This is a genomic window from Paraburkholderia fungorum, assembly GCF_902833645.1.
Taxonomy (GTDB): Bacteria; Pseudomonadota; Gammaproteobacteria; order Burkholderiales; family Burkholderiaceae; genus Paraburkholderia; species Paraburkholderia fungorum.
Window position 1 is genome coordinate 1 of the sequence record NZ_CADFGE010000009.1, and the last position, 52384, is coordinate 52384.

General features: G+C 59.4%; 70 protein-coding genes (1 of these 70 cut by a window edge). 51 read left to right on the forward strand and 19 right to left on the reverse strand.

Translation table 11 applies throughout. From position 1 onward, the window contains the following. Window positions 1-541: 541 nt before the first annotated feature. From HWX91_RS24990 to HWX91_RS25000, 3 genes are all read right to left on the reverse strand, one after another. Window positions 542-1828, reverse strand: coding sequence for a site-specific integrase (locus tag HWX91_RS24990; protein ID WP_081833014.1), 1287 nt, complete (start codon window positions 1826-1828; stop codon window positions 542-544). Further along, window positions 1825-2139, reverse strand: a complete 315-nt coding sequence (locus tag HWX91_RS24995) for a helix-turn-helix domain-containing protein (RefSeq protein WP_244144138.1) — start codon at window positions 2137-2139, stop codon at window positions 1825-1827. The genes HWX91_RS24990 and HWX91_RS24995 overlap by 4 nt, the downstream gene beginning before the upstream one ends. A gap of 641 nt (window positions 2140-2780) precedes the next feature. Continuing rightward, window positions 2781-3449, reverse strand: a complete 669-nt coding sequence (locus HWX91_RS25000) for a hypothetical protein (protein WP_052660698.1) — start codon at window positions 3447-3449, stop codon at window positions 2781-2783. Window positions 3450-3702: 253 nt separating this feature from the next. Between HWX91_RS25000 and HWX91_RS25005 the strand changes: the two genes are divergently transcribed. Continuing rightward, a complete protein-coding gene (locus HWX91_RS25005) occupies window positions 3703-4155 on the forward strand; it encodes a lytic transglycosylase domain-containing protein (protein WP_244144148.1) in 453 nt (150 codons plus the stop codon). Between the two features lie 455 nt (window positions 4156-4610). On the opposite strand, the gene HWX91_RS25010 is transcribed toward HWX91_RS25005, so the two are convergent. The 7 genes from HWX91_RS25010 to HWX91_RS25040 form a co-directional block, all read right to left on the reverse strand. Then, on the reverse strand, window positions 4611-4997 hold the full coding sequence (locus tag HWX91_RS25010; protein WP_028195719.1) for a hypothetical protein: 387 nt from the start codon (window positions 4995-4997) through the stop codon (window positions 4611-4613). A 408-nt stretch (window positions 4998-5405) separates the two neighbouring features. Beyond that, window positions 5406-6050: a hypothetical protein gene (locus HWX91_RS25015; protein ID WP_127837841.1), complete on the reverse strand. Its 645-nt coding sequence runs from the start codon at window positions 6048-6050 to the stop codon at window positions 5406-5408. Window positions 6051-6168: 118 nt separating this feature from the next. After that, complete coding sequence (locus HWX91_RS25020; RefSeq protein ID WP_028195717.1) at window positions 6169-6735, reverse strand: FlhC family transcriptional regulator; 567 nt, start codon at window positions 6733-6735, stop codon at window positions 6169-6171. 30 nt (window positions 6736-6765) lie between these two features. Beyond that, the gene (locus HWX91_RS25025) at window positions 6766-7074 is read right to left on the reverse strand and encodes a hypothetical protein (RefSeq protein ID WP_028195716.1); all 309 of its coding nucleotides are present in this window, start codon (window positions 7072-7074) and stop codon (window positions 6766-6768) included. Between the two features lie 31 nt (window positions 7075-7105). Beyond that, window positions 7106-8146, reverse strand: coding sequence for a hypothetical protein (locus HWX91_RS25030; protein WP_028195715.1), 1041 nt, complete (start codon window positions 8144-8146; stop codon window positions 7106-7108). A gap of 617 nt (window positions 8147-8763) precedes the next feature. Continuing rightward, entirely contained in the window at window positions 8764-9324 is a 561-nt protein-coding gene (locus HWX91_RS25035; RefSeq protein WP_127837842.1) for a hypothetical protein, read from the reverse strand. Window positions 9325-9407: 83 nt separating this feature from the next. After that, window positions 9408-10193, reverse strand: a complete 786-nt coding sequence (locus tag HWX91_RS25040) for a hypothetical protein (RefSeq protein ID WP_028195713.1) — start codon at window positions 10191-10193, stop codon at window positions 9408-9410. 1785 nt (window positions 10194-11978) lie between these two features. Between HWX91_RS25040 and HWX91_RS25045 the strand changes: the two genes are divergently transcribed. The 9 genes from HWX91_RS25045 to HWX91_RS25085 all read left to right on the forward strand — a co-directional run bounded on the left by HWX91_RS25045 (window position 11979) and on the right by HWX91_RS25085 (window position 20386). Continuing rightward, window positions 11979-13151: a site-specific integrase gene (locus HWX91_RS25045; RefSeq protein WP_176035680.1), complete on the forward strand. Its 1173-nt coding sequence runs from the start codon at window positions 11979-11981 to the stop codon at window positions 13149-13151. Between the two features lie 281 nt (window positions 13152-13432). Continuing rightward, window positions 13433-13804, forward strand: a complete 372-nt coding sequence (locus HWX91_RS25050) for a hypothetical protein (protein WP_102857283.1) — start codon at window positions 13433-13435, stop codon at window positions 13802-13804. Window positions 13805-13861: 57 nt separating this feature from the next. Continuing rightward, on the forward strand, window positions 13862-15097 hold the full coding sequence (locus tag HWX91_RS25055) for a DUF1173 family protein (protein ID WP_028195711.1): 1236 nt from the start codon (window positions 13862-13864) through the stop codon (window positions 15095-15097). A gap of 104 nt (window positions 15098-15201) precedes the next feature. Further along, window positions 15202-15936, forward strand: a complete 735-nt coding sequence (locus HWX91_RS25060) for a hypothetical protein (protein ID WP_028195710.1) — start codon at window positions 15202-15204, stop codon at window positions 15934-15936. A 13-nt stretch (window positions 15937-15949) separates the two neighbouring features. Then, window positions 15950-16573 (forward strand): hypothetical protein, encoded by a 624-nt coding sequence (locus HWX91_RS25065; RefSeq protein ID WP_028195709.1) that lies wholly within the window; start codon window positions 15950-15952, stop codon window positions 16571-16573. 43 nt (window positions 16574-16616) lie between these two features. Then, the gene (locus HWX91_RS25070; protein ID WP_042274480.1) at window positions 16617-16862 is read left to right on the forward strand and encodes a hypothetical protein; all 246 of its coding nucleotides are present in this window, start codon (window positions 16617-16619) and stop codon (window positions 16860-16862) included. A gap of 185 nt (window positions 16863-17047) precedes the next feature. Continuing rightward, the gene (locus HWX91_RS25075; RefSeq protein ID WP_244144139.1) at window positions 17048-17614 is read left to right on the forward strand and encodes a hypothetical protein; all 567 of its coding nucleotides are present in this window, start codon (window positions 17048-17050) and stop codon (window positions 17612-17614) included. A gap of 329 nt (window positions 17615-17943) precedes the next feature. After that, entirely contained in the window at window positions 17944-18396 is a 453-nt protein-coding gene (locus HWX91_RS25080) for a hypothetical protein (protein WP_028195706.1), read from the forward strand. Between the two features lie 202 nt (window positions 18397-18598). Beyond that, window positions 18599-20386 (forward strand): DUF4942 domain-containing protein, encoded by a 1788-nt coding sequence (locus HWX91_RS25085; RefSeq protein WP_042274478.1) that lies wholly within the window; start codon window positions 18599-18601, stop codon window positions 20384-20386. Between the two features lie 398 nt (window positions 20387-20784). Here HWX91_RS25085 and HWX91_RS25090 read toward each other — a convergent pair whose 3' ends face one another. The 4 genes from HWX91_RS25090 to HWX91_RS25105 all read right to left on the reverse strand — a co-directional run bounded on the left by HWX91_RS25090 (window position 20785) and on the right by HWX91_RS25105 (window position 23520). Continuing rightward, window positions 20785-21252: a DUF1064 domain-containing protein gene (locus HWX91_RS25090; RefSeq protein WP_244144140.1), complete on the reverse strand. Its 468-nt coding sequence runs from the start codon at window positions 21250-21252 to the stop codon at window positions 20785-20787. 123 nt (window positions 21253-21375) lie between these two features. Continuing rightward, complete coding sequence (locus HWX91_RS25095) at window positions 21376-21780, reverse strand: hypothetical protein (RefSeq protein WP_127837843.1); 405 nt, start codon at window positions 21778-21780, stop codon at window positions 21376-21378. A gap of 94 nt (window positions 21781-21874) precedes the next feature. Beyond that, the gene (locus tag HWX91_RS25100; RefSeq protein ID WP_028195704.1) at window positions 21875-23182 is read right to left on the reverse strand and encodes a type II toxin-antitoxin system HipA family toxin; all 1308 of its coding nucleotides are present in this window, start codon (window positions 23180-23182) and stop codon (window positions 21875-21877) included. After that, window positions 23179-23520 carry a helix-turn-helix domain-containing protein gene (locus HWX91_RS25105; RefSeq protein WP_042274476.1) on the reverse strand — a complete coding sequence of 114 codons (342 nt, stop codon included), beginning with the start codon at window positions 23518-23520 and terminating at the stop codon, window positions 23179-23181. The genes HWX91_RS25100 and HWX91_RS25105 overlap by 4 nt, the downstream gene beginning before the upstream one ends. 386 nt (window positions 23521-23906) lie before the next feature. Here HWX91_RS25105 and HWX91_RS25110 point away from each other — a divergent pair, with 386 nt between their 5' ends. Continuing rightward, entirely contained in the window at window positions 23907-24404 is a 498-nt protein-coding gene (locus HWX91_RS25110; protein ID WP_028195703.1) for a hypothetical protein, read from the forward strand. A gap of 63 nt (window positions 24405-24467) precedes the next feature. Here the strand turns inward: HWX91_RS25110 and HWX91_RS25115 are convergent, their stop codons facing one another. From HWX91_RS25115 to HWX91_RS25125, 3 genes are all read right to left on the reverse strand, one after another. Beyond that, entirely contained in the window at window positions 24468-25055 is a 588-nt protein-coding gene (locus HWX91_RS25115) for an H-NS histone family protein (protein WP_028195702.1), read from the reverse strand. Between the two features lie 58 nt (window positions 25056-25113). After that, window positions 25114-25554, reverse strand: a complete 441-nt coding sequence (locus HWX91_RS25120) for a hypothetical protein (RefSeq protein ID WP_028195701.1) — start codon at window positions 25552-25554, stop codon at window positions 25114-25116. Window positions 25555-25673: 119 nt separating this feature from the next. After that, window positions 25674-25892 (reverse strand): hypothetical protein, encoded by a 219-nt coding sequence (locus HWX91_RS25125; protein ID WP_028195700.1) that lies wholly within the window; start codon window positions 25890-25892, stop codon window positions 25674-25676. 215 nt (window positions 25893-26107) lie between these two features. On the opposite strand from HWX91_RS25125, the gene HWX91_RS25130 reads away from it, so the two are divergent. From HWX91_RS25130 to HWX91_RS25185, 12 genes are all read left to right on the forward strand, one after another. Beyond that, the gene (locus tag HWX91_RS25130) at window positions 26108-26587 is read left to right on the forward strand and encodes a hypothetical protein (RefSeq protein WP_052660695.1); all 480 of its coding nucleotides are present in this window, start codon (window positions 26108-26110) and stop codon (window positions 26585-26587) included. Between the two features lie 65 nt (window positions 26588-26652). After that, on the forward strand, window positions 26653-26979 hold the full coding sequence (gene flhD, locus HWX91_RS25135; protein WP_028195699.1) for a flagellar transcriptional regulator FlhD: 327 nt from the start codon (window positions 26653-26655) through the stop codon (window positions 26977-26979). Further along, window positions 26976-27545: a flagellar transcriptional regulator FlhC gene (gene flhC / locus HWX91_RS25140; protein WP_102857284.1), complete on the forward strand. Its 570-nt coding sequence runs from the start codon at window positions 26976-26978 to the stop codon at window positions 27543-27545. Before flhD ends, flhC begins: the two co-directional genes overlap by 4 nt. A gap of 166 nt (window positions 27546-27711) precedes the next feature. Continuing rightward, window positions 27712-27981 carry a hypothetical protein gene (locus HWX91_RS25145; RefSeq protein ID WP_028195697.1) on the forward strand — a complete coding sequence of 90 codons (270 nt, stop codon included), beginning with the start codon at window positions 27712-27714 and terminating at the stop codon, window positions 27979-27981. 245 nt (window positions 27982-28226) lie between these two features. After that, window positions 28227-28877, forward strand: a complete 651-nt coding sequence (locus tag HWX91_RS25150) for a hypothetical protein (protein WP_028195696.1) — start codon at window positions 28227-28229, stop codon at window positions 28875-28877. A 671-nt stretch (window positions 28878-29548) separates the two neighbouring features. Next, window positions 29549-29707: a hypothetical protein gene (locus tag HWX91_RS25155; protein WP_156034518.1), complete on the forward strand. Its 159-nt coding sequence runs from the start codon at window positions 29549-29551 to the stop codon at window positions 29705-29707. A 404-nt stretch (window positions 29708-30111) separates the two neighbouring features. Next, entirely contained in the window at window positions 30112-30813 is a 702-nt protein-coding gene (locus tag HWX91_RS25160) for a hypothetical protein (protein WP_028195694.1), read from the forward strand. Window positions 30814-30832: 19 nt separating this feature from the next. After that, a complete protein-coding gene (locus HWX91_RS25165) occupies window positions 30833-31183 on the forward strand; it encodes a hypothetical protein (RefSeq protein WP_028195693.1) in 351 nt (116 codons plus the stop codon). A gap of 34 nt (window positions 31184-31217) precedes the next feature. After that, the gene (locus HWX91_RS25170; RefSeq protein ID WP_028195692.1) at window positions 31218-31589 is read left to right on the forward strand and encodes a hypothetical protein; all 372 of its coding nucleotides are present in this window, start codon (window positions 31218-31220) and stop codon (window positions 31587-31589) included. 43 nt (window positions 31590-31632) lie between these two features. Continuing rightward, window positions 31633-32004: a hypothetical protein gene (locus tag HWX91_RS25175; RefSeq protein ID WP_028195691.1), complete on the forward strand. Its 372-nt coding sequence runs from the start codon at window positions 31633-31635 to the stop codon at window positions 32002-32004. 33 nt (window positions 32005-32037) lie between these two features. Beyond that, entirely contained in the window at window positions 32038-32205 is a 168-nt protein-coding gene (locus HWX91_RS25180) for a hypothetical protein (RefSeq protein ID WP_156034517.1), read from the forward strand. Window positions 32206-32277: 72 nt separating this feature from the next. Beyond that, complete coding sequence (locus HWX91_RS25185) at window positions 32278-32538, forward strand: hypothetical protein (RefSeq protein ID WP_028195690.1); 261 nt, start codon at window positions 32278-32280, stop codon at window positions 32536-32538. 65 nt (window positions 32539-32603) lie between these two features. Here HWX91_RS25185 and HWX91_RS25190 read toward each other — a convergent pair whose 3' ends face one another. After that, window positions 32604-33098, reverse strand: coding sequence for a GNAT family N-acetyltransferase (locus tag HWX91_RS25190; protein ID WP_162181286.1), 495 nt, complete (start codon window positions 33096-33098; stop codon window positions 32604-32606). Window positions 33099-33348: 250 nt separating this feature from the next. On the opposite strand from HWX91_RS25190, the gene HWX91_RS25195 reads away from it, so the two are divergent. The 23 genes from HWX91_RS25195 (at window position 33349) to HWX91_RS25300 (ending at window position 45186) form a co-directional block, all read left to right on the forward strand. Next, the gene (locus HWX91_RS25195; protein WP_028195688.1) at window positions 33349-34545 is read left to right on the forward strand and encodes a hypothetical protein; all 1197 of its coding nucleotides are present in this window, start codon (window positions 33349-33351) and stop codon (window positions 34543-34545) included. Between the two features lie 135 nt (window positions 34546-34680). After that, on the forward strand, window positions 34681-35484 hold the full coding sequence (locus tag HWX91_RS25200) for a hypothetical protein (RefSeq protein ID WP_052660694.1): 804 nt from the start codon (window positions 34681-34683) through the stop codon (window positions 35482-35484). Window positions 35485-35593: 109 nt separating this feature from the next. Then, the gene (locus HWX91_RS25205; protein WP_244144141.1) at window positions 35594-36343 is read left to right on the forward strand and encodes a tyrosine-type recombinase/integrase; all 750 of its coding nucleotides are present in this window, start codon (window positions 35594-35596) and stop codon (window positions 36341-36343) included. Window positions 36344-36440: 97 nt separating this feature from the next. Continuing rightward, complete coding sequence (locus HWX91_RS25210; protein ID WP_028195686.1) at window positions 36441-36662, forward strand: hypothetical protein; 222 nt, start codon at window positions 36441-36443, stop codon at window positions 36660-36662. A 277-nt stretch (window positions 36663-36939) separates the two neighbouring features. Further along, window positions 36940-37122 (forward strand): hypothetical protein, encoded by a 183-nt coding sequence (locus HWX91_RS25215; protein ID WP_127837844.1) that lies wholly within the window; start codon window positions 36940-36942, stop codon window positions 37120-37122. Window positions 37123-37138: 16 nt separating this feature from the next. Further along, entirely contained in the window at window positions 37139-37300 is a 162-nt protein-coding gene (locus tag HWX91_RS25220) for a hypothetical protein (RefSeq protein ID WP_156034516.1), read from the forward strand. A 21-nt stretch (window positions 37301-37321) separates the two neighbouring features. Further along, complete coding sequence (locus HWX91_RS25225) at window positions 37322-37699, forward strand: hypothetical protein (protein ID WP_028195684.1); 378 nt, start codon at window positions 37322-37324, stop codon at window positions 37697-37699. 28 nt (window positions 37700-37727) lie between these two features. Further along, window positions 37728-38144 (forward strand): hypothetical protein, encoded by a 417-nt coding sequence (locus tag HWX91_RS25230; protein ID WP_127837845.1) that lies wholly within the window; start codon window positions 37728-37730, stop codon window positions 38142-38144. 226 nt (window positions 38145-38370) lie between these two features. Beyond that, a complete protein-coding gene (locus HWX91_RS25235; protein ID WP_127837846.1) occupies window positions 38371-38661 on the forward strand; it encodes a hypothetical protein in 291 nt (96 codons plus the stop codon). 54 nt (window positions 38662-38715) lie between these two features. Continuing rightward, the gene (locus HWX91_RS25240; RefSeq protein ID WP_028195680.1) at window positions 38716-38955 is read left to right on the forward strand and encodes a hypothetical protein; all 240 of its coding nucleotides are present in this window, start codon (window positions 38716-38718) and stop codon (window positions 38953-38955) included. Between the two features lie 18 nt (window positions 38956-38973). Further along, window positions 38974-39345, forward strand: a complete 372-nt coding sequence (locus HWX91_RS25245; RefSeq protein ID WP_028195679.1) for a hypothetical protein — start codon at window positions 38974-38976, stop codon at window positions 39343-39345. Window positions 39346-39386: 41 nt separating this feature from the next. Continuing rightward, the gene (locus tag HWX91_RS25250) at window positions 39387-39773 is read left to right on the forward strand and encodes a hypothetical protein (RefSeq protein WP_102857287.1); all 387 of its coding nucleotides are present in this window, start codon (window positions 39387-39389) and stop codon (window positions 39771-39773) included. A gap of 13 nt (window positions 39774-39786) precedes the next feature. Next, window positions 39787-40191 (forward strand): hypothetical protein, encoded by a 405-nt coding sequence (locus tag HWX91_RS25255; protein WP_028195677.1) that lies wholly within the window; start codon window positions 39787-39789, stop codon window positions 40189-40191. 38 nt (window positions 40192-40229) lie between these two features. Continuing rightward, window positions 40230-40601, forward strand: a complete 372-nt coding sequence (locus tag HWX91_RS25260; RefSeq protein WP_028195676.1) for a hypothetical protein — start codon at window positions 40230-40232, stop codon at window positions 40599-40601. A 32-nt stretch (window positions 40602-40633) separates the two neighbouring features. Beyond that, window positions 40634-40801, forward strand: coding sequence for a hypothetical protein (locus tag HWX91_RS25265; RefSeq protein WP_156034515.1), 168 nt, complete (start codon window positions 40634-40636; stop codon window positions 40799-40801). Window positions 40802-40812: 11 nt separating this feature from the next. Then, window positions 40813-40944 (forward strand): hypothetical protein, encoded by a 132-nt coding sequence (locus HWX91_RS41135; RefSeq protein ID WP_255246776.1) that lies wholly within the window; start codon window positions 40813-40815, stop codon window positions 40942-40944. A gap of 15 nt (window positions 40945-40959) precedes the next feature. Continuing rightward, window positions 40960-41445 carry a hypothetical protein gene (locus tag HWX91_RS25270; RefSeq protein WP_028195675.1) on the forward strand — a complete coding sequence of 162 codons (486 nt, stop codon included), beginning with the start codon at window positions 40960-40962 and terminating at the stop codon, window positions 41443-41445. Between the two features lie 49 nt (window positions 41446-41494). Continuing rightward, a complete protein-coding gene (locus HWX91_RS25275) occupies window positions 41495-41845 on the forward strand; it encodes a hypothetical protein (RefSeq protein WP_028195674.1) in 351 nt (116 codons plus the stop codon). Between the two features lie 291 nt (window positions 41846-42136). Then, window positions 42137-42334 carry a hypothetical protein gene (locus tag HWX91_RS25280; protein WP_028195672.1) on the forward strand — a complete coding sequence of 66 codons (198 nt, stop codon included), beginning with the start codon at window positions 42137-42139 and terminating at the stop codon, window positions 42332-42334. A gap of 755 nt (window positions 42335-43089) precedes the next feature. Further along, a complete protein-coding gene (locus tag HWX91_RS25285; protein ID WP_127837847.1) occupies window positions 43090-43419 on the forward strand; it encodes a hypothetical protein in 330 nt (109 codons plus the stop codon). Between the two features lie 15 nt (window positions 43420-43434). Beyond that, window positions 43435-43701 (forward strand): hypothetical protein, encoded by a 267-nt coding sequence (locus HWX91_RS25290; protein WP_028195670.1) that lies wholly within the window; start codon window positions 43435-43437, stop codon window positions 43699-43701. A gap of 51 nt (window positions 43702-43752) precedes the next feature. Beyond that, window positions 43753-43941 carry a hypothetical protein gene (locus HWX91_RS25295; RefSeq protein ID WP_028195669.1) on the forward strand — a complete coding sequence of 63 codons (189 nt, stop codon included), beginning with the start codon at window positions 43753-43755 and terminating at the stop codon, window positions 43939-43941. Window positions 43942-44223: 282 nt separating this feature from the next. Beyond that, window positions 44224-45186, forward strand: a complete 963-nt coding sequence (locus HWX91_RS25300) for a virulence RhuM family protein/type II toxin-antitoxin system death-on-curing family toxin (protein WP_028195668.1) — start codon at window positions 44224-44226, stop codon at window positions 45184-45186. A 618-nt stretch (window positions 45187-45804) separates the two neighbouring features. Here HWX91_RS25300 and HWX91_RS25305 read toward each other — a convergent pair. Then, window positions 45805-46875 carry a hypothetical protein gene (locus tag HWX91_RS25305; protein WP_028195666.1) on the reverse strand — a complete coding sequence of 357 codons (1071 nt, stop codon included), beginning with the start codon at window positions 46873-46875 and terminating at the stop codon, window positions 45805-45807. A 233-nt stretch (window positions 46876-47108) separates the two neighbouring features. Here HWX91_RS25305 and HWX91_RS25310 point away from each other — a divergent pair, with 233 nt between their 5' ends. The 5 genes from HWX91_RS25310 to HWX91_RS25330 form a co-directional block, all read left to right on the forward strand. Beyond that, window positions 47109-47516, forward strand: a complete 408-nt coding sequence (locus tag HWX91_RS25310; protein ID WP_174459536.1) for a DUF2384 domain-containing protein — start codon at window positions 47109-47111, stop codon at window positions 47514-47516. Then, window positions 47513-48025 carry an RES family NAD+ phosphorylase gene (locus HWX91_RS25315; RefSeq protein WP_028195664.1) on the forward strand — a complete coding sequence of 171 codons (513 nt, stop codon included), beginning with the start codon at window positions 47513-47515 and terminating at the stop codon, window positions 48023-48025. The genes HWX91_RS25310 and HWX91_RS25315 overlap by 4 nt, the downstream gene beginning before the upstream one ends. Before the next feature lie 137 nt (window positions 48026-48162). After that, a complete protein-coding gene (gene imuA, locus HWX91_RS25320; RefSeq protein ID WP_028195663.1) occupies window positions 48163-48885 on the forward strand; it encodes a translesion DNA synthesis-associated protein ImuA in 723 nt (240 codons plus the stop codon). Next, the gene (locus HWX91_RS25325) at window positions 48803-50281 is read left to right on the forward strand and encodes a Y-family DNA polymerase (protein ID WP_028195662.1); all 1479 of its coding nucleotides are present in this window, start codon (window positions 48803-48805) and stop codon (window positions 50279-50281) included. The genes imuA and HWX91_RS25325 overlap by 83 nt, the downstream gene beginning before the upstream one ends. 6 nt (window positions 50282-50287) lie before the next feature. Next, window positions 50288-52384, forward strand: the 5' portion of a protein-coding gene (locus HWX91_RS25330) for an error-prone DNA polymerase (RefSeq protein WP_028195661.1). 1047 nt of this gene lie beyond the right edge of the window; only the first 2097 of its 3144 coding nucleotides appear in the window; the start codon lies at window positions 50288-50290; its stop codon lies off the right edge, out of view.

Below are 52384 nucleotides of genomic sequence, written 5' to 3' on the forward strand. Positions count from 1 at the left end.
CGATGCCAGCCTCATGCGTGTTGTTGTACCAGCCGACCTGGATGTACGAGCTGAACCCACCGCTAGACCACACACCGGATTCGCAAGCCAACGTCCGCGTTGACCGGATGCGGTAGTTTGTCATTTTGGCCGGCGACCAACGCAGGAGCCTTAAATCAGGCGCGGCGGGTCGGTAGATACGTGAAGGAGCGAGCGCCTCCTTCAAGAAATCCTGGTGTTAAGAGTCGATGCTGCGCCTATCGCTCTTACATTTGACGAGGGCGTGGTGGTAAGCGAGCATTGTGAGACAACACAGGTAGCACGAGCACCGCGCAAGTTATGACATGCGGAGGCAAACTGTTAGTCACCGGTAATTCGTGATCATCGCCGGCACGTGCGTCAAGCGGTAACGCCGCGGATACGCGCCCAATGCGGAGCCGCAAGTTGTGAGAAGGTAACCGCTGCTACGATTCCGCGTCCTGACCACGCGCGCCGTCACCTTTACGCCGCTGCGGTTTGCTCGAATAGCGGTTGGGACGGTGCCCAAACTGCCGCACGAGCGCTATAGCGGGTCGATTAGAAGCACATGCGCGCTGTCGCCGTACTCTAGCGGGGGTGTCGGCAGTGGTGCCCTCTGCGAACTCTTGATGTGGTTGACGAGCTCGCGCAGCAAAATGTCACGCGCGCGTACGGTGATGTCTTCGATATTGTCGCCGCTGACTTGTATGTGAGGTAGATCTAGAAACTGGAGTGTGATACTGCCGTCGATCTCGCCGAGCGACGCCGGATAGGGAACGACCGTCTGCGTGATCACGCGCTTGCCCAAGTTTAGCTTCTTCTTTCCGTCAAGCTTTGGCACGAGCGTTTCCGCGCGAAGATGCGTGTAACGTTTGAGCATCTGTACTGACTTGTGCCCCGAGATCGTTGCAATCTCGAGGTAGTCGAGCGTGCCTAGTTCGAATAGTCGCGACACTGCCTCATGCCGCAGGTCGTGAAAGTGGAGATTCTCAATACAGAGCCGTTTGACGAGGACGCGCCAAGCGCTCTTTAGTCCGTCAGGCTTGTACTTGAATACCTTCCCTGAGGTTCCGATGCCGAGTCGAGTGAGCGCGCTTAGCGCACCCTGCGACAAGGGTACGTCGCGTTTCTCGCCGTTCTTGGTAATCGGCAAGTGTGCTATGCGTCGGCGGAGATCGATATTTTCCCACTCAAGACTGAGAATTTCTCCCTGGCGCATAGCAGTCTCGATCGCGAGACTGATAATCGAGTACATCTCCGGATTTTTGTGAGCGGCCGCGGCGCGGAGTAAACGGCGCTCCTCACCGAACGTGATACGCCGATCGCGGCCCGGTGGCAACTTAGGCTTGCGCACCTTCGAGACGGGATTGGAGGCGCAGGCGCCCCATTCGATTTGCGCGACATTGAAAAGATCGCTCAACATAGCAAGTTCGAGGCGGACTGTGTTCGGTGTGACGAGGCGCTTGGTATGTGGTGCGATTGTCGCGAGACGCATGTCGCGATAGGCAGCGATATCGACGGTAGTGACGCTGCTGATCTTCATTTTTCCGAGAAACGACCGCCAGATTGGACGTGTACGGTACGTTTCCTGTTTCGCTCCGCGCTTGTGGATCGACACACGCTCAACGTAAGCCTTCAGCGCCTGCTTGATGGTCGACTGCGGACTGACCTTTTCTAGTGCTGGCGTGAGTTCGACGGCATCGATGCCGGGGGCGTCAGCGGTATCGAGGGCCTGTCGAGGCGGCGTCACAGCGAGATCAATAAGCGCGGGTGGCCGCGAGCTTTCGGTCGTGTAGGTGGGCGTGGCTACGAGAGGAGTTCCGGGCTTCATCTAGATTGCTTCGAGTCGCTGCTGGCCGACAGCTCGGCTTCGATGGCTTGGGCCAATTCGGTCAACGACATGTCCAAACCTCGGCACAGGGCAAACAGAGTGTCGAGGGTTGGTGAGTTTTCACCCAACTCGAGCAAGGAGATGTAAGTCCGATCGAGACGCGCGTGAATGGCCAGGCCCTTCTGCGTGATGTGTCTAGCCTTACGTTGTTTGCGAAGGGCTTTGCCGAAGGCGCGTGTTTGGCTGCTCATTTGGACCGTAAATTTGTCGCCAGAATTTTCCTCCAACGGACAACTGGTAATTCCGAACAAATTCGGAATTCCATGGAGATGTCGAACAGAATCGGGATTCGATCCGAACACCCACGGCCTAATACGGTGTGCTTTGCATGCCCACGCCGCCTTTCGCAGCGATCGCGCGGTTCGAAATGACTTGTGGTGCGGGTGCGCGCGATTCCATCGCTTGGGTCAGCGTGCGATGTGAGCAACGGTCGCGCAGGGGTATAGGGCGCCCGACGCGTCCGGTGGTGGAGCGATAGTCGTTTGTTGGTTACCGTGGACTGTGGCGATACCCGAAAACGGGGCAACACACCGTGGATTGCCGAGGGCGATGCTTGTAGCCATCGCTCACGCGCTGGTCGATGGCGAATGGTCGGGTCGATGGTGGTCTACGCGGCGGTCCCGGCTAACGTCATGGGAAGCCGCTATTTGGCCTTGCGTTTCAGACAAACGACGGCGGTGCAACGTAGCCGTCCACGACTAGAGAAAAGCGGCAACTCGTTGAGTTCCCGGCTTCGGGGCTTTCATTCTGCCGCTTGAGAATATCTGCTACTGCCGTAAGAGCAGAGACGAATAGAAAAAGTAAAACCATAGCCGCTCTCAGATATCTGCAAAGCCCGAGAGGCTCCTGTGTCCTCCGGGCCTTGCTGTCCGACATGATGCGTGGGGCTTGATTAGAACCGGTACGTCAGCGACACCTTCACGATAGGATAGACAGGGAACTTGTTGGCCTTCGACTGGAGGTTCTGTTCCTCGGCCGCGACATTCTCGGCGCCGGCGGCATTAGCGATGTTGGCTGGAACGTCGAAGGAGACGCTCGGCTTGCCGATCGCGACGCCGGCGTCGAAGGCCATCGACAGGCCCTTCTTCGCGGTCGGGTTGTGGCCGAAACCGAAACCAACGTAGGGGCGGACGGTCGGGAACTTGATCCTCGCGTGGATCGTCTCGCCCCCACTTGCGACAGCGACTCCGTTGATAGTATAGGTGCCGTCCGAGCTGGTTGCGTCGCCGGCGAGTTGATCATCGCCGATGAGAAAACCGGCGGTGAGGCGGATCGGGAACGCATGGGGAGCGGGGAAGTAGTCACCGAGCAGTGCACCGTGGATAAGGCGAAGGTTCGCGTTGTAGTTGAGGTCCCCCGCGCTGAAATTGTGCGACAAGCCGAAACCGTTGACTTCGACTCGTGCACCGAAGTTCTGGCTGATGCCGTATCCGTAGCCCAAGCCGACGCCTTCGGTACCGACCGAGCCATACACTTCGTTGTGCGATTGAGCGTGCGCAGTCGAGGTGACGCCCGCGATCAGGATAGTGGTGAGAACTGTGAGGATCTTTTTCGTGGCCATAGTTTTCGCTGAGTTGTTGAGAGATCGCGTCCTTACGTGGACAAAACCAGTCTAAGTGGCGGGCTGACCGATGCAAATCAACGTCGGTAGCCTCCCCGGTGAGCCAGCCGGTAGGGTGTCACCTACTCAGTAATTTCAGCGAGCGATTGGCGGTCGTCGTCGCGGAATATTCGTGTTTTTGATGTCGCAGTAAGCCGCGAAAATCGGAGTCCTCTAAGTTCAATCCATTCGTACGCGGACAACGAACATGCGCATGCCTCCCTTGCTTCACTGGCTGTGTGTCTCGCTCTTGGTTCTTCTGCCGGGCGTAGCCTTCGCCGATTGCTTTGACGACGCGGCGAGTTTTCATCACGTCAATCCCCTAATCCTCAGGGCGATTGCGATTGTCGAAAGCGGCGGTCGTCCCGATGCGACGAATACAAACGGGAACGGTTCGGTCGACTACGGGATGATGCAGATCAATTCGATTCACCTTCCGGAACTGGCGCGTTACGGCATTGGGAAGTCAGACCTGTACAACGGTTGCAAGAGCGTCTACACGGGCGCGTGGATTCTCCGTCAGTCCATCGACAAATATGGAAACACATGGGCGGCAATCGGGAGCTACAATTCGGCCACGCCGTACTATCGCGACAAATACGCAGCAAAAGTGAAATCCGTCGTCAACTACCTTCTCACGCACGGCTATTCGGACGTGATGCAATAATGCGGCAGCGGGGGCGAGCGTCGCCTGAGATGAGTTGAACTGCGTTCGCGAGCGAGGGAGACGGATGGGCCTGGGTTGGCTGATCGTGTGACGGCCGCGGATTTGCGCTCGTTGCTGGAGGCGAACAAGAATGCGGTCCGAAGCTCATTGCCACGCTGGAATTGATCGCTGAATCGCGGGGAACGGTCCTTCAGGGGAATGTCGCCGCGCGGCAGGAAACTTCGTTGGCGTGCGGGAAAAGGCCTTCAGCGCCGCCTCTTGCACGTTCGAACAGGAAGCTGAGCGTAACTCCGCCCTGCGCGAAGGCTCTGCGGCGCCCTCTACCTCAGGCGTTCAAGCAAGTGCTGGAACGCGCTCGGGACGGCATCCGCGTGATGAAAAACGGAGTGGCCGTCCGGAGCGGGTTCGAAGTGTATCCCTTCGTTCGAGGTCGGAGCGATGGGTGATGAGAGCCCTTAGAACACTTGGTCAGCGTTCTCGCGCAACTTGCTCACGACGTACGGCACGCAGTCCCAGCACATTTTCAGGAACCACGCGACCGAGATAGTCGCGAGGACCTTCAGGGCCATACCGATGAGATCCGCGAAACTTGCGCACCCTGGCATCATCTCGATCAGAACATCTCGGCCAACGTTCGTTAGCCAGAGCGCGCCTGCATAGACGCCCATCGTCATCGCAACCAGCAGCACGAATGCCAACAAAACACCAGCGTTCGCAACGATGAGCTCAGCCTTCGAGCGCTCGCCGTCCGCCTGGAACGGTTGCCAAAGGTTGGCTTGGCGGGGCGTGTTGATAACTTCCTTGTAGGTCGGGTAGTCGTTGCGCTTCTCGTTCTTGCTCATAGCTCACTCCTTGAGTGGTGATTGATTCGCGGGTTCGTTGCTGATGTCCCGCGCACTTGAAAGAAGGATAGAGTCGTCGATGACGAACGCAAATCGATGAGGCGCACTGGGTGAAACTAGCCGCGCGACCGCCGCGAGGTGAGAATTCTTCGGAGGAGGCCGGGAGAAGATCGCCCCTGGCGTCGGCGATTGCCCAAATTCCTCTGCAGGACAAAGCCGACGCAAAAGAGTGCGACGACGTTCATCCAGGGACCTGCCGCAGAGACTTTGATGATCGTCCTGTCAAGGATCAGGACGATCAGCACCGCGGCTGTTGCGACGCCATCAAATCGCCATTTCCAATTCGGCGCTAACTGTGCGGCTTCCTTTCCGAGGTGAGCAGCTGCACGACGGACCGTGGCGTAGATCTTAGGGGCGGAGAGAGGATTCATTGTCCTGAGCCTGTTCGAATTTCGCACTGTCGCAGCTATCGGACAGGGCCGGATATCGTGAAGCGATGAGAGCGAGCTTGCGTCCCAGTAGCAGAGCGCGAGCGTCCCGGATGCCAGGCTGACCTTGAAACACATCCAGTCGACTGCTAGAGTCGGCCAGCATGCCGAGAAGGAGATGCACTGCGCGATGCCGGTCGCCAGGGTGATCGCCGTTAGGTGACGAGAGCCCCGTGGCCTGAACGGATTGCATGACGTCTTCGATGTTCTGCTCAGGGAGGACCAGTTCGAGGCTCGAGGCGAAGCGCAGGACCGATGCACGGCGATCTTGCTGGGAGCGGCGAGCGAGAGCGGATCGTTCGAGTGCGGTGCGTCGCGCTTCGGAGAATGCGACCATGCGTTCGACGTTGCGAACGCGACTGATTCGAAAGAGTTCGGCCGGTCGGCCGCCGCCGCCGCGCGTGGCGGGTCGACGTGCGTCTGGAACACCAAGGAAGCGAGTGACCATCTGGCGAGTCCAGCCACGGTCGCGCAACTGGTTGATGTCGAGGGCCGCTTCTGCAGACATGGTGTCTTCGGTTTGTAGTGGCGGCAGTCCTGCCGCCTGGTCCTGCGTCGTATGCAACGCGGTCTCCACGTGTGAGTGTCTTACGTGGATGGTAGCGTCCTTATCGGCAGTCGCGGCGCTAGAAGTCTGGCGCGAGAGCGCGATTTTTCGATTGATGTTTCAATGGCGATCAGCATTACGCTTTAGGTCCTCGGCGGCCCTTGGGCTTGTGGTCGGCGCAATGGTACTCGGTGTAGTGGCGGGGAATGATCAGCGGAAGCTTGCAGGTGGCGCAGTGATGCAACTTTATTTCTGCCGCCTCGTTACCGCGCTGGCTGATCGATTGTGCATCGGCAAAGGTGCGGATCAGCGTGTAGAGTCGCTGCGAGCTGATGACCGCCTTGTCTGCCCCACCGCACATTTCGTGATACCACGTTAAGGTGCGGGTGAAGGCAACGCGGGGAATGCTGTCGGGCATGATGCCCTGAAACGACTGGCCACGCAGTGACTTGCAAATGCGGTGATAGGCCAGCAAGACAAAGGCACCATGCATCTGGATGCGGTGCGTCTTCGTGAACCATTCCAGACTCGAAGGTAACTGCCCAGAGGTCGAGTTTCTACCAATCTCCTGGGAGTACATCTGGTCGATCTTCGGATCCGGAACTCGACTGATGCTCTTGACCACCGGCCGCCTGGTTCCGGAAAGGATGAGGGCGCGAGCGATGCGCTCGTTGAGAGTAGGTGCGCTTCCAGCGGTCAACATGTCATGCTCCTTAAGGGTAGGGCCTGGTGCTCAGAAGGTCGTCAGCAGGGTTGCGATCACCTGCTCGCGATCAAGTTCGAGTTTTCCGTCGGACATCTTCAACTCGAAACGGGCTTTCCAGAGCGGCAGGCCCTCGTTCGCGAGCCAGCGAATATCCGAATGGCTCAGCTTGCGAACGATCTGGAATTGCTCGTCGGAAAGGCCGAAGGTGAGAGCAGCAGCGGGGTCCGCATGATCCTTCAGGCTTCGATAGCACTCGAGGATCTTGATATTCGCTTCGGCCATGGCCATCTTGGCCAGCGGAGGAAGAAACAGATCGGGTCCGTTTGCTCGGCTCATTGTTTTCTCCGGGATCGGGGGGTAAAGGGGATTAGGCGAGTTCTTTCGCGGCCAGTGTGTCGGTCAGGGCGCGGAGCTGGTCGACCAGGCCGTCGATCTTCGTAGCGATTGTTGGGTTTGATCCGCGCATCTTGATGACCAGGGCCGAGGGGAATGCTGCGATCAGACCACCGACACCCTTTTCGAGGTCGTCGAGGGAGTTCGACGCATTACGCGCGTCCGCGATGATGCGGTCGATTTCCTGAAGTTCTTGCGTGAGGCGTGCATGCCGAGCGCTCACCTCAGCCAATTCGGTCCTGGCCTGCTCGAGACTTTCGACGCCTTTCGGCAGTACCTCGACAGGCTTGTCGACGTACTGAACGACCGTCTCCGCCTGGCGAAGACGGTCAAGTTCTTCCTGGGCTTCGCGGAGATCGTTGAGGATCGCGGTTCGGTCGGACTGAAGCTCCTTCGCAAGTTGTTCCTGAGCGCGAAGTTGGACGACGACGCTGTCGTGCTTGGCCGTAGCTTCTGCCCTACCGTTCTCGGCGTCCTTGGCGTGTGCTTGCGCTTCTGCAGCCGATGCCGATAATTCGACGACGCGCGCGTTTGCTTCTTCCAGATCGCCGCGCAGGTGCGCGGTCGCCTCATCGATCAGCTTTTTGACCTGGGCGGTCGTTAAAGGGCCTTTCTGCGCATGTTCGTCGATTGCCTCGACTACGCGGACGTCGGTTCCCTCGTCAAACAAATGGAAGGCGTCGAGGGGCAGGCGAGTAATGTGCATCGGGATATAACCGTCAGGATGCGTGAAATGCTTGCTGACGATCCGGCCAATGCCGCGGTAGGTGCGGAAAGTGCTGGGGGCTTTGCCCGTGACCTGGCAGAAATAGGCTTGTGCCTTGCCCGGTTCGCCGATGATCTCGATGAGACGGTAGGTGATCAGCGCGATCTGCACGGCCGTTTGCTGCAGGCTTGTGAAGTGCCCACGCAGGCTGACGGCGAGAGCGGTCAGCTCTTGCTGGGCCTCGTGAGAAAGACCGGGCGGCATGGTCGGAATCGGGTCAGCTGTCGGGATGGCTGCCAGGGCGGACATATTGGACTCCTATTTTGTGATCGGGCGTTTTACAGGCAGGTAGAACTGTCAGTGAAGGAACTTCTGGTCGACCATCTTGCCGATGATTCGGTAGCGGTGGAAAGCGGTCACGGGCTTCCTGACTACGGCGCAAAAGTACGTTTGCGCTCTTGCCTCTTCACCGATGATCACTGTCATGCGGCGCGCGATTGTTGCCACGGCCAACGGGGTTGCGCTCGACGTTAGGCTACGTTCGAGTAAAGCGAGCGCGAGTCTGCGCAGCTCGCGTCGGGCGCTACCGGACAGGCCGGCAGGCATAACAGGGAGTGGTGCTGCGGAAGTGCTAGGTGGCGCGCCCATCAGATGTCCTTTCTACAAATTGATGCAGCAATTTCTTTCGTCGATGTAGAGCAAATACGGCACCCCCAGCGGAAGTTTCACCCCCTATCTGAAAAAATTCTCGGGGTGCCTCACATTTGGTCAGAAGTACGAGCTTGGGCCACGCGGCTTCATTCATGTTGACGCGGCTGCACGGGAGTTTATGAGAGGGAGTGAATGGAAAATAGCCGCGCAAACAGATGTCTGCGCGGCTATCGGCGTCATGCTCTGACGGGCGCTGCGGATGGCGAGGGCGGCCTTCAGTGGCCGATTGGTATGTGAGAAATTTGTCCGATGAGGATCGCGATCGCGGCTAGACCGACGCAGACGCTAGCGAAAGCTACTGCAAGGTGATGCACGTCGCCGCCCAGGCGCAACAAGTGGATGTAGTAGTGGCGGGCTCGGCCAAAGAACCTATCCTTGAGCGTTCCTCCTGTCTTCAACGGAGGAAGGCTGGGTTTTCCGACGTTTGCGTCTCGAAGATTCCGAACAGCCGCGTGCACATTCTTTTCGATGCGGGCAGCAATGTCTCCGAAGCGCTTGGCCTCGGCATCAGAATGCGTGCCGAGCCGTGCCCAGATGTCTACGGCCAAAGCATCGGCAAGCTTCTTGTGAATCTCGGTTACATCGGCCGAATTGAGGACTGTTTGCACCCTATCCGGCATCGAGTCCGCCTGGTGCGCGAGGCACTCTAGCGCTTTAGCGATGGCGATCAGGGCGGCAACGGCCTCGAGGATTTGGTGATCCGCCGTGCGCCGCTGTTTATCCATTTCCTGGTAGCGGGCGTGATACGCGCGTAGTTCATCGACCGCCTCTCGCATGTCAGCGCGTAGGGCAGTGGCTTCCTCAGCCTGAAGGGCGTAAAGCGCTTCGACGGCGCCGCGCGGTCCCCCACGGAGCACGTTTATTTCTCCGCGTCGATGTGAACGGCCGGCAGGGCTTCCAGGTGAGCGGCAGGCAAACGGAGGGCGACGAACGCTGCATCCAGATCCAGCTTCGCGCTGGCCACGGCGCGCTGGATGCTGAGGCGGCGGATCAGGGTCAACGTTTCGGGACTGTTCGGAGCCTTGCGCAGGGCTTCATCGACCACTTTGCGGTAGTTGGTGGGGTCGCTTGATACCTCCTCGAAGGAGAGCCCTTCAGCCCGCAAGTCGGAGTGGATCGGGTTCTCGTAGATGACGAGATCGTCGTAGTAGGTGAGGCCCTTGGTCTCGGTGAGATACACGATGACGGCCTCGAACTGCTGATCGAGGTCGTCGCCCTGGTCGATGGTCGTGCGGTTGAACAAGATGCGCAGCTTTTCCGGTTGCAGACCGACCTTGCGGAGCGTCTCGATGGTTCCGAGGGTCTCTTCCTGAACTCGGCCGTCTGGCGTTGTCGGAACGATGACAATATCGAAGTCGTTGATGGCTCCGCGAACGCGGGCGAACTCTTTCATGATGTCGGCGTACTGCGAAGCGCCAACATCGACGATGAGGTCGCGGGGTTCGATGATGATGTCATCGATCAACTTTTTAAAATCGGGGGCGCGATAGCGAACGACGTCGATGCCATAACGGCCTGCATCTTGGTTCTGTTTTTCGACCGAGAACACCCGCGGCGAGTTGAGACGGGGATGCAGCAGGGACGCGACGGTAGTGCTCTTGCCGACCATACTGGTCGAATGAATGACGAGGATCTTCAATGGCATGGTTGCTCCTTTGGCTCGTGGTCGATTAGGTTTGAGATTGATTCTTGCGTTGTCTGTAAGCTGCTAGTTTTGCTTGATGCTCCGGGGACCCAAGCCGGTAGCGGGTCACAACATCTTCCGCGGACGACTCAGCCCGTGTCTGGATTCTGTCGCCATCAATCGGGCACCGTTCCGTGAATGCCTCGCCAGGAGTCGGTGCTTTCTCCACTGGCCCGACAGGGTGGAGCGAGTGTGGCGGTGCGACTCGCGCGGTTGGCAGTTGTGGCGAGGTGATGGCGGTCGTGGGGTTGGTTGACTGCGTGCGGGCAAGGCTTTTCAAGTGCTTTTGTACGCCACTTCGAGTCACCGTGAGGCCGTGCTCGAGATGGAGATACTCGGCTATTTCCTTGTAGCTCGCGCCCAGATCCTTGAGTTGCTGGATTTGGCTCGCGAGACCTGCAAGTTTTCCCTTGTTTCGCTCCTGTCGCTTTTTAGCCAAAAACTCGTGTAACGAGATCACGGTGTTATTTCTGTTTATGGGTAATTGGTGTTTAGAGAATTACATAGCCCGATACAGAAAATCTGAATGATTGCCGTGGAAAGAAGGCTTTCATTAAATCGACGGAGGGAAGAAAGACAACCAACGTCGACTATACGAGTAGTCACGTAGATCGAAGTGGAGAGAACTGTAGAGCAACGTAGATCCGATAGGGGAGGAACGTTGAGGTTTGCCTCGCGGAGGAAGAGCAACGTAGACCTTGATCGCATACCGCCGTTGAGCATCGTAGAGCAGCGACACGAAACGTAGAAAGGTGAGGAGATACGGGGAACGTTGTAAAGTGCTGCTTGGAGAGCGGAAGTGCGAACGGAATTAGGATGAGCATGCAACGCGACGCTGACGTGATCGTTCTGCACGGAGAGGAGAAATCTCGCTGAGGCCCTTGCAGCAAGGTTCTCGATGTGATTTACTTCGGCCATTGGGACTGTGGAGTCCCACTCGGTAGTTTCCTGCGCCGCGCTGGCGGCATGCGAATCCCTCGCCGGATTTGCTCTCCGAAGAGTCAGTTGGTAGCACTACCGCTGACCATTCTTTCAGGTGAATTCGTCGCACGACGACCACCGCGAAAAGCGAAGACGCGCGGAAGCGCGTTTTTTTTCACCCGGTTCAAATCGGACGACAATCGGACACAGAGGAAGGGCACAACCCTTACCCAGTGCGACATGGCGTCCGGTACCGGGGATCACAACGTACACAAACGGAAAGTCCGAAAGGTCGCACGACCTGCGGTAGAAGAGGCTTTTGCTGCTCGCTGAGTACGTCGGTGGGTGGGCTATCTGGTCGGGTCGCAAGACCGGCGGATAGAGGGCTCTGCCTGCATGCTGCAAGGCATGTGGGAGTTGAAAGACCGAGGCCAGTACCGGGCCTACATCGTCGCAAGGCGAACCGGTGCAGTATGGTCCCTGCTTGAAAGGCCAGTTCCATCCCGTAGGGGAGGGAGACCCGATTAGCGTGAGCGTCGGGGTGTCGCTGTGCGGTAAAAGTTGTAGTGGGAGCCGACGACATAAACGCACATTTTTACGAAGGGCTCGCTCATGCCCCTCAAACGCTACGGCAGATGTGGTACCCCGGCTAGAAAGGGCGCGCATTTCACAATGCGCAAGGCACGCGGCGAGGCGTGACCATTGTGTGATGTGCGACTTACGGAGGTTGGGATGAACGCACTCGTAGTGCAAGACACGCGGACGGCGCCGCCCGCAGGGCGAACGGACGCCCATAGGGGTTGGCGGAGGGAGCTACAGACCATCGTGGACCGGCATGCTGGCATCCGGGTGAACGGCAATGTGGCGTCGCACCGGACGCGCGAGTTGAGCGCGTCAGTGCTCTTCGCGGTATTCGGCACGCTGGCAGGACTCGGCTTCAAGCTCCAGAATCCCCGTAATCTCGGTGAACGCCACGTGGAGGCGCTCGTGCGCCACTGGCACTGGCAGGGCCGGGCAGTTGCGACGATGCAAAATGAACTCTCGGTACTGCGCAAATTCGCCATCTGGATCGGCAAGAAGGGGATGGTGCGCGCGCTTCAGGACTACCTCCCGGATGTGCCAAAGATCGACCTGCAGCGCAGGGCCGGGACCGTAGAGTCGAAGTCGTGGTCCCAGAACGGCATCAACATCGACGAGAAGATCGCTCAAGCGGACGCGCTCAATGAGCGTTTCGGCCTGATGCTTCGGCTCGCGGTCGCGTTCGGCCTGAGGCGCAAAGAAATTCTCATGCTGAAACCATGGAAATGCGACCATGGGGATTACCTTGCCGTCTACCCTAACGCGGGGCCGAAGGGCGGGCGGGCACGGAATCTGCCGCTCACGAACAGATATCAGCGCGAGGTGCTGGATTACGTAAAAGCGCGCATGCCGAAGGGCGATGCGATGGGCTGGAAGACGACGCGTCGCGGCAGGACTGCGACGCTTGCGTACAACCTCAAGGAATACGAGCGCCGTATGGAAGAAATCGGTATCACGAGGAACACAGCCGGGGTCACCGGCCACGGGTTGCGGGCGGAATTCTCGGAGAACGCTGCGATGACGAACCCGGAAAGGCCGTTCGTGCCGCCGACGCTGGGTGGGACCGCCGACCAGATGCCCGCCGAGGACCTGAATCAGGCGTTGAGCCAAGTCAGCGAAATGCTCGGCCATAGCCGCATGGGCGTCACAAGTTCGTACTACGGACACTTCGAGGGCTTTCGCCGCGCGCCCCGCAAGGTCAGTGACGAGCAACGCCAGGCGCGATCAGCGAAGTCGCGGCCGGTACCGCGTGGGGTCGGACCGGTTTCTCCTGCGGCTGGGCGTAAGGGATCTGCTCAAGAGAGGGCTGGTCGGCGGCGGACGGATGCGTTGCTCGACGTGCGGCAAATGGATCTGCCGCTTAAAGACAGCGTGGTGCTTTTCAAACCACGCGCCCCAGAATCAGGCAAGGATAGTTAAGGATGTGGGCCTTTGGTCTTAACAATGTCCGTTAAGACCAAGGCCCATGTATTTCTAGATAGTTTTGCATTTGTTAATATAGTCAGCCCCAGATGTAAGAACGAAATAGATTTAGTATAGTCTGGCTCCCGCAACGTGCAGTTGCTTATCAATTCCACCTCATTTATCCGACTATGCCCGTTCAAAGGCGAATCTATGCCGGTAAAGAAGTGCTTGTCTCCATGTCGCGAGACAGGCTTCTTGTCGCCCTGCGACTGGGCGACATCGCCAGGATCGTGGGCATGGAGGAAGGCACGGATCTGGATGCGCTCGTGCGCGCCGCCGGCATGCAGGATGAAGTGTGGCCGAGTCCGCTGTCGGAGGGCGTGGTCAACATGGTCAGCCTTGAGGGCGTTCGTGTGCTCATGAAGACGAAGGGTACGAACGACGCGCTGGGATTTTCTGCGTGGCTGGACGAAGAGTTTCCGGAGAACGCTGCGGTCAGCTCACTGAGCGAGGACGAACTGCTGCCGGAGAATTTGCACCGGGTTGGCGAAATACGCCAAGAAAACCCCGACATTCAGCCGAGTGAAATCGCGAGTCGTCTTAGCATCTCGGTAGACGATGCGCAGCGATACCTCACCTACCTCGAACTACTGCGCAAACTCAAATAGACCAACGCAGGTGTTCGCGAGCGCACCCTTCTTTGTGCGCTCGCTGTCGGGGGAAGGATGGAACACGTCGCGCACGATGAGCGCATTGATCTGGCTGGGCACACGCTGGTGCTCGAAGACATCCTTCACGAGCCGACGCGCTATCGCAAGTGGTTCGAGACGGCACGCGCCACGCACGGACATGCAAGATGCCTGTGCGTGCCAGGTGGTCGGCGACTGCAAATCCGGTTACGAGAAGGGCTCTACCATCTGGCTGTCTGGCCGGAGGACGCGCTCTCTCATCACGCGAAATGTACTTTTCGCTTGCGCGCGGAAGCAGAAAGCGGGCGTGCGGGGTACGCCAAGGGCGCGATCATCGAGAAACCGGACGGGTCTGTCGACATCAACGCCGATGTTCCGTTGAGAGTTCGCGTCGAAGCGCGGACCGGACCGCTCGAACGCAGCGAGGAACCGAAAAGCGGCGGCAAGGGGCGGGCGAAGGTTGGCCTACTCGGCATGCTGCATTCGCTTTGGGAACGCGCGGGCCTGAACGAGTGGCGTCCGGGATGGTCGCGTGACTGGTGGCGCTGTCGCCGCGAGCTCATCAACCTCGACGGCAAGGTGAACGGCGAGCCGGTCGAGAACGCGCTGTACTGTGTGCCCGCTTGGCGCGAAACCGATCGCGAGGGCATCGAGTTGGCGTGGGCGAAGTTCCGTTCGCGCCTCGATGCGCGTGGCGACTATCGGCTGCGTGGCATCGTCATCGGCGAACTGAAGTCGATGGATCTCTCGAAGTTCAGTTACAAGGTCAAGCTGAAGCACCACATGCATGCGTTCTTCGTCGACAAGGCCATTGTCGAGCAGGCGCAGCGGTCCGCGCCGCCAGCCGCTGCGCAGATGGGAAATCCGGATGCGCACATCATCACAATCATGGTGGTGGAGGTCACGCGCAACGGCACGCTCAAAGGTGTGGACATGTCTTTCATGCTAACGAGCCGCCACTACATCCCGTCAGATTCCTCGTATGAGATGCAGATGGCTGAGGCCCTGGTCGATGCGGGCCGTGCCTTCACGAAGCCGCTGCGCTATGACGGCGTTGCCGAGTTCCCTGACTTCCGCCTGCAGGATCAGGACGGTGAGTGCGTGATCGAGGTCTGGGGGATGATGGGCAATCCGGACTACGAGGCTCGCAAGGCGGAGAAGATCAAGAGTTACAAGGGGCGTGGCGTCCAGGTCATCGAATGGGACACGCGCCGCCAGATGCCAGAGTTGATGCGTGCTGGCGGCGCGGGAAAGTTGGCCCATAAAGGATGACTTTTCGATAATTCGCGGCAATGACGGGCGGTAGGGTAGGTGCTGGGATCGTCTATGCGGCTGGCGCGTGGACGAGTTCCCGGTCTACTCGAAAAAGGTCCTTTATGCTCTACGACCACTCGTCCATGTTGCAGTTCGCCTGGGCTGCGTTTGCCGTCTTCATCTCTTACCCACTGCTGTACTGGTTCCTTCGTCGAGTGAAGAAGGTACGGTTGCGATTCAACGTGACCGTCTTCGTGGCCGTTGTCGTGGCGGGATTGCTGCCGATGGAACTCGTCGGTTACGAAGCGAACCGCGCAGCGTCGCAACTCGCAACCGTGTCCATGGTCTTCTCGGCCGAGCAGCGTATTCACGACACGATGCTGGTTTGCGAGGTCGATCCAGGCAAGGTCCCGCCGGAGCAAATCCAAGCCGCTACGCAGCGTCTCGTCGATAGCACGGCAACATGGTTCAACATCAGGAGCATGACGGAAGTCACGTCCGCGCAATGGCTTAAACGCGATGACAGGTGCGGTGGCGGATGGCTGGCGCGCAAAAAAGTGGATACCAATCAGGCGGAGTTTCAGTCGGCAGCGGATTCGGTCAAGTGGTGGCTGATCGCCGGCCTCGTCACGGGCGTCATCGGCATCATCGCAATGTACGAGCTCGTGGTCAGTCGCCTGCGTGAGGACATGCGCGAGGTTCAGGTGGAAGAGCGCGTCGAACTCAAGAACAGCGGCGAAGCGGTGCTGGCGCTCGTCATCTGCGCGATCGCGTTCCTGCCGTTCAGCCTGCTCTGGCTGCGCCTGTTCAAGTTCCCGAAGGCAGCAACCAGGGAACCGCGTACGAGCGCGCAATAACGGAGACCACGCCATGAAAGCTTTTACGTCCGTGATGAAGGTCGGCGGCGCCTTGCTGATCGCAGCGCCCGCCATCGGACTCGCAGCTACGCCGGCGGCGCGCGCGCCGGGTGCGGATGCATCGGACTATGCGCCGGTCAAACGCATGGTGATCATCCACCTCTCGCTATCCCGCGAAGGGACAGCCACACCTCTCACCACTATGGATCTGGCTGGTGTGGACGGTCGAACAATCGTCCGGACACGGCATGAGCAAGTGAGCGACGACGTCGCGATTTGCCAGACGGCGCATGTCTCGGACGGCGAGTGTCCGGCTCAGACCGACATGCAGGTGGCTGATGATCGAACGATGAAAGTCGTCGCAACACCGCGCGTTCAGTCCGATGGACATATCCTGGTGGACCTCGACGTGCAAAACAACCATGCGAACAACGTCGCGGTGGGCGAATTGGCCGATCGCCTCGGCAACGTCGCGTTGAAGGAGACCGTGGCGCTTCAGCCAGGTGTGGCGGTGACCGCGGCGGCCGGGAAGGGCTGGTCGGTCACGGCATCGGCGAAGGTACTGGACCTGACCGATGCTTCACAGAACGCGGCGTCGGCCTCCAATGCGGCCGCCAGCAAGACAGCCACTGAGTGACCGGGATCTCGGCGCGAGAGATGCACACGCGCACGAGGCCGGAATGATTGATACCTTCGGAAAGGAGAATGGGGTGATGTCGAATACGTTTTCGAGCAAACTGGGCGCAGGCGCGCGGCTGTTCTTGGCGGCATTACTTGCCGGCGTGCTGCTTGCTGAAATGGCGGGTTGGGCTTATACGCGGATCGAACGCCATGCGCACGAGCAGTCGTTCTGCGCCTCCAAGGGCCTCGACGCGTCGGACTGCGCGAGGTTGATGGACGCCAATCGCAGATCCTGGGGCGAGTAGAGCGAGCGGGAACCAGAGAAAAGGAGCGACGGATGCGCGCACTTATGCTTTCGCAACCGGCCGAGCGGCTTCCGCTCGCGATCTACCTCGCTGCGCGTTCCTGGCTGCTCGCGAACGATCCAGACGCGGCGCGGATGATCGAGTGGTCTCTCCACGAGATTCGTCCGCCGCAGTCTCCCGAAGCAATGGCAGGCGAAATCATCTGGATCATTCTCTGTGCGGGTCGCTCCGCGCAGGCGGCCCGGACGATCGAGGCGAAGGTATGGAGTGCTATTCGCGCCGGCAAGCCGGTCGTGTCGGCATTCGGTTACCGGGCCAAGGCGGCGGCCATTGAACGGGCGTGGCGGGAACGCGAAGCAGACTTCGCCGCGCTCCAGAATGTGCTGGCGGCCGACGATCCCGTCCGCCTGCTCGAATGGTGCCACGCCATTCCGTTTGTCGGCGATGACACGCAGTATCAGCTCGCGAAGAATTTCGGGGTTCAGGTGTGTAAGCCCGATATCTGGCTTTGTCGGCTGAGCGGCTTCCCGGATCGGCCGCGGGCGCCGGTGAAAGTTCGTTTTGCCGCATGCATGGCGTTGTGCGGCGATCTCGCGCGAGGAAGCGGCGACACTATTGCCGTCGTGGACAGTATGCTCTGGCTGGCGTGCAACAAGGGCGTGCTTGTCACGGATTGTGAAGCGTCGCCGGTCACACTGAATACGGGAGCCGTCACTGCTCGATCGATTTACAAGAGTGCGCCGCAGGCATGAAGGAGATGATGGACCGCAAGCTTGTACCGCTGCACGGTACCAGGAAGGCGAAATGACCATCACGGTATCGGCATCCAGTTGCGCCGACACGCAAGGAATTGCGTCAGCCGGAATTTGACTTCCTGGACTGTTGCCGCGATTACGCTTTCTCGCTAGACTTCGTACTAGCCGTTCGATCGGCAACGTTCACCACCTTCCTTCGCGATCCGCCTCCCCTCGGCAACCTCTCGCCAGACCGGCAGTTTCCGGCCAGCGCTTCTTTCGCGCTTTCCCGAACCCCAACTCTCCGCATTTTCAACGCCCTCTTCGGGGCACTTGGGAGAGAACTCATGAATGCGCAACGGAACCAATCGCTGAACCATCTGCAACGCCGTGTGTCTGCAAGCGAAGGCTCGCCGCTCGCCATCCACTGTGCCTGGACACTCGCGAATCTCCTGGGGATTAACGACTTCGAAGACCCAAACCCGTTTGGGTTTGACTCTACCGAAGATTGTCTCCGCGAATCTGAGGCGCTTGGGTACCGCGAAGGGTTGACGGGCACGGTGCCTTTCTGGTTCGCTGGCACCCCGCTGGCGACAGCATGGAACGCCGGTGCAGACTTCAGGTGCGAATGCGAGATGTATCGTGGCGGCACGCAAGAAGAGTGGGATGCACTCAGCCCCGAGGAACAATCGGCAAGCTGTGATTCATTTCATGACCTGTGCGCCAGCGGTGTGGGCGAACGACACCACTTCTACGATCTTCTCATGAAGAAATGGATGGTCGGCTACGTCGGCCATTAATCAATCAAGGACTGCGCGAGCCCTCATCCGTTGCGGTGGGGGCTCCGCTCACCTCGCAGCCGCCCGACCCGCGGCAACGCTGCGTGTACGGTGAAAACTTCGACATTCCGGCACTTTCCGCTCAGCGTTTCAAAGCGCTTACCCGAAGCTGCCAACTCTCCTGTTTTTCAACGCGCCATCGGGCGCAAAAAGGAGGGAGTCTATGAACACGCAACAAAACGGCACGCGGGACCTGTTTCAGTTCTACCCCACGCCGCCTGATCTCGCTACGCGAGTCTGGAGCAAATTGAACAATAAGCACCCGGACCGGGTGCTCGAGCCTTCCGCGGGAAAGGGTCATCTCTTGACGGGGATGCACGATCGCCGACACTCCTATGGCACCCAATCGTATGCCCACGTGGACTGCTGCGAAATCGATGTTCGCCACCACTCTGATCTTCGCGAGCTTGGCGTGAAAATCGTAGGACACGACTTTCTCGCGATGCAGTCAGGTGCCTGCTATTCGGCGATCGTCGGCAACCCGCCGTTTCACAACGGCGAGAAGCACGTGCTGAAAGCGTGGGACTTGCTATGGGATGGCGAGGTGGTGATGATCATCAATGCCGAAACTGTCCGGAAACCGCTGTCGGCAGAGCGCAAACGGCTCGTCAAACTCATTGACGATTTCGGCGACGTCGAATTTGTCGAAGGAGCTTTTGAGGTCGACGACGCGGAACGCCGCACGCCAGTGGATGTGGCAATCGTTCACCTCGTGAAGAAGGCTGACGTCGGGTCGTTTGTGACGATGGATCTCCTGCGCGGCATGCAGCGAGACACCGTCAGCAATGAGGAACTCGGGCGTGGATATGCCGAGCCTCAGCAGTTGGCGTTGCCCGCGAACGAAATCGAAAACCGTGTCCTTATCTTCGATGCAGCGGTGGAAAGCGCCCGCGCAGCAATTTTCGCGGAGGCTCAGGCCAGTGCGTACGCGGGCATGCTCGGCGAATCGATAGGGCCACGTTCTCCTGGCCAGTCGGACCGGGTGGTCGCACCTAAGGTTGAATTGGTTCGTGCGGCCCTGGGCAAGGCGTACGGTGATTTGAAGGGGCGTGCCTGGGCATCGGTCGTTAGGTCGGCCGACGTGACAAGCCGGCTGTCGAGTCAGGCTCAGAAGCGGGTCGAGTCTGAGTTCAAGCTGATTGCAGAGCTTGAGTTCACGGTGGAGAACATCTACAGCTTTCTGATCGGGATCTGCGAGCAACAGGGAAAGATCCAGATCGATATGCTGTGCGACACCTTCGACCGGATCACTCGCTACCATAGCGATAACACTGCCTACTACCGTGGTTGGCGCAGCAACGACAAGCACTACCGGTCCATTGGGCGGCGGATTCGTTATACACGTTTCATCATCCCTGGCTTCACCGCGGATACGTGGAACAGATCTGCACCATGGGAAATGCAAAGCCTGCTTGCGGACTTCGACAAGGGGTTTGCGTTGCTGGCTGGAGACACCGCTCCCGCGGTGAGTCTGGTCAGTGCGTGCAACTCGTGCTGGACTGAGTTGAAGCATGGAGCGCGAGTCGAATCGTCGTACTTTGACATCCGCTACTACCCGGGGATGGGAACCATCCACTTCTTTCCTCGGGACAAGAAGCTGATCGACCGTCTCAACCGGGTAGTTGGACGCCACCGCGGTTGGCTTCCTGCTGAAAACTTGAAACTGGAGTCAGCCGGCTTCTGGGACCAGTATGAGAAGGCTGAGAAACTGGACAAGGAGATCCGCAAAGCTGTAGCCAAGGGTGGCATCCGTTCGTACGATGATCCGTTCAGGTCCATCGATCACGAGTCGTGGGACGGCCACGAGCAGGCCTGCGAGAGGATTGACCAAGCGATGAAGGAAGTGCACGAAGCTAACGGCATCCAGGTCGCGTTTCGGCTGGCATCTGAGCAATCCAAAGACGCCAGCGCTGCGACCCAGCATCAACTGCCGCTTCTTGCAGCGGCATAACAGATGCAAGGAAATCGGTAACCCGTAACCCGTAACCCACGCCCACCGAGCACTCCGACAGGAGTGCCGGTGGGTTTTCTCTTTCCAGCCGACTGGTGTTAGTCCAGAGGTGTATCTGTGAACCCCGCGTGGGCTAGATCCACGGTCAGGCTGCTCTCTGTAGTATCTTTTCCAGCATATTTCCGAGCCCACAGCCTGCGTTGTGCCGGCGTCTTTTTCGCGCACGTGTGCTCATGGCGGCGCTTCCATGCCTTGCACAAACCCTGCATGTCCCGGTTGAATATCGTGAAGAGAGCGATACTCTGCACCGCCGAATTTGCAATAGGCGAAGCCTGTGTTGTTGATGCTCATTTTGTTCGGCCTTCGTTTCCAGTCGATTCATTGATCCTGTCCGAGAATTAAAACTCCTCGCGCCGCCAGCCGCCCCCGTCGCGCTTGCGAACCTTCGTGATGCCGACGAAGCGGAACATCGGATACAGGTACGCTGCGGTCTTGATTTTCACGCGGGCGTCGTCCTTCCAGAACCCCTTGACCTCGCGGAGTTCAAGCTCGCCATTCTTGAGGCGAACGAGGAAGTCGGATGTGTAGAAGGTCCTTTTGCCGAGACGTAGCTTGACGGCTTCGAACTGGTACGAGGTGATTTCGCCGGCCTGCTTTTCCAACTCGAGCTGCGCGGCGTACGCGGTCTCGGTTTTGTTCATCACGCCATCGGGTAGCCTTCCGAGCGCGAGCATGCGGTCCTGTGGCTTTGGCGGCGCGGGCTGCATGTTCGTCACCGTCGCGGCGGGCGGAGGTGCTGCGCGCGATCCTGTGCGCTTCATCAGCGCCTCGTACTCCTCCTCCGAAAACCTCAGTCCTGTTGCCATCCGTGCCCCCTTGAAAGCCATTGGTCTTTCGAGGCTACGGGGCAGGCTGGGAATGCAAGTCGGGCTACGAGCGTGAAACGCGCCGCGGGCCTCCCTAAAGCGGCGATTGGCGGTTTTACGCGATCAGATAGCGACTGATCGTGCCGAGAATTCGGGCGTCTCGGCGTTGTCGGCGTGGATAGCGAGGATCAACGCGTGGAGGGCGGCAAACGTCCGGGGCGACCGTCCTCCGCCTGTACCCGGGGTGCAGAATTCGAGCCGCGCGGCGCGTGAGTCGTTGACGATGGACACACAGACGTCCCCGTCCGGCTGTTTGAGGAGGACGATGCGACTCGTGAGCGACATGTCGTCGCGCCGGCCGATCATCGTGTTGCGCTCAATTGCGGCCTCGGATGCGAAGGTCGCTTGAGCTGATGCGATCTGCGCCCTCGCCAGGCGAATGAGTTCGCGGCCGACGTGGGTATCAGCGAGCGGGGTGCCGTCGTCGAGTAGAAGCTTGTGCGCTTCTTCAATGATGCGGTGTTCCATGATGAGATCTGGGCAGAAGGTCATTTGTGCGTTAGCCGGTGTTCAGGAACCACGGTACGCGCACCAGTTCGAAGTCAAGCACGCCGGGCAATATTCAGGACGGAGTGGCGATCGCCACTCCGCCGGTCAGGCGCTCGGTGACGCTCTTGCGCACCGCCTCAGGTGCGGTGGCGAGAATGGCTGGCCAACGCCTCTGCGCTTCGACCACGGTCGCGCGCGCGACGCTGACCCAGTGATTCACTCGGCGCAGTCCCGCTTTCTGGAACAGCGCCTCCAGATCGTCCCACGTGAGGGCGCGCAACTTCTGGTCGATGGCGCGGTTCAGCGCATAGTCGTTCTCGCTGACGGCCGCGAAGAACGACGTTACCGGCACGGGGTCATAGAGCGGCGCGAGCTGCGGCGTGCGGCCATCCGGGTAGACCAGTGCCCAGTTCTTCAGATGCGCGTCGCAGTTACCCATCAGAATGAATGCCACAAACCGGCGGATGAACTCTTTGACGTCCTGCGCGGGGCGCGCGGAGAATCGGTCGAGCGTGCCGAGCATGGCGGGGTAGTCGATCATGAGATCGCGGCCGTACTTTGCGCGAGGGTCGTAGCGCAGCACCTGGGCGAACTCTTCCATGTGAACGCGCCGCCCGCCCTCCGTGCGATCGAAGCGCTTCACCGCCAGCACCTCGTCGAACGGAATATGCTCGGGCAGTTCGGCATCTGCGCGGGAAACGATCTCGGCCCACGCGCAGTCCAGCTCGAGCGCCTGGCAGAGTTTGAAACCGGTCATCTCGATCTCCACCAGATCCGGATGGCGCGTGGTCGGTAGCTTCAGGATGTACGAGCCCGCCTCGCCGTGGCGCTTCACCACGTAGCGCCGGCCGTCGCGGATCGCCGAGAACTTGGTGACCACGCCGGGAATCGACGCGGCATCCTCCACCGGACTCTCGACGAAGCCGGGCTCGAGGACGTCCAGACCAAGCGCGGTGTGCCACAGACGCACCGGGTCAGGAATGCCTTCCTGAGGCGGGACAGGCTCGACCTCAACCGCACCCATCAAGTCGTGACCCGCTGCCGCGAGCAGCTCGAACTCGTCGTCTTCGCTGCAGCCGCGCTCGCGCGCGAGGCGCTCGCGGTTATGGCTTTCCGGCAGCAGGTTCTGGAAGAACGACGGCCACTTGCCACCCGTGCGCACGATGCGCTCGTCCGACTGAGACTTGAGGGTTGCGACAGTGTCAGCGTCCGTGGCGCCGATGTAGGAATAGGACAGAACCGGGCGCTGCGGATCGTTGATGTAATCGGGGTCGAACGACACCCGCAGGATGTCACCGTATGCGGACAGGTAACCGATCGGGCGGCGCACGCCGTCAGGCTGGTGCAGGTACAGGCGCAAGTAGCGGATCGATGTGGTCATCGGTTGTTACCTTCTTTATCGGTGGAGGAGGCCTGGTCGCGCATCATGAGGTCGATAACGGACGGCGGCGCGTCGGTGCCGGGCGGCTGCGCGAGATATCGGCCGCCCGAACGGATGAAGTTCTCAAGCGCCGGGCGCAGTTCGGTCGGGACCAGAACGAGGTCCATGCCCACGCCGCGGGCGATCTCCTCGACGGTGGACAGACGTGGGTCGATGACGCCTGACAGCGCCCGCTGGACCGTCGGCACGCTGAAGCCAGTCCGCGCCGCCAGATCTTCCTGGCGCAGTTTCATCGACTTGCGAGCTGCGTCGATCGTGTGCATGATCGAACTAAGCATGATATGGATTCACCATGAAAAACATATATTACTTAGTATAATCGCAAGCTGTGCAGACGCAACGACAAACATCATAAACTATGTAATATGGATAGAATACAAAGATAAATGGGTATTTGTGCGTGGTCGCCCCGGCCATCGCGGACTGAACAAGATCGGCCGAATGCGCCGCGCGTGCAGGACCGCAGGCGCGGTACCGGTCGAGTCGGGTTGGATCAGTCCGGGAGTCTTATTGCAGCGCGAGGCTGTATGTATGTACAGTGGTCGGGTAAAATGGCGTGTCCGAGCGCGCCGCCAGATGATGCTCGGCAACGAACTGAAGCGCATCGGGCTGCGCCGCGTAAGTACGAGCCGAGCGAGCCCACGGCAGAGACATGGATTGACCGATGTTCGAACACAAAGCCATCATGCGGGTCCACCCGCTTTACAAGCGAACGCTCTCGGCGCCGGTTCTCCGCAATCGAGCGTCGTGGCCCACAGCCGACCATGAGGCCGGCGTCGTGGGTATCGTGCTCTATCCCGAAGATGGCGAGCACCAGACGGTCGAGGCGGCTGCGACGTGCGGCTTCGCTTTGTGCCTGATCGTGGATTTGCCTCGCAACACCGGCGTCTCCGCCACGAAGGGCTTCGCATCGTATGCGCGTGCGATCGCGTCCACGCAGCACCAGGCAATCGACGATATCGCGTGGTTCGGACTCGATTCGGTGGGTAACTTTGATGCGGTATCGCTGCAGGGCGAGTACGCGGAGTTTTCGTCTATCGTGCAGCCGGGTCACGTGCCGCGCAGCCTAAGCGCGTTCATGGAGCGTGTGGAGCACATGTTCGGCACGGCGCCGGACATTTTCGTCAGGACGGTCACGGCCATGCTAAAGGATCTGTCTTAACCGAGCCGGAATGGCGGCGCGTGGAAAGTGCTACCCGGCGCGCGCCGGGCAGCACGGTACGCGTTAAGCGATGACCGGCGTTTGCTCCGGTGCGGTCTGTTCCGGGGCGACAGCCGTTTTCCGGGCGCGGGGCTTCGGTGCGGCCGTCTTCTTCGCTGCCGGTGCAGCAGCCTTCCTGGCGACAACCTTGCCTTTCGCTGCGGATTTTTTGGCGGCGGCTTTCTTGGCCGCGACGCGCTTCGTCGCAACCTTCTTCGCCGGCGCCGTATTGGCGACTCCGGCTTCCGGCTTCGCCGCAGGGCTCGCACCGTCAATCAGAAACTTGGTCCGGTCCTTCGCGCTCGCGATCCAGCCAGGTGCTCGGCCGTGGCCAGTCCAGGTCGCGCCCGTCTTCGGGTCTCGGTATTTCGGCTGCGGCGGCGCTTTCACGCGAGTCGACACCTTCAACTTGGTGGCCGATTTCTCGCCCGCGGAACTCTTCGATAACGGCTTGCCCTTCAGATGACGTTCAATGTCCGCCAGGCTGATGCCATGCGTGTTCATCAGGTCGTGGATCTTGTTGAGCGTGGCGGTCGCCTGTTTGGCGATGAGAACCTCTGCTTGTTGCTGGAGTTTCCTGATCTTCAAATTGAGTGACTCAATGGTTGCCATGCCTTCCTCTTCTTGTTAAGGGATTGCGCACTATGCCACAGGATATGCGCGGCTCGTCCTAGCGATCGCGGGAAGGCGTTGGTGTAACCGCAAGCAACGGATCGAGCGATTCGAGAAATTCACGTTGCTCGCGCTCAATCGGACTCCACGAAGGATCTGAGACTTCGACGAAACCACGCGGCTTTGAGTCGCAGAAAAGAGCCATTACGCGTTGACGCCATGTGCGTTTTGCCTGGAGACGGGCCAGAGTCTCGAAGCGAATCTCCGACCATTCGTGGCTGGAATCCATGCGGAACACCCGAAGCCGTGCGGCGTCTACGTCTGCCAACTCGCTATCGAGCAGACCGGTGACGACGGCCTCGATGGAGTTGTCCAGAAAGAGGCTTGTGTCCGGATCCTGCTTCAAGACAAGCGTGGGTATCTCGTCCACGACCCGGAAGGTATAGGCGCATTGGGCGTAGTAGCCCGGAACGAAGCCCTGGTACTGAAGAGTTTTCATTGTTGAGACCTCTAGACGGTGATCGGAATCGCCTAAGCAATCAGCGCCGCGTGAGCATGCAGGCGGCGCGGAACGCCGTGAGGCTGGAGTTCAGCAGGCAGAAGATCAGGGAGGGCGGGTTACGAGGCGTGCGCCCGGAGCGCGACGAGTGCCCGGTTCTGCTCTTCGATCGTGTCGAGCAGAAGGTTGATCGTCATGGCGGATTCGTTGGTAAGCGACTTGAGTGCCGCGTCGAGCGACGTGACGCCTGGGTGCTGGCTCAGGTCGATGCCGTGTTGTGCGAGGTGAGAGAGCTCGTTCGCGAACTCGCGGAAGTTGGAAGTGCTGCGGATCATCATGGCAGTGCGTTTCCTGGTCGTGGGTGTGGCGAAGCGAGCACGCGCCGCCGGTACGATCTGAGGGTAGCGAAGGCCTGCCGGAAACAAGGCGCGGAATGGCGGGGTAAAGCAGACCGGATTCGTTGCGGTTGCGGCGGCATGAGTAGCGAATAATGAGGCAGCGGCGCTGCTTTCGCGGAATGGCGCCGACCTCCCGACTTTGACGGACGACACGCATGGCGAAGACGAATCCGCGCGAGGTTGCGCAAGAGCTAAGAGACCTTGACCGCAAGGATGTGCCGCTGCGCGTGCGCGCGGCGATTGAAAAGGCGATCACGGCGCTGGAAAGCGTCGAGGAGACGCAGGCTGCGTCGCTGGCCGGCAACATGAGCCAGGCGGCCCGCCAGTTTCGGTATCCGGACGTGTCAGCCCTGGCGGGCGGCGCGGATCTGGCGGCGTGCTCGTGCGAGACCTGCCGGCCGGTCACGCTGAAGGACATGCGCATGGTGCTGTGCCCGACGTGCGGCAACAAGCGGTGCCCCCATGCGACAGATCACAGAAATGCATGCACGGGTAGCAACGAAGCCGGGCAGAAGGGCAGTTCGTGGGAACACGTCCGACCCGCGCCAGCAGTTGTTACGGCGAGCCGCCAGCCGGATGCATCCGCCGTTGAGTATGGCGGACCCCGCACCGACGTTCCCGTACCGGTGTCGTAGCCGCTTGCAGGGAAGAGCGCAGATTTCACAACACATAGCATCGGGCAGAATCTACGAGGCGCGCCATGAGCGAAACAAGTTCCGGTGACATGGTCACCGAGATTCGGGAGGTCAACCTCGCGTACCTGCTGCTGGTGCAGCGGCTGATACGGGAGGATCGCGCGATGGCGATGTTCCGGCTGGGCGTGTCGGTCGAGATCGCGGACATACTTGCGAGTCTCACGCTGGCGCAGACCGTCAAGATCGCGGCGTCAAACAACCTCTTGTGCCAGTTCCGCCTCGAGGACCACGGCTTTCTTTCGGCGCTGGTCGACAAAGGGCGCGGGACCGGTCCCGCGCAAATGCACGCAGCCATCCTGTTGGCAGGGCAACCGGCGGAGGAGTTTCGGTGAGCCAGACGAAAGGCAGGGTCGAGGCGGGTACGCCGAAAAAGAGCGTCGTGGGGGAGGTCAAGGAAATAACCCTCGCGATCGAGCTCATCGAACTCGGGGCGCGGTTGCAGCTGCTGGAGTCGGAGACAAGCGTGTCGCGCGACCGGCTCATCAAGCTGTACAAGGAACTCAAGGGCGTTTCTCCGCCGAAGGGCATGCTGCCGTTCTCGACGGACTGGTTTATGACCTGGCAGCCGAACATTCACTCGTCCCTGTTCTACAACATCTACCGTTTCCTGAGGCAGGAGGCCGGCTGCGACTCGATCCACTCGATCGTAAAGAGCTACCGGATTTATCTGGAGCACGCCGAACTCGCCGCCGACGAGGCAGTGCTGACGCTGACCCGCGCATGGACGCTGGTGCGGTTCTTCGATTCAGGCCTGCTAACGACCGCGCCGTGCACGCGCTGCGGCGGGCACTTCGTCGCGCACGCGCACGATCCGCATCACAGCTTCGTTTGCTGCCTATGCGCGCCGCCGTCGCGGGCGGGAAAGACGCGCAAGGCCGCGGCTGCGCTCGCCGCCTGAGCACCGCATCACGACCACCACTCGCCGAGGCTGACTCCATGTTTTTTCTGAAACATCCGCTTCAGGTGGTCGTCTTTGTCCCGGCGATCATCGGCATGGACGCCATGAAATCCTGATGGGTGGATCCGTGAATTGCATCGATGATTAAATAGACAGGAGAAGATATATGGTGGTCGAGGACGAAAAGCGGGCGTTAATGGACGTGGAAAGGGTACTGGTTCGTATCCGGTCGATGGCTATCGATGCGCGTCTCGCCGGAGACTCGGAGGCGCTGGAGCGCATCCTCCGTCGAATCGAATTGCTCGCAGATGCTGCTCACAACATCCCTAGGCTGGTTGCGAATCGAGGGGATGCCGGGGACTCGTTTGCGACCGACGACAACCTGCGCTTTTACGCATCAGAATGCAGGCAGTCTTTGCTGGGCGATCGCGGTTGAGCCAAGGAACGACGGGCTCATTGGATTGGCGGCAAGGCAGCGCAATAGACGCCCTTACTGCGCAAGTGGCCGGACGATGCCCCGCTTCGCGGGAAGCTCTATCCGGGCATGAGCCGGCCCACTGCTACGCGAGCATCAGCGCCAGAGATGACAGCGGCAGCCGTTACCGCGCCGCCAGCGCCACGCTTGCCGCAGGCGTCGGACGTTACGCAAGGTTCTCAGTCCGCTTGAGTATGGAGATTCGTATGGTCACGTTGCCCATGAAGTCGATAGAGGCGTTGCTGGTCAATGGCCTCAAATCGTGTAGCCTGAATTACCTCCCGCACGCGTGCTTGCCCGAGCCGTTGCTGTCGGCGCGTTTGAAGGACGAACTCGAGTGGAATCCTGAGGGCGATCCGAAGGACATTGAAGCGGTGGTACGTCAGCCTGTGCCCCTATTCGAATTTCAATGGGGTGTGCTCGAACTGGACACGATAGCCGCTGAAGATGATATGCCGGCGAGCATCACAGCCACGCTCTACGCTAAAGAGACCCTCAACGATATCGATCTTCTCTCCTGTCTATCGGACACCCTTCCGGGGGAACTGGGGGAGTTCATGACCGACGATGACGAACGGCTCGTGATCCGTGAGCTCGTGGAAGACGAGGAGGAAGGGCCCGAAACTGTGGAGTTCTCGGTGTCAGATGACGGGACGTGGGCCAGTGCGAAAGTTACTTTCTGGCTGGATGGGAAGTTGGCTCCCATCGAGAAGCAGTGGGAGCAGGTCGGCCTGACGCTGAGCGCGCTGATCTATTCCATCGGTGATCTCGTCAAGGCGTGCATCTTCGACATCAGTCATCCTGAGTCCATGCAAAAGCCCGGCTGGCAAAGTCCAGCGTGGCGGGTCAAGGGTTGACCAAGCGCCGCCACGCCCTTTGCACCTCAGTCGCTGCCGCGCGTATGGACACTGCGGAACGAGGATTATCGATGACACGCGCCGATATATTGACGTCGATCCGGCGGCACTTAGGTGCGCGTTCGAGGAGGAGATTTGACAGTTGCGGCTCTTAAGTCCGACCCGCTTTTGCCGTTATTGAGGCGGGCGAATCAATCTGTACCGGGTCAGCCGATAAAGTTAAAGCGAATGAACACGTTGATGGAGAGGAAAGTGGGAGTAAATTCTATATTGGTAGCAGCCCTTCACAATCAGCTGGCGGCTGACGGAATCGACGTAGCGGAATTTATTGGAAGGTTTAGGGGGGTCAACAACCTCCCTAAATGGTACATGGGCGGCGACTATCCGCCGATCTATTGTTGGTATGACTCTTCAATTGACGGGATTGCGCTTCGGGTCTCTTACAACATTCCTCGTTTAAAGAGCGTTTGCAAAGAGCAGTGTGACGTTATGGGAATCCCAGCTAGCGAGGAGGACGTCGACGCAGCGGTAGAGTTCTATAGGCAGGTCTCACTCCAGTCTCTTGCGTCGGTTTTGCAAGAGATCCGACCCCCACTCCCCGATCGCGATAGTCACGCGTGAGCCGTCGGAAAAGCCGGCGGCGCCGGCAACAGAGAAAGAGGAATTATTTAATGGATCAAATGACGCTTTTTGTTCGTGTGGGCTTGGCAATCTGCATCGTCTTTTACGCTGGCGTGCGCGTTGGTATGAAGCTCGGTCGCCGCGATGGGGAACAGCTTGGTGCAGCGAAGATGCTCGGTGTTTTTGCTGCGGCAGGTAAGCGCAGCTAACCACGGAAAAGCCGGTTGGCCACGCCCCCACCGGTCGCAGAACATTCGCCGTCCGTCTGCACCGCAAGGGCTACGACATCCGCCACATCTCCGACATACTGGGCCGTGGCGCGCCTCACAGCCACGAAACGCCTGATTGACAGCGATCCGGTCGTGCTGGGGGACCTGGTCGCCGGTGTCTGCTAAGCGTTGCCCGACCGAGCGTGAACGCGGGCGTTAGGGGCGTCGCTGTCCAAATTGACGACTCGAGCGGAAAAATAGTTCGCTCTAGCCCTAAATTTAAGCCGTGTTTTGCCGATTACGTGTTGAGGGCGCTCTCGCGCCGCCCGGTAGGGAGTATCACTAGAAAAAATCGCTGGGTTGAAGCCCCTTCGACGTACGATACAGATTATTGGAAAATGACTATGACCGACGTGCCGCTTTTCGATGGGATCCCAGAACTTCCGGAGACATTGAGAGAGCATCCAATCAAGGTGTTTCTTTTGACTCGCGATTATGCATATACGGCGCTCATTAGGATGACCGACGACGACGGCCGGAAGGTCAATGGAATTCTGAATACGTTGGACGGCCCGAGTCGAAAGACGGAAATTAAGACGCTCTCCCCGAAGGAATTTATTCACGGTGCTCTGGTCGGTGGATGGCATGTGATGGAGAGCGGTCCTGTGGTCCGGGGATTGGAAATTGCATTGATAGACATCGTGACTTATCCACTCTGGTACGGTCTGGTGGCGGGGATCAACCCCATCGAAGATGGGTCAGCCCGAAAGCTATGGGAGATAAACCACAACATACTCGCCCCCTATAGGGAACGCATCCGCGAGTGCGGAATCCTGACGACATTTATGCACGTCAATGAGAAGCCAATCGATGATGCTCCGACGCACAACGTGATGCATTGTCACGGACCTAAGATGATGGGCCGAGATGCCTTCCAAGAAAGCATTGACGCCCTCGTCTCTAGCCTGCCCAATGTGAGCGTCGTGAGCGACGCGACGCCTTACATGGATGACCGGTACGCTCTCCATGAGCGCCGCAAGGAAGACCCGCCTTGCCACCCATTTCCGAAGCTTCCCCGCGAAACCTTCTTTCAAAGCCGGGGATGAGGTCAGGATAGGAAAAGACATGCACGCAATAGCCGAAGTTGGACGTATTAAGCGCGATGGTTTTCTGACCTACCTTCGGAGCACAGGTCAGCGTGGCGATCCCGACCAGCAGGTGATCGAGTCAGTATCGGTGACGCTGCGCACGCCGGATGATCCGATTGCCCGCATGCCTGATGGCGCGTTGTTGCTGGTGGAGGTCGAGGACGCTATGCCGCTGCTCTCGCTCTATGCGCTTGACACGCACAGTCGCGATGCCGTGTTGGCTTCCATTGTCGAATCCGTGACGCAAAACCTGGAGCCGCTGAGATTCATTGCGGAGCGTCGGCGCGCGACACCGATTGAAAAGATGGCTGCGCTGATTCAAGCGTAACTACTACGTGAGTAGACCGAGGAAAATTACAACAATGAAGAAACTGTTTTTGATGCTCGCGCTTGCGAGCGTGGCAAGCGTAGCGATGGCCGGTAAGCCTGTGGTTATCAAGGACACGCGCGCCGGTACGTCGATCAGCGGCGGTCCTGCCTCGGGCGTGCTGCTGATGCGCGAAGGTGACGCGTGTTCTCTGACCGAGTACAAGCATTCGCCCGACAAGCCCAATCGGGTTGCGTTGCCTGTTATCGTGCATCGCACGTATCCGTGTGACGCTCGCGGCAACCCTGTTTCCGGTAACGTGAACGAAGTGAGGATTGGCGACGGAGCCACCGCAGCAACTCGCGGCCTCAATATCCAGCAATCGACAAAAGGGACCGGCAACACCAATTCGGTAGTCATCGAATAGGCAGCCAAAAACCACGGAAAATAGAAAAAAGGGGATTGACGAAATGAAGAGAGTCGCACTTGCACTGCTGGCCGTAGTCAGCGTCGCAGCCCACGCGGAAGCCGGTCGCTACGTCGCAACCGATGCAGACACATCGACTTCGGCGCTGGTATCGCGGTGGGCCGCACTCGATGGTCGAACGGTCAAGTGGGAGGCCACTGGCGATTTCCCGCCGCGCAATGCGGCCCGGTTGAACGCTAGGGGACAATTCGCCACGGCTCCGAGTCTTGATGATGCCTTCGAGCGGGTTGCGAAGCTCACGCGCGAAGAAAAGCCCGACGCACCGGTTCTGTTTGCCTGCGCGTATCAGCATGGCAAGGTGGCTATGGAAGTCCGCGAGGTCGGTCAGCCTGAGTGCGGTAAGCCGCTTAACTGAAATCGGAAAATTCAGGAAAACGGAAAAGACGCTATGTCAGACAACACGCAAAAAGTGGAAGAGCCGACCGAGGCATATGAGGCTGGCTGTCGCGCTTTCGAGGAAGGCGCGGATCTGGACACCGGCAACCCGTATCCGAAATTGTCGTACGACTGGCATGACTGGCAAAGCGGTTGGTGCGATACCGCGAACGAAGATTGAAACGGAAAAACGTATGTTGATGGCACTTTTGGCGCTAATTGGTCTTGCGCCCGCCCAGGCAAGCCATGATTCGTGGAAGACGAGGAGGAAGGGCCCGAAACTGTGGAGTTCTCGGTGTCAGATGACGGGACGTGGGCCAGTGCGAAAGTTACTTTCTGGCTGGATGGGAAGTTGGCTCCCATCGAGAAGCAGTGGGAGCAGGTCGGCCTGACGCTGAGCGCGCTGATCTATTCCATCGGTGATCTCGTCAAGGCGTGCATCTTCGACATCAGTCATCCTGAGTCCATGCAGAAGCCCGGCCGGCAAAGTCCAGCGTGGCGGGTCAAGGGTTGACCAAGCGCCGCCACGTCCTTTGCACCTCAGTCGCTGCCGCGCGTATGGACACTGCGGAACGAGGCTTACCGGTCGCGGTCGACTTCCACCATCACCGGTATTCCCAGATACGGTGGACGCTCAAACGATGCCTGGTATCGCGCGAGGTGATCCAACTCGGGGAAAGTGAGCCCCATGCGGACCCTCATCGTTTTCTGAAGCGAACGGCTGAGCACTGCACTACGCCAGAAGAGGATCGACTCGGGGACAACGGTGACAAGGCCGAAATCCGGGTACGGCGAGACGGTTGCCGCGTGCAGCAGTAGCGCCTTGCCAACCCCACGCCGACGCCAACGGGGCAGGACTTCGATGTCCCAGATGTACGTGGTACGGGTCATCTTGAGCGTCGAATAGCTCATCCGCCCAAGCTCCGCACCTGTGTTGACCGAAATTGCCTTGAGGATAGTTATGCCGTCCGCGTTTTCGGCATCGAAGCGGTACTGCGGCGCCGGCTTGAAAATGTGCATGCACGCGCGCAGAAAGGTCTTCGGGGCGACGAAGATGCTGGAGAGTTTGACCATGAGAATCCATTCAATTGACTCAACGCTCGAGCCCAAGGGCGAAGCCGCCATCAATTGCCTTAACGAAGTGAGATAGCTAGAATAAGGCACGCCGTTAGATCGGCAACCATCAGTGTCCACGTAACAGCGCCTTGCGGCGCTCCATAATTCTCCTCCATCTGACACCTTCCGGCCAGCGCACGGCGCTCACCCGAAGCGATCCACTCTCCGCATTTCAACGCCCTTCACGGGCAACATCAGGAGAGAATCAATGAATCCGCAACGAATCGAAGCAGGGACTCTACCGGCGATCTTGGATATCGCGGCCGCCATGGAGAAAGTAAGGGCTACTCGTCCACGGGTATCCTCCGAGCCGCTGTGGTGGAACGATGTGAAGATCAATCAGGTTCTGAATGCTGGCGCTGCCGCGGGATACCTCCACAGGTCCTCCACGACTCAGGTCGAGTGGACTGAGTCGGGAGTAGCTGCCCTGGCGCTCGCTCGTACCGCTGGTCCATCGCCCGTAGCTGACGTGCCGGAAGCCAAGACCGTCTACTGCATCGAGCGTAAGGCGTTCGGTGTTGGCGGTGTCGACTGGTTCGTCGATGAGAAGGATCGGGCAGCTTCACCGGGTGACGATCAGGGCATCTGGTTTGATCTCGACGTTCCGGCGAGTGCCTCGAAGGACGACATCACCCGACTGGCTGACGCAGCCATGTGGGAGAAGTCGTACCAGGGGAACGACCCGGAATGCCGTTTCGTAGATCGGAAACTGGCGGAAACTCGGGTCACCTGTCCAACTGAATCGGGCCATCTGGGCGATATCGTTGGGTGTGGTTCGACCAACGTGAGCCAAGCCGACGACGAAGGTTTTCACGACTGCCGGGACTGCGGCCCGTTTTTTAAGGCCGAGGGAGCCGAGGTCGCCGATCGGAAAATGCCGGTGGAGCCGTATGCGGACTGGATTGGTATGAGTTCGCAGGCATACAAGCTCCGTTACGTCCGACACGACAATAAGCCGGCAGCGCGGAACATCGGCGCCGACCTGATTGCTGGTCGGGAGCAAGGGAAACTGCCCCAGACGACCGACGTTCTGGTCGAGGCGGCAATCGCGGCCGGGGCGAAGCGTGTCCCAGCGTACGGAAAGCGAGGTGACCCGGTGTTGTTCTATCCGGATCAGCTTGCGTCCTTCATCTCGTCTGTACAGCCTGAGGTCGAATCGAACGTGCCGAGGCAGCTTACGGATATCGAGGCGAAACGCATTGCCGGACTGGTTCTCGAAGGTGACGACGAGACCGCTCTGGATGGCGTGGTTCACGACGAATGCTCCGCGCTGGCCACCGGGATCAATAACGACGGCGCCGAAGCTCAGGTGAAATATCTCCTGGCAAACGGTTGGACCGAAGCCATGATCCTTAAAGAAGCTGGCATTGATCCTACGCTGGGCGCTCCGCGGCCTGGTATGTGATCTATCAAGCTGAAACCCGCCCGCCATGCCTCACTTCGGAGGGGCGTGGCGAGCTGATCGCGAAAGTAACTTTAAACCCTCGCGGGAAGTCATTCCCGCATGGGGATGCTTCTCGCAATTTTTTGGAGAAGCATCATGAATCAACAAGTGAAAATGCCAGAGCCGCAGTATTCGCGTGTCGACCGGGTGCGTGCCGCTCAAAAGGCCATTATGGTTCACGCCGAAGTGCTGGGCATCGAACAGAGTGAAGCTACATTGGCGGATGAGTTGGTGACGTCGCTGCGGGAATTCTCGACAAACGAGAATTTCAGTCACGTCCCAATGAATCTGCCGCAAAACGACCCTATCGCATGCGAGATTCTGGGCGAACTCATCGACTACTCGACTGGTCGATCCGGCCTTCGTGATTTCTATCCGGGAAAGGTTGATCGGGCGACGGGGCGTCTTTCGCTCGACCGTGCTGACCGGGAGGTATCCCTTTATGTGAAAGGCGGCACTCCTTTCTGTGGCATTCGGGTGGGCAGTGTCTTGGAACGATATCCTGTTACGGCGGAAGGAGTTGCCGTCCTGACCAACGACGCGATAAAGGCACTGATCGACGCGATTCCTAGTGAAAAATTGGTTGCTGACGGTTCTGAACGGAAAGTGCCGGTAGCCATGCGTCAGGCCGACCCAGCAGGGGCGAAGCAGTTTTTTTCCGAACTGCTGGATTCGGTGGAAACGCTGAGTGGCATTGCTGATCAGTACGGTTCTCGCACCCTGGCGGACCTGATGTTTCTGCAGAATGCGATCGCAAGTGGTGGCTTCATCGACCACTATCCCGACGGCTCTTCAGTCGGAGAGGTCGTGAAGGAACTGCCATCGGCTGATCGCTGGATGAAATATGTCGCGCTGCAGTACCTCGAAGAGAAGTACGAGGCACCATCACCGCACATGTAATCCATCAACTTGAGACCCACGCCCACTGCGTTCCCTTCGGGGAGCCAGTGGGCTTTTTTTCGTCCGTGCATTTCGTGATTTTGGGCGCGCGTGTCGCGCGGAATTTTCCTTGGAAAGCCGCGAGCAAGGGTTGAGCGAGGAGAAAAGGTACTTTTCTGCCGATACACTGCCTGAACGAACAACGAAACGGGGTAGTGAAATGGCGAAAGCACCGGTCATTGAGGATAGGGATCTCAAGCATATGCTCAAGGTCGCGGCGGTCACGGGGGAGTCGCCAGTGCGCGACGTGGCGCTGCTCTACGTCCTGTTCGGCACCGGCATGATGCCTACCGAACTGGCGACAGTCACCGTGACGGACTATCTGACCGAAGATAAGGGCGTCCGGCAAGAGAGCCTTGTACGAGCAGCGATCGCACACAACAGTCGAGAGCGGCCGTTGTTCTGGGTGAATCCTCGCGTCGTCGCGGCCATCGATGCTTACCTCGCCCTGCGCGTTACGCTGAAGCATGGCGTGACCACGCGCAAGGCCGCGTTTCTGGGACTTGATCCAGAAGGACCTCTGTTCCGCCGTGCTGACGGCGAGCCGTATGCACTTACGCAGCGCAAGACGCGGACAGGTGCGATCAGCTATGCCTGCGATTCGATTAGCCAGGTCATCCGCCGGTTGCATGCCCAGGCCGGCGTCGAGGGCGGTCACGCTTTGGCCGGCCGACGTACGTTTGCCGTGCGCCTGCACCGAAGAGGATACGATCTCCGGCACATATCCGAACTCCTGGGCCACGGCACACTGACGGCCACGAAGCGGCTCATAGATAGTGGCCCTGTGAAGCTCGGTGACCTCGTCGCGAGTGTGATTTGACCGCTGTGGCGCTTAAGTCTGTCCGACTTTTGCCGTTATATCGTCTGCGTGCACGGTGCGCTATCATGGTACGCAACGCGTATCAACTTCAAAGGCTATGTCGGATACTACCCAGCAGGATTTCTTGAAGGACGCCAAGGCACAGCTTGGCCTCACGTGGGACGAACTCGCGGTGGCGAGCGGGATCAATCCGCGCGCCCTGAAGACCTACCGGATGCCAGACGAATCGAAGGACTATCGCGCCCTCCCAGATCTTGCCCGTGCGGCGATCGTGCGATTGCTCGAAGATCGTCGCGGGCGGCGTACGAAACGCGCTTGACATGGTACGCAATGCGTACCATCATGGCATCGCGATATTTGTCAGGAAAAGCATGCGAGTGTGCGACGCGGCGTTGGCGGTGCTACTGGAGACGAAGAACCCGAGCGTGATGTACGGGGACGAGTGGCTTTGTCGCCGCATCGCGGACCGGATGCAGTGGGCGCACGAAGGGCCGTACACAAGCCGGCGCGTGCTTCGCGCGCTGTCGAAGACACCGGGACGGTTAATCAAGGGATTGGCAGGAAACAAAGGTCGGCGTCGGCGCGAGGAAAACGACATGAATAAACGGATTGTGATGCTTTCGATTGCGCTCGTGATGGGCTGCATCGGGTGGTATGGCTTGACGAAGAAGCCCGCGGTCGGCGGCGCATGCGTCCAGCCGGGGACGGTGGCGACAGCGGCCAACGGAGCGTTGCTCGCCTGTGTGGATGGTCGCGTGACTTGGAAGTCGGCCCACTAACAACTCGGAAAAGAAAATGAATCCAGGTCTGAGAAAAATCCTCGCGGTTCCTATGGGTTGCCTGCTTATCGCGGGGGTGGTTTTGATGGCGCAAGGAAAGTGGGACACTGCACTGAAATTGGCGGAGATTGCGTCTCCGGTGACGATCGTAATTACTGTGCTGGTGTTTGCGGCCTAAATCTGAAAGCGGAAAAGCGCAATGGTCAAAAAGTTACTTGCTATCGGGATTTCGACGCTGTTAACAGGTGCGGCCCATGCGAGCAACGTCGAGTTTCAGCGAGGCGTGTCGTTGCATGAGCAGGTCCGCCAAGTCGTGCAGCGCGAGGGCTACACCTTGGTCTGGCGCTTGCCGGTGGATGCAACGGCGGTGGAGGCAGCGCGTCCGTACCTCAACTGGGTTGACGCGATCTACGGCGCAACGAAACAGCTTTCGGAAACGACAGTAGCAGGCACGAAGGTCTCGGCAGATTTGGCTGCTCCAGTGGTATGCGATGGCAGCAGGACGATCACGATAACCACTCTTCGTGACGCGCGCCGAATCGTCAATTCCGAAGCTCGGTGTCACGACCTCAAGTAAGCCAAGGAAAAGAGGAATCAACATGCTAATGGCACTACTCGTAATGATCGGGCTCGCTCCGGCTCAAGCGACGGACAACCCGTGTTTCGGCCCGACGTGGGCCTTGTCCGAGCGTGCGGCGCTTGCGTGCGACTTCAAGGATGCAAGCAAGGTCGCAGCAAGCGGAATTCCGCCCGGCTATGTCGGATCGAGAACACAGGTCTCGTTCAGCCTTACTCCGCTGAATGTGGGAGGCATGCGCAAATCTATTCTCGTCAGCAATAAGGTAGTCGGTCAAGCTGATCTGGACACGACGGCGGCAATGATCGGTGCGGATGGCGGCTGGGTTGATCAAGACGGCACTGCCCACGGCGCTAGGAACGGGTGGACGCTCGATCTGGCTCATGAGGGCATCCACGCAAAAGCCGGATCGCTGGTTGCACTGCTGGATGGTCAGCCCGCCTAATCGAAGGAAAAACGATGCCACAAGTTAAAGGGTTACTTGCATGCTTGGCTGTGATCTTCGTGCTCGCTGGAGTAATCGGACTTCCCATGTTGCTCGCGGCGAAACTCATGACGCATCCAACGGCCGGGGATGTCATGGTCGTAGCACTTCCATTGTCCGGTCTGTTGCTCGGGGGGCTTGGGCTAGGACTGTGGCGGCTGCAACGATAAATGACCGGAAAGTTCTCGTGACCACTTCGACTGATACGTCCGCGCCGATACTTCCTGAAGTCGCCCAACGAATGCATTGGGAATCTGAGTTGGCGACGAAGATTGCTTCACTCGACGCGCCGGGCACTTTGGCGTTGGTCTACTACGTGTCGGCTGAGTCAGCGGGGGAAGCGACGCGGCAGTCATGGCCGATTCGCGGCACGGTCGATGAGTTCATCCAGCAGTTCCTAGACATGCCGGAAGATCGCAAGTTGGAGCGCCTGATCGGCTATCCACAAGTCACGAAGCAGCGCTTCAGTGCGAAGTAAAACGGAATTGAAAAGCAACCGGTGCGCGAGCGCCATTCGGGGAGTAAAAGCGAGATGCCAAAAGACTATCTGACCGTGGTGATTCAGTTGCCGGACGACCCCGAACAGCGCAAGGCCGTGACGGCTGCGCTCCCGGTTTCGGGGAATTTCCACGGTGGCCGCATCACGGCAATGTCGCTCGAAGACGAAATTACCGTCAACGAGATTCTGGAAGAAAAGCTCGACAGTGACGAAGTTGACGAAGTGCGTGCGCAGGCCAAAGTAATTGCTGCACGCGCCGAAGCCGCCGCGTAACCATCGGAAAATCACATCATGAAGAAACTGTTTTTGATGCTCGCGCTTGCGAGCGTGGCAAGCGTAGCGATGGCCGGTAAGCCTGTGGTTATCAAGGACACGCGCGCCGGTACGTCGATCAGCGGCGGTCCTGCCTCGGGCGTGCTGCTGATGCGCGAAGGTGACGCGTGTTCTCTGACCGAGTACAAGCATTCGCCCGACAAGCCCAATCAGGTTGCGTTGCCTGTTATCGTGCATCGCATGTATCCGTGTGACGCTCGCGGCAACCCTGTTTCCGGTAACGTGAACGAAGTGAGGATTGGCGACGGAGCCACCGCAACAACTCGCGGCCTCAATATCCAGCAATCGACAAAAGGGACCGGTAACACCAATTCGGTAGTCATCGAATAGGCAGCCAAAAACCACGGAAAATTAATATGGAATCTTCGCGCATGAACGGCACTTCGACGCTGCGCTCACGGGTTGCGTCATATCTGCTGCTTGCCTGCGTGGCTGTGGGGGCCGTGGCGCTTATATACCATCAGATGACCCGTGCGTATGTAATGCAGGCAGCGAATGTGGAACAAGCCTACGACGGATGCTCTGCGATGGTCTCGGATTACGCAACGCGCTTGCTCGCGACAAGTGACGACATCAAATGGTCAGTCGGAAGCGTAGAGGTGCTGCCCCGAGTGACGGGCTGCAACGTTTCGATGACCTTCAAGAAAGGCGCCGACGCTGATAACGAGGTTTGGAATGTGGCGGTCGCTGATGACAGCCACGGCTATTCCTATAGCGTTACCAGTGCTCGACTCTTTGGCACTGAGACGGCCAACTGACATAGGAAAATATATGAACAACTTCTTCCCTCCCAACATTGAACAGAAGCCTTTGCCGCCATCGAAGACGGAGCGGATTTTCTCGCAAGTTTTCGGCGCGGCTGTAGCTCTGGCCGTGGCATTGCAGATGATCGGCGCGGTGCAGCTCAATGTGGTGCGTGACACGCTCGCACAGTATGGGTTCGGTGGAGTCGGCCACGTGCTCGATATCGGTTTCGAGTTGTTTCACAGCATCTTGAGCGGGCCGGTTCCTCAAGTTGCAAGCTGGACCGAAACGCTCCCAGCCGCGACCATGCACAACGGTTATCTCGCCGTGTTGACGCTGGCTGTCGGCTCCTTCGCCACAAGTTTTTCGCTCGCAATACACCGCGAGCAAACGAACTTTGCGCGCGGTATGGGCGATACCCGGTCGTGGTGAATAACGGATAGGAAAATAGGAAAAAGGGGATTGACGAAATGAAGAGAGTCGCACTTGCACTGCTGGCCGTGGTCAGCGTCGCAGCCCACGCGGAAGCCGGTCGATACGTCGCAACCGATGCCGACACATCGGCTTCGGCGCTGGTATCGCGGTGGGCCGCACTCGATGGTCGAACGGTCAAGTGGGAGGCCACTGGCGATTTCCCGCTGCGCAATGCGGCCCGGTTGAACGCTAGGGGACAACTCGCCACGTCTCCGAGTCTTGATGATGCCTTTGAGCGGGTTGCGAAGCTCACGCGCGAAGAAAAGCCCGACGCACCGGTTCTGTTTGCCTGCGCGTATCAGCATGGCAAGGTGGCTATGGAAGTCCGCGAGGTCGGTCAGCCTGAGTGCGGTAAGCCGCTTAACTGAAATCGGAAAATTCAGGAAACGGAAAAGACGCTATGTCAGACAACACGCAAAAAGTGGAAGAGCCGACCGAGGCATATGAGGCTGGCTGTCGCGCTTTCGAGGAAGGCGCGGATCTGGACACCGGCAACTCGTATCCGAAATTGTCGTACGACTGGCATGACTGGCAAAGCGGTTGGTGCGATACCGCGAACGAAGATTGAAACGGAAAAACATGCTGCTGAATAAATGGAAGGACGGGAGCGCGGGACACGCAAAAGCAATGGCTGCGGCATTCGTCAACGCGATTGTTTACGCCGGTATTCTCGGCGCTGTCGCGCTGATCGGCTTGCATTTGTCCAAGTAGACATGAGGAAAAGCCATGCGGATGATCTTTCTCGACTACGACGCTCGCCGGGAGCCGAAGACGGCACGGTTCTGCGTCAAATGCCAGAAGGACATCTCGCCCGATATGCCGGCTCGAGTGGTTCGACTGCTGGACGAAATGGTGTTGCATCCCGAAGACGCTGGCTCCGCCGGCCAGGATTTCCTGATTGGCCCCGACTGCGCCAAAGCGCTCGGACTTGAGTATTCGCGACCAGAAACGCAGCCCTTGTGGCGTGCAACCGAGAGCGGACAGTTTGAACGTTGGGACGGCGCTCTGGTTTGGAAGGGTGACGACTATTATTCGAATCCACTGAATTCGCGATGCCGCATGTGGGAAGGTGCTGGACCTGCGGGCATGTCACAAACGCTGAATAAGGCGATGCGATCGGATCGTCGGGAACGATTCAATGTGCGGCGGCGTTTCAGCAGTGCGGAAGCGGCAATGCAGGCTGTGGACCGCGCATACCCACCCTCCGCGTAATGGAAAGGAAAAGCGCCGCCGCCACGCGCGGCATTGGAAAACAAAGGACATGAAGCATACCGTTTCCACAATGAAAACTATCAGCGGCAGCGCGGACAATGACCGTGTGATTGCCGCTGAATTTTGCAGTGATGCGATAACCGAAGCGCAAACTCGCCTAGACCGCATTAAGTCCATCGCGGACCTTCGCTCTGTCCTTGACAATGCACAACTGGCGATCGCTGCTGATGCGAGGGCAGGCATCCGGCATATCCATGCCGCGATGCAGGACGTGAGTGAGTTTCACCGCCAGGGCGGTCTGTCACAGCGGGTCGATGACGCCCTGCTGAAGATCGGGAAGATGCAGGACGAGGCAGAAGCACTGTATCGCTGGCTGCACATGCTGTACACGCGAGACTGACCACGGAAAATTCGCACCATGACTGTCGAGGCCGTCGATAAACAACGTGCGCGTCCGCTCGCAGACGTTGCGCACACAATCATTGTCGTGGATGACCATGCCGACAGTGGTTGGGAAGCACGAGACGCGGAGTTCCTTGGAAGCTACACCCGCTATTTCGTATGCCCGCGAGGAACTGATATTGATGCGCTGGAGCTCAGCGCTTAGCGTGATAGTCATGTGCAGGTCGAGCATGAAGACCAGGATTGCACGCTTGTAGCCGTGTTGCACTTCTAGGACGGAAAACGCGCCATGTCTGAGGTCGCAGCAGAAATCGAATGGAAGCAGGATTCGCCCTACGGCTGGACGCACCCTGCGGGTTGGACGATAGGGCGATACATCGTCTCTGGCGTGTCTCACTTCATGCTCTGGCAAGGCCGCGAACATCGCGGTAATTTCGGCAGTCTCGAAGCGGCCCAGGCGCATTACAGCACGCAGGGTAACAAGTAGGAAAACAGGGATGCAAGTGAAAAACTTTAAGGTACTGGATATGCGGGTTTCGGGGGCGCTTTTGTTGTTGCTTGGTATGTCCCTGGCCTTAATCGGTACGCTCGGCGTGCCGCTGTGTATCTAAGATTTTTTCTTTTCGACAGTTGTGGCTTCAACCACGGCGGTTATCGCCGGGATCGTGTCTGCAATGATGGCGGTGGCCGGATTTCGGATCATGGGTCGTGCGCGACTTGAGTAGGAAAAGTAGAAAATGAAACCGAAACATCTGTTCTATGGCGTGGTGATCGCCGACAATTATGTTTGTGAATTTACAAATATGTTTGTTAAAAGCAAACCATGTATATGAAACCGCGCGACGCGTGCCTGTTCCCGTCAATGTGTGATGGCCTTGCTGGACGGCGATCAAGGCAGCGGCAACCTATTTGGCGACGCCGCAATTTCACAAACATACTTGTCGAGTCGTGTTGCCGCAGCCGGGAATTTTACAAACTTCAGGCGCAGAATGGCCAACGCTATCTGATTGATTTGTATGGACCAGTTTTTACAAACATAATTGTCGGCGATCACGTGGCTGTACTTACGGCGATTATTGCTGTTGTGTACGCGATTCAGGGCAGCTTCGGGATGGCTTTGCTTGCCGCCTTGGTTGCCTCTTGCTGTCTACTCAACACGACCCGCCCCGGTGCGGATCGGGCTGCTAGCCGCAGCGACTTGAAGCGGTTTTTGGGCATTCGGTAACGGAGCGGAAAAGCGACATGGAACAGCACGAACTACTTTCGGTGATTGCTACGCTGGGATGCGCTTCAATAGCTATTGTCGGCACAGCGCTCGCGGGATTTGCAGGCGCTCGCGCACGATCTGCTCGCACAGCCGACATGCGGAAGGCGTGGCTGCTGGTTGCCATCCTGATTGTTGCATCGGTGTCGGGACTTTCGCTTGCCTGCCTCGGTGTTTTGGGGCAGCGCGCGGTACCGGCGTTCAGTGGCGTCGCAATCTTTAGTTTTGCCTTGCTCGCGATGGTGAACGACCGGCTCCGTAGCTTCTTGGTCCGGGCCGCTCGCGACGAAGGCAAGGCGCAACAGTAACAACGGAAAATCAACATGTACAACGAACAGACATTTGAAGGTGGAGTTCAGGCACGGACGGTTGCCGGGGGCATCATCCAGCACCCGGTCGTGATAACGCTCGATGGCGTTGCCACCGAACTGACACTGGCTGACGCGGTGAAGCTGCGCGATGGACTCATTGCATCCATCGCCGCCACGGAAGCCGCAGAGAGCGCCGTTCTCGCGCGCAACGGGCATCACTTCACAATCGGCAAGACGATGCACGGCATGTCAGCGGTGCCGTCGAAGCTGCCTGCGTAACGAGACCGGAATAACGCGCCGTCACGTCCGCGCAACTGATCGGGAAAAACCATGTCCGTCTTTGAGGCAGCACAAACCGAACTGCGCGAGCTGCTGGCACTCGTGAAGCAAACGACCGAATGGGATATGACCATCGCCTGCGGAAAGGTACGACCCGAAGAAATTGCTGACAGCGCGTTATTGGCGCATCGAGCGCGGATTTCGCGTGTCGAAGCGTTGAAAGAGAAATACGGACTTTGAACGGAAAAGCGAATGTTTAGCTTGAGACGGCAAGCAAAGGAGAAGTTGTTGAGACAAAATAAAGTTGTATAGCGGCTCCATTGATTCGAAAGCGTTTTCCCGTCTGTGACCGCTGTATATCTGACAAGTTGTATAGTGACCCCATTGATTTTGAAAGAGAAACCATCGAAAAGCGCGGGTCGATTTGCGAGATGAGGGGCATGACTGCGGATTCCAAAACCTGCGTCCGACCATATCGCGATATTCGCAACGAGACCTGCCAATAAGCGAGCATGGAAATTTATGAGCGAAATGGTGATCTACCAGCCCGGTGCCGGCGAGCCAGTCACGGTTCGGTTGGAAGGGGATACGCTGTGGTTGACACAAGAACAGATGGCCGAGCTGTTCGGCCGTGAACGATCTGTGATTACCAAGCACCTGAGGAATGTTTTCAAGGATGGTGAATTGGTCGAACAAAGCAATGTGCAAAATTTGCACATTGCTGGTTCGGATAAACCGGTGAAGTTTTACAACCTCGACGCGATCATCAGTGTCGGCTATCGAGTCAATTCAAAGCGCGGCACGCTTTTTCGTCAGTGGGCAACGGGCGTTCTCCGTGACCATTTGACTCAAGGTTGGACGCTCGACCGTGCACGGATGGAGCGAAACGCGGCTGAATTGGAAGCGGCCCTGGCGTTGGTCAGGAAAACTGCCTGCGCCCCCGAGCTAACAGCCGATACAGGGCGCGGCCTAGTGGAAATCGTCAGCCGGTACACACAGACATTTCTGCTGTTACAACGATACGACGAAGGGTTGCTGACCGAGCCTCCCGGCACGCCCGGTGGTACTTTACTCAGCGCCGCAGAAGCGAAGCATGCAATCTCAATTCTCAAGGCAGACCTGATGGGACGAGGCGAAGCCAGTGATCTGTTTGGTCGGGAACGCGATGACGGATTGGCGTCAATACTAGGCAATCTGAACCAGACGGTCTTTGGCCAGCCAGCCTACATGTCTATCGAGAGTAAGGCTGCGCATCTGCTGTATTTCGTCATCAAAGATCATCCGTTGTCAGATGGTAACAAGCGTTGCGGCGCTTTCCTGTTCGTAGACTTTCTGCACCGCAATGGGGCGCTGCTGCGGGACGCACAGCCGGTTATCAACGATGTGGGGATGGCGGCACTGGCACTATTGGTGGCCGAGTCCGCGCCATCCCAAAAGGAAACCATCATTCGGTTGATCGAAAATATGCTTGCGATGCCGCAGTGAGGTGGGCGTATCGTGCCCAGTTCCGCTATACAACTTTATTTTTGCCACTATACGACTTTATTTTTACTCAATAGAAGTCGCAAAAAAAGCAAAGGCGTGTTGATACGGCTTTAGCTTGGAGGCACCGCGGTTCTTGCTGTGGCCGTTGGCCTGGTGATTAAGCAGTTCGGCGGTGCTCTATGGGTAGCATTGTTGGTACCGGCACTCATCGTCGTGATCGACGTGATCTCCCGCGTTGTGGACTAGGAAAAGCGGCGACGCCGCAGAGGAGAATTGGATTAATACGAGCAAGGTCAAGCCGGAGAATGTCGTAGCGAACCTCACGGAGGGCAGTGGGAAAACGACGCTTCAGGTGTTGGCGCAGCTTCTGGGTCGTAAAGCAAAGGCGAAGACGATCGCGGATGCGCAGCGGAACGACGTTCCTTACTACCGTCAGTTCGACAAACGCAAGTAGACAACGGAAGAGCCGGCCGGCGCCGGCGCACAGGAAAACCGCCCGCCGTGCACTTCGATGTTTCGAAGTGCCGGCGGGTTTTCTTTTTGGTGCCTGCGTCGCGCGATATTCGTGGATGGCGGGGCATCGGCGGAATACGCACTCCTAAGACGCGCGCGCGTGCGTTAGTCCGACTCGCGGACCGAGATCTCCGTCAGCGGGCCCCGACCTTCGTCGGTGAGGTAGACGGTGACATCGATCGACGCCAAGGCTTGGTCTACGTAGTCAACGCCTGGGACGCTGAAGATCGCCGACGCGGCGATTGCCAGCCTGATCTTCGGGATTGCCTCCTCCTTGGCCGCCGTGATGCATGCCATCGAACCCGGGTGGAGGAGGAATTGCCGGGCATCTTCGCCAGCGAAGCGGTCAACCGCAATGCAGTCGGTTCCCGAAGCTTCGTGGCCGCCAATGACGAGTGTCTCGCCGCGGCGATAGTCGGTCCAGCAGTGAAGGACGTTATCCGGCAGTTTGCAGATCTCGAGGCGCGTCTGGTCAAACCTGAATTGACTGGATGAATGCTGCGTGGCGGCTTCCAGTAACAAGGTCTGCATGAGGAGGCTGGGGCGTGACGCAATCGGCCCCGCGATCATGATGCGAGAGCCGCGGCTGAGATGTTCCTCGAGCTGCAAGGCCTGCTGCTGCGTCAGGCTGCCGGCACGGACCAGGTCAGAGAGCCGCGGCGGCGGCGCGTACAGTTGGCGCGGATGGTATCCGGCCTGATCGAGGGTAGCGGCGATGCTTGGCACTTGGTCGAGCTTGAGGTTCTCGCGCGGGTATTGCCCGTTCAGCACCAGTTGATTGACCTCGTCCCACGAGGCATACGGGTAGGCGCTGTTGAGTTGGTTGTGGAGGTCAACGTACCACTGGCCGAAGTCGGGCACGAAGGCCGAAGGCGTTGCGCACGCGAGCGTAAATGTCGCATGTCCGGCGGCATGGTTGTCCTCGTCCCAGCCAAACGCGGCGAGACGTTTGAACATCGCCGGTACGTCGAATTCGACATCTGCGGGCGCGGCGCCGGTGCCGAGAAGGTGGTTGAACTGCTGGTGATCCTTGAAGCCGAAGCCGGCCGCAATCGAATGCAGGAGGTGGGTGTACTTCAGGGGACCGTCGCGGCCGATATTTTCTTTGCCGATCAGGTCGGTCAGGGCACCACGAAGGCTGGCGATGGATGCGGGCGAAACGGGAATGCGCGGCATGCTAACTCCTTGTAGATCATGGCCGGCATTTCGTCATGACCCTGATTAGGAGGTCGCACGAGCGAGGTTTTGCAGGTGAAGCAACAGTTTGGGCCGCCGGCAGCCGAGGGTGTTACCCGGGAGTAATCGTAGCGGGGCGCGGGCGGCTCCGCAAGTAGGCAAGATGGGCAGCTCATCTTGACAGATGCGTATATGGTGCAATAATGCTGCATATATTGAGCATGGAGCGCACCATGAGCACGCCCGAAACCATCAATGTCCCCGTTTTCCGCGAGGACTTTTCCGCCTTTATGGCGTATCTCCACGAAGACGACATCAGCCCTTCGTCAATCTCGCCACGTCGCTACGGCCGGGTGTTGCGTCAGGACATGCAGGCCATCGCGACACAGGCCCACGTCCATCGCAACACATTGAGCCGCGCCCCGGAATCATCGAGCGTGCAGGACTTCCTGCGCGAGGCGTTGCGGGTGATCCGCGCCGCCGCCGACATCTCGGGCAGCGTTGAAAAGGGTATTTTCTGGTTCAAGAACGAACCGCTCAGCGTGTTCGACTACAAGACTCCACAGATGCTAGTTTCTGGGGGCCGTACCGAGGACCTGCTGCGCTATGTCCAGTCCCTTGACGCCGGGTTTGCTGGATGAAGGTGATCCGGCTGCGAGCGACGGCATATCGGCTCCTCAGCCCGAAGTGGGCCTTCCAGCCCACCAGCGGCCGCGGCGCTGGCACGCACGGCGGCCGGGCCAACCGCCCCGGTGTCGATGCGCTTTACCTGTCGCTCGACACGGAAACCGCTGTGGCCGAGTACAAGCAGACGAGCGATCTGCTGATGCCCGGGCTGATCGCGTCCTACTCACTCGACATCGGTTCCGTTGTCGACATCACGGCAGGGCCCCCGGTCGAAGATGATCCTCTTTGGGACGATTTCTACTGCGACTGGCGCAAGCTGTACTTCAATGAGCGCATCGAGCCGCCGTCGTGGGTGCTGGCGGACCGCGTTATCAGTATGGGGATGAAGGGCGTCGTGTTCCGCTCGGCGCTCACGGGAAACGCGAACGTGGCGATCTACACCGGCTTGCTCGGCCAGGACGATATCCTCGTCGTCAACGATCCGGGCGGGATGCTGCCGAAGAACCAGTCGTCCTGGGAGTGATCTGACGAGGTTCCGCCCATCACAGCCAACGGCCCGCGTTGGCGCATTGTGCGCGCCGCCGCGCAGTCGGTCCGTGCTTTTCCGCAAAACCCTGGATAGAATACTGTACATATATACAGGTATTCAGGGAGCAAACCATGTCCGCCATCGCTCTCCCCGCGCCCCAGGCGATTCACCCAGCCCTGTGGAAGGCTTCCCAGCTTGCCGGCCGCACCGGCGCCGTGCTGCCCTGCGGCGATGCCGCGCTTGAGCGCGAATTACCGGGCGGAGGCTGGCCCACCGGTTCTTTGACAGAAATTCTGCTTCCGCAGGCAGGCTGTGGCGAACTGCGTCTGCTGCGGGCGCCTCTCGCCGCGCTGGCGAACCGCCACGTGCTGCTGCTTCGACCGCCGCATCGCCTCCAACCCGGTGCGCTCGCGTGGTGGGGCCTACCGTACCGGAACGCGACGATCGTCCACACGAAGGGCGCAGCGGACACCCTGTGGGCCGTGGAACGCGCATTGCGGGCAGGCACGTGTGGCGCGTTACTCGTCTGGCCGGGCCAAGTGCGCACAGAGGCACTGCATCGCCTGCAGGTCGCCGCGCAGGCCACCGACACGTTTCTCGTCCTGTTCCGTCCGTTGGACGCCGCACGCAATACGTCGACGGCCCCGCTGCGGCTTACTCTGGCGCCTTCGAAGGGCGGGGTGAGTGTGACGTTTATCAAGCGGCGCGGCCCGCGGCGCGACGAACCGCTGTTCGTCCCGCTGGCGCCGACGCCGGTTTTACTGAGGCGACATGCAACTCTGGATCGGCGTACATCTGCCACGCCTCCCTCTCGAATCGTTCCGGCCGAACTGGTCGAAGTCGGCCACGGATGAGCGCCGGGGCCTCGTCGTGCTCGACCCGGATCGCGTCATCGCGCTCGACGCTGCCGCGCGTGAACTCGGTGTCGTCGCCGGCATGCGCCGCGGCGGCGTGCTCACGCTCGCGCCGGATGCCGATATCCGTGTACGAGATTCTGTACGCGAGGAAGAAATCGTCCGCGGCGTCGCCGTCGCGCTTCTGCAGTTCTCCTCGCAGGTCGTCATGGCCGACGAGTCCGTTGTGCTCGTCGACGTTTCGGGGAGCCTGCGCCTCTTTGGCGGAATCCGCGCTTTGCGCCGCAGTGTACAGCGTGCGCTGCAGGCGTTTGGCGTGAGCACCCGGATTGCAATCGCCCCGACCGGGCAGGCAGCGTGGCTGCTTGCGCGATCGCGCGGCGGCGTCGCTCTCTCGTTGCGATCCGCCCTGCGCCTCATGGGACGGGCGGCGATCACGACACTGCCTGCCGCGCGTCGGTACGCTGAATGGTTCACGGGCCTTGGCTGCGCCACGCTCGCGGATCTGCAGCGGCTACCCCGCGCCGGGCTGAAGAAGCGCTGTGGCGTCGAGCTGCTCGACGCACTCGACCGGGCGACCGGCGCGGCGCCCGAGGTTTATGACTGGCTCGAGGTACCGCCGACATTCGACGCGCGTCTCGAACTGCCCGATCGGATCGAACATGCTGAGGCAGTGCTCTTCGCAGCGCGGCGACTCATCGTGCAGATGACGGGATGGCTATCGGCGCGGCAGATGGCCATCGCCCGCTTCACGCTCGCGCTTGAGCACGAACGCGGCCGCGCCGCCATCGCGCCCACGTTGATCGACGTCGCCCTTGCGGAACCGACATGGCACGAGGAGCATCTGGTCCGCCTGCTCAAGGAGCGGCTGGCTCGCCTTGATCTCGAGGCGCCAGTCATCGCCTTGCGCCTGGAGGCGACGGACGTGCGCGAAGCGGAGGCGCCGAGCGGCGTGCTGTTCATCGACCCGGGCGGATCAGCAAAGGACCACGCACAGTTGCTTGAGCTGCTCGTTGCGCGGCTCGGCGCCGAAAACGTGCTGCGTGCTTCACCGACTGCGGATCACCGACCGGAAGATGCTGCTCGATGGGTTCCCCTCGCGGATCGAGCGCGCGGCGCAGTCCCTGCGTCCGACCTGCCGCGCCCGGCATGGCTGCTCGAAGAACCGCTGCAGCTTATGATGCGCGGCCATCGGCCGCTCTACGGAACGCCGCTGCGTCTCGTGTCGCCTGGCGAGCGCGTCGAGGGCGGATGGCACGACAGGCGCATCGTCACGCGCGACTATTTCGTCGCCGAGTCGGAGGACTTTCTCTACTACTGGATCTTCCGCGAACGCGTCGGTAGCCGCGACGAAGACCAGGAGCCGCGGTGGTTCCTGCACGGCCTGTTCGGGTGACCAGTCATGACACCCGGATACACCGCGCTACCTGGCTATGCCGAGTTGCAGTGCGCCAGCAACTTTTCGTTCCTGCGCGGCGCGTCGCACGCTGACGATCTGGTCGCGCGTGCGGCGCAACTGGGCTACGCCGCACTCGCCATTACCGACGAGTGCTCGCTCGCGGGCGTCGTGCGGGCGCACGTCGAGGCCAAGGCGGCGGGCCTGCATCTCATCGTCGGCTCACGCTTCTGGCTGACCAACGCTGACGGGTCTCCGGCCATCGAACTCGCAGCACTCGCGATGACGCGAGAGGGTTACGGCAATCTCTCGGAGATCATCACGATCGGCAGGATGCGTGCGGACAAGGGGAGCTACCGGCTCGCACCGGCGGATCTCGCACACCCGGAGCCGTCCTTCTGGCATCTGCGAGGGCTGCCCGAGTGCGCCATTCTGGTATCGCCCGAATATCCGGCTCAGGAGGCGCGGCTTGACGCACAGATCGAATGGGCTGCGCAGACGTTCGGCGATCGCGCGTGGGTCGCGCTGACGCTGCACGGCCGCGCGATGGACGATATTCACGCGGGCGTGGTGGAAAGCGTTGCCGCGCGGCATGGCGTCGCCGTGGTTGCTACCGGCTCGCCTGTCATGCACGTGCGCTCGCGCAAGCCACTGCAGGACGTGCTCACTGCGATCCGCGTTGGCCGCCCCGTGAGCGAGTGCGGCTACGACCTGGCACCGAACGCGGAGCAGCATCTGCGCTCCCGCCTGCGCCTCGCGAACCTCTACCCGGCTGCCGCACTGGAAGAGACGCTGCGCGTCGCGCGTCGCTGTACGTTCAGCCTGGACGATCTCCGATACGAATATCCCGATGAGCTGGTGCCGCCCGGATATACGCCGACGGGCTACCTGCGTCAGGAAACGTATCGTGGCGCCCACAGCCGCTTTGCGGAGGGCATTCCGCATGCGGTCCAGCAGCAGATCGAGCACGAGCTCGCCTTGATTGCGGAACTGCAGTACGAACCGTATTTTCTGACGGTGTACGACATCGTTCGTTTCGCGCGTGGCGAGGGCATCCTGTGCCAGGGGCGCGGCTCCGCAGCCAACTCAGCGGTCTGCTACTGCCTTAGGATTACAGAGGTGGATCCAGCACGCTCAAGCATGCTCTTCGAGCGATTCGTATCGAAAGAGCGGAAGGAGCCACCCGACATCGACGTTGACTTCGAGCACGACCGGCGAGAAGAGATAGTCCAGTACCTTTATCGAAAGTACGGTCGCGATCGGGCGGCGCTCACTGCTGCTGTCACAACGTACCGGCCGCGCAGCGCGCTGCGCGATGCAGGCAAAGCGCTGGGTGTGGACCCGGCGATCATCGATCGCGTCGCGAAGGCCCACCAGTGGTTCGACTCGGGCCAGGATCTGCTCGCGCGGTTCGAGGAATCCGGACTGGACCCCTCCGCGCCGCTCATTGAGCAGTGGGCAATGTTCGCCGCGCACCTGCTCGGCTTTCCCAGGCATCTCTCACAGCACAGCGGTGGATTCGTCATCGCTCGCGGCAAGCTGTCGAGACTCGTGCCAATCGAAAATGCGGCGATGGCGGACCGGTCCATCATCCAATGGGACAAGGACGATATCGACGCGCTTGGCCTGCTGAAGATTGACGTGCTCGCGCTGGGCATGCTCTCGGCGATCCGGCGCACACTCGATATCATTTCGGAGAAGCGCGGCGAGCGATTCGAGTTGCAGGACATTCCGGCAGAGGATTCCGCGACCTACGACATGATCTGCAGGGCCGACACGGTCGGCGTCTTTCAGATCGAGTCGCGCGCGCAGATGAGCATGTTGCCACGCCTGCGACCGCGGTGCTTTTACGACCTCGTCATCGAGGTCGCGATAGTACGCCCGGGTCCAGTGCAGGGCGGCATGGTCCACCCGTACCTGCGTCGGCGGCAGGGCCTTGAACCGGTGAGCTATCCCAGCCCGGAAGTCGAGACCGCGCTGTCGCGCACGCTCGGCGTGCCGATCTTCCAGGAGCAGGTGATGCAGGTCGCGATGCTCGCCGCCGGCTTTAGCGCGGGCGAGGCGGACCAGCTTCGTCGAGCGATGGCAGCGTGGCGCCGCAAG

Excerpts from the sequence above, each read along its gene's own strand:
- HWX91_RS24990 (WP_081833014.1), bottom strand. The coding sequence starts at position 1,828 with ATGAAGCCCGGAACTCCTCTCGTAGCCACGCCCACCTACACGACCGAA.
- HWX91_RS25000 (WP_052660698.1), bottom strand. The coding sequence starts at position 3,449 with ATGGCCACGAAAAAGATCCTCACAGTTCTCACCACTATCCTGATCGCG.
- HWX91_RS25005 (WP_244144148.1), top strand. The coding sequence starts at position 3,703 with ATGCCTCCCTTGCTTCACTGGCTGTGTGTCTCGCTCTTGGTTCTTCTG.
- HWX91_RS25010 (WP_028195719.1), bottom strand. The coding sequence starts at position 4,997 with ATGAGCAAGAACGAGAAGCGCAACGACTACCCGACCTACAAGGAAGTT.
- HWX91_RS25020 (WP_028195717.1), bottom strand. The coding sequence starts at position 6,735 with ATGTTGACCGCTGGAAGCGCACCTACTCTCAACGAGCGCATCGCTCGC.
- HWX91_RS25025 (WP_028195716.1), bottom strand. The coding sequence starts at position 7,074 with ATGAGCCGAGCAAACGGACCCGATCTGTTTCTTCCTCCGCTGGCCAAG.
- HWX91_RS25030 (WP_028195715.1), bottom strand. The coding sequence starts at position 8,146 with ATGTCCGCCCTGGCAGCCATCCCGACAGCTGACCCGATTCCGACCATG.
- HWX91_RS25035 (WP_127837842.1), bottom strand. The coding sequence starts at position 9,324 with ATGCGAGAGGCGGTCGATGAACTACGCGCGTATCACGCCCGCTACCAG.
- HWX91_RS25040 (WP_028195713.1), bottom strand. The coding sequence starts at position 10,193 with ATGCCATTGAAGATCCTCGTCATTCATTCGACCAGTATGGTCGGCAAG.
- HWX91_RS25050 (WP_102857283.1), top strand. The coding sequence starts at position 13,433 with ATGGAGGAAGGCACGGATCTGGATGCGCTCGTGCGCGCCGCCGGCATG.
- HWX91_RS25055 (WP_028195711.1), top strand. The coding sequence starts at position 13,862 with ATGGAACACGTCGCGCACGATGAGCGCATTGATCTGGCTGGGCACACG.
- HWX91_RS25060 (WP_028195710.1), top strand. The coding sequence starts at position 15,202 with ATGCTCTACGACCACTCGTCCATGTTGCAGTTCGCCTGGGCTGCGTTT.
- HWX91_RS25065 (WP_028195709.1), top strand. The coding sequence starts at position 15,950 with ATGAAAGCTTTTACGTCCGTGATGAAGGTCGGCGGCGCCTTGCTGATC.
- HWX91_RS25070 (WP_042274480.1), top strand. The coding sequence starts at position 16,617 with ATGATTGATACCTTCGGAAAGGAGAATGGGGTGATGTCGAATACGTTT.
- HWX91_RS25075 (WP_244144139.1), top strand. The coding sequence starts at position 17,048 with ATGGCAGGCGAAATCATCTGGATCATTCTCTGTGCGGGTCGCTCCGCG.
- HWX91_RS25080 (WP_028195706.1), top strand. The coding sequence starts at position 17,944 with ATGAATGCGCAACGGAACCAATCGCTGAACCATCTGCAACGCCGTGTG.
- HWX91_RS25085 (WP_042274478.1), top strand. The coding sequence starts at position 18,599 with ATGAACACGCAACAAAACGGCACGCGGGACCTGTTTCAGTTCTACCCC.
- HWX91_RS25090 (WP_244144140.1), bottom strand. The coding sequence starts at position 21,252 with ATGGCAACAGGACTGAGGTTTTCGGAGGAGGAGTACGAGGCGCTGATG.
- HWX91_RS25095 (WP_127837843.1), bottom strand. The coding sequence starts at position 21,780 with ATGGAACACCGCATCATTGAAGAAGCGCACAAGCTTCTACTCGACGAC.
- HWX91_RS25100 (WP_028195704.1), bottom strand. The coding sequence starts at position 23,182 with ATGACCACATCGATCCGCTACTTGCGCCTGTACCTGCACCAGCCTGAC.
- HWX91_RS25105 (WP_042274476.1), bottom strand. The coding sequence starts at position 23,520 with ATGCTTAGTTCGATCATGCACACGATCGACGCAGCTCGCAAGTCGATG.
- HWX91_RS25110 (WP_028195703.1), top strand. The coding sequence starts at position 23,907 with ATGTTCGAACACAAAGCCATCATGCGGGTCCACCCGCTTTACAAGCGA.
- HWX91_RS25115 (WP_028195702.1), bottom strand. The coding sequence starts at position 25,055 with ATGGCAACCATTGAGTCACTCAATTTGAAGATCAGGAAACTCCAGCAA.
- HWX91_RS25120 (WP_028195701.1), bottom strand. The coding sequence starts at position 25,554 with ATGAAAACTCTTCAGTACCAGGGCTTCGTTCCGGGCTACTACGCCCAA.
- HWX91_RS25125 (WP_028195700.1), bottom strand. The coding sequence starts at position 25,892 with ATGATGATCCGCAGCACTTCCAACTTCCGCGAGTTCGCGAACGAGCTC.
- HWX91_RS25130 (WP_052660695.1), top strand. The coding sequence starts at position 26,108 with ATGGCGAAGACGAATCCGCGCGAGGTTGCGCAAGAGCTAAGAGACCTT.
- flhD (WP_028195699.1), top strand. The coding sequence starts at position 26,653 with ATGAGCGAAACAAGTTCCGGTGACATGGTCACCGAGATTCGGGAGGTC.
- HWX91_RS25145 (WP_028195697.1), top strand. The coding sequence starts at position 27,712 with ATGGTGGTCGAGGACGAAAAGCGGGCGTTAATGGACGTGGAAAGGGTA.
- HWX91_RS25150 (WP_028195696.1), top strand. The coding sequence starts at position 28,227 with ATGGTCACGTTGCCCATGAAGTCGATAGAGGCGTTGCTGGTCAATGGC.
- HWX91_RS25155 (WP_156034518.1), top strand. The coding sequence starts at position 29,549 with ATGGATCAAATGACGCTTTTTGTTCGTGTGGGCTTGGCAATCTGCATC.
- HWX91_RS25160 (WP_028195694.1), top strand. The coding sequence starts at position 30,112 with ATGACCGACGTGCCGCTTTTCGATGGGATCCCAGAACTTCCGGAGACA.
- HWX91_RS25165 (WP_028195693.1), top strand. The coding sequence starts at position 30,833 with ATGCACGCAATAGCCGAAGTTGGACGTATTAAGCGCGATGGTTTTCTG.
- HWX91_RS25170 (WP_028195692.1), top strand. The coding sequence starts at position 31,218 with ATGAAGAAACTGTTTTTGATGCTCGCGCTTGCGAGCGTGGCAAGCGTA.
- HWX91_RS25175 (WP_028195691.1), top strand. The coding sequence starts at position 31,633 with ATGAAGAGAGTCGCACTTGCACTGCTGGCCGTAGTCAGCGTCGCAGCC.
- HWX91_RS25180 (WP_156034517.1), top strand. The coding sequence starts at position 32,038 with ATGTCAGACAACACGCAAAAAGTGGAAGAGCCGACCGAGGCATATGAG.
- HWX91_RS25190 (WP_162181286.1), bottom strand. The coding sequence starts at position 33,098 with ATGGTCAAACTCTCCAGCATCTTCGTCGCCCCGAAGACCTTTCTGCGC.
- HWX91_RS25195 (WP_028195688.1), top strand. The coding sequence starts at position 33,349 with ATGAATCCGCAACGAATCGAAGCAGGGACTCTACCGGCGATCTTGGAT.
- HWX91_RS25200 (WP_052660694.1), top strand. The coding sequence starts at position 34,681 with ATGAATCAACAAGTGAAAATGCCAGAGCCGCAGTATTCGCGTGTCGAC.
- HWX91_RS25210 (WP_028195686.1), top strand. The coding sequence starts at position 36,441 with ATGTCGGATACTACCCAGCAGGATTTCTTGAAGGACGCCAAGGCACAG.
- HWX91_RS25215 (WP_127837844.1), top strand. The coding sequence starts at position 36,940 with ATGAATAAACGGATTGTGATGCTTTCGATTGCGCTCGTGATGGGCTGC.
- HWX91_RS25220 (WP_156034516.1), top strand. The coding sequence starts at position 37,139 with ATGAATCCAGGTCTGAGAAAAATCCTCGCGGTTCCTATGGGTTGCCTG.
- HWX91_RS25225 (WP_028195684.1), top strand. The coding sequence starts at position 37,322 with ATGGTCAAAAAGTTACTTGCTATCGGGATTTCGACGCTGTTAACAGGT.
- HWX91_RS25230 (WP_127837845.1), top strand. The coding sequence starts at position 37,728 with ATGGCACTACTCGTAATGATCGGGCTCGCTCCGGCTCAAGCGACGGAC.
- HWX91_RS25240 (WP_028195680.1), top strand. The coding sequence starts at position 38,716 with ATGCCAAAAGACTATCTGACCGTGGTGATTCAGTTGCCGGACGACCCC.
- HWX91_RS25245 (WP_028195679.1), top strand. The coding sequence starts at position 38,974 with ATGAAGAAACTGTTTTTGATGCTCGCGCTTGCGAGCGTGGCAAGCGTA.
- HWX91_RS25250 (WP_102857287.1), top strand. The coding sequence starts at position 39,387 with ATGAACGGCACTTCGACGCTGCGCTCACGGGTTGCGTCATATCTGCTG.
- HWX91_RS25255 (WP_028195677.1), top strand. The coding sequence starts at position 39,787 with ATGAACAACTTCTTCCCTCCCAACATTGAACAGAAGCCTTTGCCGCCA.
- HWX91_RS25260 (WP_028195676.1), top strand. The coding sequence starts at position 40,230 with ATGAAGAGAGTCGCACTTGCACTGCTGGCCGTGGTCAGCGTCGCAGCC.
- HWX91_RS25265 (WP_156034515.1), top strand. The coding sequence starts at position 40,634 with ATGTCAGACAACACGCAAAAAGTGGAAGAGCCGACCGAGGCATATGAG.
- HWX91_RS41135 (WP_255246776.1), top strand. The coding sequence starts at position 40,813 with ATGCTGCTGAATAAATGGAAGGACGGGAGCGCGGGACACGCAAAAGCA.
- HWX91_RS25270 (WP_028195675.1), top strand. The coding sequence starts at position 40,960 with ATGCGGATGATCTTTCTCGACTACGACGCTCGCCGGGAGCCGAAGACG.
- HWX91_RS25275 (WP_028195674.1), top strand. The coding sequence starts at position 41,495 with ATGAAGCATACCGTTTCCACAATGAAAACTATCAGCGGCAGCGCGGAC.
- HWX91_RS25280 (WP_028195672.1), top strand. The coding sequence starts at position 42,137 with ATGTCTGAGGTCGCAGCAGAAATCGAATGGAAGCAGGATTCGCCCTAC.
- HWX91_RS25285 (WP_127837847.1), top strand. The coding sequence starts at position 43,090 with ATGGAACAGCACGAACTACTTTCGGTGATTGCTACGCTGGGATGCGCT.
- HWX91_RS25290 (WP_028195670.1), top strand. The coding sequence starts at position 43,435 with ATGTACAACGAACAGACATTTGAAGGTGGAGTTCAGGCACGGACGGTT.
- HWX91_RS25295 (WP_028195669.1), top strand. The coding sequence starts at position 43,753 with ATGTCCGTCTTTGAGGCAGCACAAACCGAACTGCGCGAGCTGCTGGCA.
- HWX91_RS25300 (WP_028195668.1), top strand. The coding sequence starts at position 44,224 with ATGAGCGAAATGGTGATCTACCAGCCCGGTGCCGGCGAGCCAGTCACG.
- HWX91_RS25305 (WP_028195666.1), bottom strand. The coding sequence starts at position 46,875 with ATGCCGCGCATTCCCGTTTCGCCCGCATCCATCGCCAGCCTTCGTGGT.
- HWX91_RS25310 (WP_174459536.1), top strand. The coding sequence starts at position 47,109 with ATGAGCACGCCCGAAACCATCAATGTCCCCGTTTTCCGCGAGGACTTT.
- HWX91_RS25315 (WP_028195664.1), top strand. The coding sequence starts at position 47,513 with ATGAAGGTGATCCGGCTGCGAGCGACGGCATATCGGCTCCTCAGCCCG.
- imuA (WP_028195663.1), top strand. The coding sequence starts at position 48,163 with ATGTCCGCCATCGCTCTCCCCGCGCCCCAGGCGATTCACCCAGCCCTG.
- HWX91_RS25325 (WP_028195662.1), top strand. The coding sequence starts at position 48,803 with ATGCAACTCTGGATCGGCGTACATCTGCCACGCCTCCCTCTCGAATCG.